The organism is Streptomyces sp. NPDC057424, assembly GCF_042803315.1.
Lineage (GTDB): Bacteria > Actinomycetota > Actinomycetes > Streptomycetales > Streptomycetaceae > Streptomyces.
Window position 1 is genome coordinate 1 of the sequence record NZ_JBHVCP010000057.1, and the last position, 49725, is coordinate 49725.

39 protein-coding genes and 3 pseudogenes are annotated in these 49725 nt (G+C 71.7%); 23 read left to right on the forward strand and 19 right to left on the reverse strand.

Going from position 1 to position 49725, the window contains the following annotated elements:
* Positions 1-46 precede the first annotated feature (46 nt).
* Together ACFU3E_RS31535 and ACFU3E_RS31540 are read right to left on the reverse strand one after the other, a co-directional pair.
* Complete coding sequence (locus ACFU3E_RS31535; RefSeq protein ID WP_384165914.1) at positions 47-538, reverse strand: hemerythrin domain-containing protein; 492 nt, start codon at positions 536-538, stop codon at positions 47-49.
* 88 nt (positions 539-626) lie between these two features.
* Positions 627-797 (reverse strand): DUF5670 family protein, encoded by a 171-nt coding sequence (locus ACFU3E_RS31540; RefSeq protein WP_184567467.1) that lies wholly within the window; start codon positions 795-797, stop codon positions 627-629.
* A 169-nt stretch (positions 798-966) separates the two neighbouring features.
* Between ACFU3E_RS31540 and ACFU3E_RS31545 the strand changes: the two are divergent.
* The 4 genes and pseudogenes from ACFU3E_RS31545 to ACFU3E_RS31560 all read left to right on the forward strand — a co-directional run.
* Positions 967-1238: pseudogene (locus ACFU3E_RS31545) on the forward strand (flavin-binding oxidoreductase); the annotation flags it as partial.
* Between the two features lie 257 nt (positions 1239-1495).
* Complete coding sequence (locus ACFU3E_RS31550; protein WP_384166017.1) at positions 1496-2479, forward strand: Bug family tripartite tricarboxylate transporter substrate binding protein; 984 nt, start codon at positions 1496-1498, stop codon at positions 2477-2479.
* Positions 2476-3012, forward strand: coding sequence for a tripartite tricarboxylate transporter TctB family protein (locus ACFU3E_RS31555; RefSeq protein WP_384165917.1), 537 nt, complete (start codon positions 2476-2478; stop codon positions 3010-3012). The genes ACFU3E_RS31550 and ACFU3E_RS31555 overlap by 4 nt, the downstream gene beginning before the upstream one ends.
* A gap of 1 nt (position 3013) precedes the next feature.
* Positions 3014-4507 (forward strand): tripartite tricarboxylate transporter permease, encoded by a 1494-nt coding sequence (locus tag ACFU3E_RS31560; protein ID WP_384165920.1) that lies wholly within the window; start codon positions 3014-3016, stop codon positions 4505-4507.
* 8 nt (positions 4508-4515) lie between these two features.
* On the opposite strand, the gene ACFU3E_RS31565 is transcribed toward ACFU3E_RS31560, so the two are convergent.
* From ACFU3E_RS31565 to ACFU3E_RS31585, 5 genes are read right to left on the reverse strand one after another with little or no spacing between them, the layout of a single operon-like run.
* A complete protein-coding gene (locus ACFU3E_RS31565; RefSeq protein WP_384165923.1) occupies positions 4516-6456 on the reverse strand; it encodes a DUF2264 domain-containing protein in 1941 nt (646 codons plus the stop codon).
* A gap of 22 nt (positions 6457-6478) precedes the next feature.
* Positions 6479-7534, reverse strand: coding sequence for a LacI family DNA-binding transcriptional regulator (locus ACFU3E_RS31570; protein WP_384166020.1), 1056 nt, complete (start codon positions 7532-7534; stop codon positions 6479-6481).
* Positions 7535-7577: 43 nt separating this feature from the next.
* The gene (locus ACFU3E_RS31575; protein WP_384165926.1) at positions 7578-9227 is read right to left on the reverse strand and encodes a sugar ABC transporter substrate-binding protein; all 1650 of its coding nucleotides are present in this window, start codon (positions 9225-9227) and stop codon (positions 7578-7580) included.
* A gap of 17 nt (positions 9228-9244) precedes the next feature.
* Positions 9245-10132: a carbohydrate ABC transporter permease gene (locus tag ACFU3E_RS31580; RefSeq protein ID WP_384165929.1), complete on the reverse strand. Its 888-nt coding sequence runs from the start codon at positions 10130-10132 to the stop codon at positions 9245-9247.
* A complete protein-coding gene (locus ACFU3E_RS31585) occupies positions 10129-10983 on the reverse strand; it encodes an ABC transporter permease (RefSeq protein WP_384165933.1) in 855 nt (284 codons plus the stop codon). The genes ACFU3E_RS31580 and ACFU3E_RS31585 overlap by 4 nt, the downstream gene beginning before the upstream one ends.
* Before the next feature lie 736 nt (positions 10984-11719).
* Here ACFU3E_RS31585 and ACFU3E_RS31590 point away from each other — a divergent pair.
* The 3 genes from ACFU3E_RS31590 (at position 11720) to ACFU3E_RS31600 (ending at position 15917) form a co-directional block, all read left to right on the forward strand.
* Positions 11720-12829 (forward strand): GDSL-type esterase/lipase family protein, encoded by a 1110-nt coding sequence (locus ACFU3E_RS31590; RefSeq protein ID WP_384165936.1) that lies wholly within the window; start codon positions 11720-11722, stop codon positions 12827-12829.
* Between the two features lie 128 nt (positions 12830-12957).
* Positions 12958-14595, forward strand: a complete 1638-nt coding sequence (locus tag ACFU3E_RS31595; RefSeq protein ID WP_384165938.1) for a cellulase family glycosylhydrolase — start codon at positions 12958-12960, stop codon at positions 14593-14595.
* A gap of 206 nt (positions 14596-14801) precedes the next feature.
* Positions 14802-15917, forward strand: coding sequence for an acyltransferase family protein (locus tag ACFU3E_RS31600; protein WP_384165941.1), 1116 nt, complete (start codon positions 14802-14804; stop codon positions 15915-15917).
* Positions 15918-15927: 10 nt separating this feature from the next.
* Here ACFU3E_RS31600 and ACFU3E_RS31605 read toward each other — a convergent pair whose 3' ends face one another.
* On the reverse strand, positions 15928-18060 hold the full coding sequence (locus tag ACFU3E_RS31605) for a glycoside hydrolase family 36 protein (protein ID WP_384165944.1): 2133 nt from the start codon (positions 18058-18060) through the stop codon (positions 15928-15930).
* A gap of 104 nt (positions 18061-18164) precedes the next feature.
* On the opposite strand from ACFU3E_RS31605, the gene ACFU3E_RS31610 reads away from it, so the two are divergent.
* The 7 genes from ACFU3E_RS31610 to ACFU3E_RS31640 all read left to right on the forward strand — a co-directional run bounded on the left by ACFU3E_RS31610 (position 18165) and on the right by ACFU3E_RS31640 (position 26043).
* Positions 18165-19202 carry a LacI family DNA-binding transcriptional regulator gene (locus tag ACFU3E_RS31610; RefSeq protein ID WP_384165947.1) on the forward strand — a complete coding sequence of 346 codons (1038 nt, stop codon included), beginning with the start codon at positions 18165-18167 and terminating at the stop codon, positions 19200-19202.
* A 70-nt stretch (positions 19203-19272) separates the two neighbouring features.
* Positions 19273-20598, forward strand: a complete 1326-nt coding sequence (locus ACFU3E_RS31615) for an ABC transporter substrate-binding protein (protein WP_384165950.1) — start codon at positions 19273-19275, stop codon at positions 20596-20598.
* A gap of 2 nt (positions 20599-20600) precedes the next feature.
* Positions 20601-21524, forward strand: a complete 924-nt coding sequence (locus tag ACFU3E_RS31620) for a carbohydrate ABC transporter permease (protein ID WP_384165953.1) — start codon at positions 20601-20603, stop codon at positions 21522-21524.
* Positions 21521-22345 carry a carbohydrate ABC transporter permease gene (locus ACFU3E_RS31625; RefSeq protein WP_384165956.1) on the forward strand — a complete coding sequence of 275 codons (825 nt, stop codon included), beginning with the start codon at positions 21521-21523 and terminating at the stop codon, positions 22343-22345. Before ACFU3E_RS31620 ends, ACFU3E_RS31625 begins: the two co-directional genes overlap by 4 nt.
* Before the next feature lie 88 nt (positions 22346-22433).
* Positions 22434-24902 (forward strand): carbohydrate-binding protein, encoded by a 2469-nt coding sequence (locus ACFU3E_RS31630; RefSeq protein WP_384165959.1) that lies wholly within the window; start codon positions 22434-22436, stop codon positions 24900-24902.
* 242 nt (positions 24903-25144) lie between these two features.
* Positions 25145-25804, forward strand: a complete 660-nt coding sequence (locus tag ACFU3E_RS31635) for a hypothetical protein (RefSeq protein WP_384165962.1) — start codon at positions 25145-25147, stop codon at positions 25802-25804.
* Positions 25792-26043 (forward strand): twin-arginine translocase TatA/TatE family subunit, encoded by a 252-nt coding sequence (locus tag ACFU3E_RS31640; protein ID WP_384165965.1) that lies wholly within the window; start codon positions 25792-25794, stop codon positions 26041-26043. The genes ACFU3E_RS31635 and ACFU3E_RS31640 overlap by 13 nt, the downstream gene beginning before the upstream one ends.
* A 13-nt stretch (positions 26044-26056) precedes the next feature.
* On the opposite strand, the gene htpG is transcribed toward ACFU3E_RS31640, so the two are convergent.
* From htpG to ACFU3E_RS31660, 4 genes are all read right to left on the reverse strand, one after another.
* Positions 26057-27955 carry a molecular chaperone HtpG gene (gene htpG / locus ACFU3E_RS31645; protein WP_384165968.1) on the reverse strand — a complete coding sequence of 633 codons (1899 nt, stop codon included), beginning with the start codon at positions 27953-27955 and terminating at the stop codon, positions 26057-26059.
* An 86-nt stretch (positions 27956-28041) separates the two neighbouring features.
* The gene (locus tag ACFU3E_RS31650; RefSeq protein WP_384165971.1) at positions 28042-28749 is read right to left on the reverse strand and encodes a class F sortase; all 708 of its coding nucleotides are present in this window, start codon (positions 28747-28749) and stop codon (positions 28042-28044) included.
* A gap of 116 nt (positions 28750-28865) precedes the next feature.
* A complete protein-coding gene (locus ACFU3E_RS31655) occupies positions 28866-29633 on the reverse strand; it encodes a hypothetical protein (protein ID WP_384165974.1) in 768 nt (255 codons plus the stop codon).
* A gap of 193 nt (positions 29634-29826) precedes the next feature.
* Positions 29827-30114 carry a DUF3040 domain-containing protein gene (locus ACFU3E_RS31660; RefSeq protein ID WP_384165977.1) on the reverse strand — a complete coding sequence of 96 codons (288 nt, stop codon included), beginning with the start codon at positions 30112-30114 and terminating at the stop codon, positions 29827-29829.
* A gap of 665 nt (positions 30115-30779) precedes the next feature.
* Between ACFU3E_RS31660 and ACFU3E_RS31665 the strand changes: the two genes are divergently transcribed.
* Positions 30780-30911 carry a histidine kinase gene (locus tag ACFU3E_RS31665; protein WP_384165980.1) on the forward strand — a complete coding sequence of 44 codons (132 nt, stop codon included), beginning with the start codon at positions 30780-30782 and terminating at the stop codon, positions 30909-30911.
* Positions 30912-31318: 407 nt separating this feature from the next.
* Here the strand turns inward: ACFU3E_RS31665 and ACFU3E_RS31670 are convergent, their stop codons facing one another.
* Together ACFU3E_RS31670 and ACFU3E_RS31675 are read right to left on the reverse strand one after the other, a co-directional pair.
* Positions 31319-32782, reverse strand: a complete 1464-nt coding sequence (locus ACFU3E_RS31670) for an arabinose isomerase (RefSeq protein ID WP_384165983.1) — start codon at positions 32780-32782, stop codon at positions 31319-31321.
* Between the two features lie 2 nt (positions 32783-32784).
* Positions 32785-34071: an MFS transporter gene (locus ACFU3E_RS31675; RefSeq protein WP_384165986.1), complete on the reverse strand. Its 1287-nt coding sequence runs from the start codon at positions 34069-34071 to the stop codon at positions 32785-32787.
* Between the two features lie 208 nt (positions 34072-34279).
* On the opposite strand from ACFU3E_RS31675, the gene ACFU3E_RS31680 reads away from it, so the two are divergent.
* Entirely contained in the window at positions 34280-38287 is a 4008-nt protein-coding gene (locus ACFU3E_RS31680; RefSeq protein ID WP_384166023.1) for a glycosyl hydrolase, read from the forward strand.
* A gap of 11 nt (positions 38288-38298) precedes the next feature.
* Here the strand turns inward: ACFU3E_RS31680 and ACFU3E_RS31685 are convergent.
* The 3 genes and pseudogenes from ACFU3E_RS31685 to ACFU3E_RS31695 all read right to left on the reverse strand — a co-directional run.
* Positions 38299-38664, reverse strand: a pseudogene (locus tag ACFU3E_RS31685) (IS5 family transposase); the annotation flags it as partial.
* 63 nt (positions 38665-38727) lie between these two features.
* A complete protein-coding gene (locus ACFU3E_RS31690) occupies positions 38728-39747 on the reverse strand; it encodes a LacI family DNA-binding transcriptional regulator (protein ID WP_384165989.1) in 1020 nt (339 codons plus the stop codon).
* Positions 39748-39915: 168 nt separating this feature from the next.
* The gene (locus tag ACFU3E_RS31695; protein ID WP_384165992.1) at positions 39916-40347 is read right to left on the reverse strand and encodes a helix-turn-helix domain-containing protein; all 432 of its coding nucleotides are present in this window, start codon (positions 40345-40347) and stop codon (positions 39916-39918) included.
* A gap of 79 nt (positions 40348-40426) precedes the next feature.
* Here ACFU3E_RS31695 and ACFU3E_RS31700 point away from each other — a divergent pair, with 79 nt between their 5' ends.
* Genes ACFU3E_RS31700 through ACFU3E_RS31710 form a run of 3 tightly spaced genes read left to right on the forward strand, consistent with a single transcriptional unit; the run spans position 40427 to position 43119 of the window.
* Entirely contained in the window at positions 40427-41278 is an 852-nt protein-coding gene (locus ACFU3E_RS31700; RefSeq protein WP_384165994.1) for a class I SAM-dependent methyltransferase, read from the forward strand.
* Positions 41279-41329: 51 nt separating this feature from the next.
* On the forward strand, positions 41330-42040 hold the full coding sequence (locus ACFU3E_RS31705) for a ThuA domain-containing protein (protein ID WP_384165996.1): 711 nt from the start codon (positions 41330-41332) through the stop codon (positions 42038-42040).
* Complete coding sequence (locus ACFU3E_RS31710) at positions 42010-43119, forward strand: Gfo/Idh/MocA family protein (protein WP_384165999.1); 1110 nt, start codon at positions 42010-42012, stop codon at positions 43117-43119. The genes ACFU3E_RS31705 and ACFU3E_RS31710 overlap by 31 nt, the downstream gene beginning before the upstream one ends.
* Before the next feature lie 2 nt (positions 43120-43121).
* Here the strand turns inward: ACFU3E_RS31710 and ACFU3E_RS31715 are convergent, their stop codons facing one another.
* Positions 43122-44600 (reverse strand): glutamate-cysteine ligase family protein, encoded by a 1479-nt coding sequence (locus ACFU3E_RS31715; protein ID WP_384166003.1) that lies wholly within the window; start codon positions 44598-44600, stop codon positions 43122-43124.
* 138 nt (positions 44601-44738) lie between these two features.
* Between ACFU3E_RS31715 and ACFU3E_RS31720 the strand changes: the two are divergent.
* From ACFU3E_RS31720 to ACFU3E_RS31730, 3 genes and pseudogenes are all read left to right on the forward strand, one after another.
* Positions 44739-45908: pseudogene (locus ACFU3E_RS31720) on the forward strand (MFS transporter).
* 100 nt (positions 45909-46008) lie between these two features.
* The gene (locus ACFU3E_RS31725; protein ID WP_384166006.1) at positions 46009-46902 is read left to right on the forward strand and encodes an SDR family oxidoreductase; all 894 of its coding nucleotides are present in this window, start codon (positions 46009-46011) and stop codon (positions 46900-46902) included.
* A 66-nt stretch (positions 46903-46968) separates the two neighbouring features.
* Positions 46969-47697: a maleylpyruvate isomerase family mycothiol-dependent enzyme gene (locus ACFU3E_RS31730; RefSeq protein WP_384166009.1), complete on the forward strand. Its 729-nt coding sequence runs from the start codon at positions 46969-46971 to the stop codon at positions 47695-47697.
* A gap of 18 nt (positions 47698-47715) precedes the next feature.
* Here ACFU3E_RS31730 and ACFU3E_RS31735 read toward each other — a convergent pair whose 3' ends face one another.
* Entirely contained in the window at positions 47716-48108 is a 393-nt protein-coding gene (locus ACFU3E_RS31735; RefSeq protein ID WP_384166012.1) for a MarR family winged helix-turn-helix transcriptional regulator, read from the reverse strand.
* 86 nt (positions 48109-48194) lie between these two features.
* On the opposite strand from ACFU3E_RS31735, the gene ACFU3E_RS31740 reads away from it, so the two are divergent.
* Positions 48195-49676, forward strand: coding sequence for an MFS transporter (locus ACFU3E_RS31740; RefSeq protein ID WP_384166014.1), 1482 nt, complete (start codon positions 48195-48197; stop codon positions 49674-49676).
* The last annotated feature ends 49 nt before the right edge of the window (positions 49677-49725 follow it).

Below are 49725 nucleotides of genomic sequence, written 5' to 3' on the forward strand. Positions count from 1 at the left end.
GCCACCGCCCGCGGGGGGGGTGGCCATCCGGGCCGGCATGTTCGAGTCAGGACTCGACGATCTTGCGTACGTTCTCGACGGAACCGCACCCGGCCTTCAGCTGACGCTCACGCTCCTGCCAGAACGCCAGGCCGAGCTCCTCGCGGCGCTCCATCGCCACGTTCTCCCGCGCGCCGTTGAGGATGGTGCGCTCCTCCTCGTCGGCGTGGTGGGTGACGGCCTGCACCAGCTCCTCGAGCTTCGAGTCCCACTCCTCGGAGCCGACCTCCTCGACCTCGAGGAGCTCCAGGAGGGCCTCGTTGCCCTCGTCGTGCTCGTGCTCGCCGTGCTCGACCTCTTCGTCGTCGATGTTCTTGTACCGCTTGAGCGCCGGGTAGACCCTGGCCTCCTCGGCCTGCGCGTGCGCGATCAGCAGGTCCGCGAACTCCCGCAACGCACCCGCCCGGTCGTCCTCGACGCTCCGCATCCGACGGAAGAGGTCTTCCATGCGACGGTGGTCCTGAAGAATGAGTTCTACGACGTCTTTCGTGTCGGCCATGGAAATGGAACGCCTTTCCCGGGAGAGCATCGGACCACTTTCCTTTACCCCATTCCTGACGTTTCGCTCGCCGAAGGCGGCGTGTGGTCTACCAGCGATACCAGCGGCCCTTTCGGCCACCACTGTCCGCGGTGCGCAGCACAAAGCCGAGCAGCCACAGGACCAGCACGATCACCGCGATCCACCACAGGGCTTTCAGCGCGAAGCCCGCACCGAAAAGGACCAGGGCCAGCAGCAGGACGAGAAGCAGGGGAACCATGGTTATCAACCTCCGTTCCTCCGGTTGCCCCGGCTGCAAGCGAACACACAGTCGAATCTTCGTGTTTCTTCACTAGGAGCAGGGGCACTCGGACGCTTTGACCGGGCGGAACACGGCTCCGGCCCCGCGCGCGGGCGACGGAGCCGAGCTGTGGCGGTCGTGCCCGCCTCCTACGGCTCTGTGCGGTCTCCAGCAGGTCCACGGCCGGCACATCGAGGCCTCCTGCACCGGCGCGGGACGTACGCGGAGCCGGCTGCGCGACCCGCACGCCTACGGGGAGGCGTCCATGCTCCCGCCCGGACAGCACACGGAGTTGCTGCCCGCCGCCCCCTCGGCCGAGGGCCGTCACACTTCCCCGGCGACCACACGACCGTCGAGCCGCCCCGGACCGAAGGAACCCTGGAGCCCGCCGGGCGGGCCGCCCTGGAGATCCGCACGTCGCAGGGGGCGCACACGTCGCAGGGGGCGCTGAACCGCCACGCATGCAATGGCCCTGGCGCCCCGGCGCCGGAGCCGTACCTGTCTCGCGGTGCGGGTTCGCGGCCGCGCGGTCGTCCCGGTGACCACAAAGACCAGAACCTCCGTTGGTTCCGCAAGGGAGACAGGCCACTGCGGCCCGGGCACCATGTGGCGCACATCACCCTCCCCCACAGGGCCTTTCCCTACCCGCATCGACGTACCGACAGGTGGTGGCACTCGTGCGCCTGCGCACCCCCCTGGCCCTGCTCGGGGCCGCCGTGCTCGTGCTCGCCGGACCGCCGCTGCTGACCACCGGCAGCGGCTCCGAGACCGGCACACAGATCCCGGGCCTGCGTTTCATGGTCCCCAACACGCCCGGCGGCGGCTACGACATCACGGCCCGGACGGCAGCGAAGAACGCCGAGGACGCCGGACTCACGCACAACATCGAGGTGTTCAACCTGCCCGGCGCCGGCGGCACGGTCGGTCTGAGCCGGCTGGTGAGCGAGCACGGCAACGGCAAGCTCGCCATGTCCATGGGCCTCGGGGTCGTGGGCGCCGTCCGCTCCAACGACGCGCCGAAGACGCTCGGAGACACCACACCGATCGCCCGGCTCACCGAGGAGCAGGACGTGGTCGTCGTGGCGAAGAACTCGCCGTACCAGACGATCGACGACCTGATCGGCGCCTGGAAGGAGAACCCCGGCAAGCTCCCCGTGGGCGGCGGCTCGTCGCCCGGCGGGCCCGACCACCTCGCGCCGATGCTGATGGCGCGGGCCGCCGGGATCTCCCCGAAGCAGGTCAACTACATCCCCTTCGACGGCGGCGGCGAGCTCCTCGCCTCGATCCTCGGCAACAAGGTCGCCTTCGGTGTCTCCGGGGTCGGCGAGTACCTGGACCAGATCAAGGCGGGCGAGCTGCGTCTCCTCGCGGTCACCGGCCCGGAGCGCGTCGAGGGCCTGGACGGGCCCACGCTGAAGGAGGCGGGCTACGACGTGAACTTCACCAACTGGCGCGGCATCGTCGCCCCGCCCGGCCTGAACGACGGGGAGCGCGACAAGCTCGTGAAGCTGATCGAGGAGCTCCACGACTCGGACGAGTGGCGCACGTCCCTGCGGCAGAACGGCTGGGACGACGCCTTCCTCACCGGTGAGGAGTTCGGCGCGTTCCTCGACGCCGAGGACAAGCGGGTGGTTTCGGTGCTGAAGGAGCTGGGACTGTGACGACGCAGACCGACATTCCCCCCGCCGAGCGTGACGAGCGGCGCTCGTGGCTGCGGGAGCACTCCGAACTCGGAGTGTGCGTACTGCTGCTGATGCTGGGCGTCCTCGTCCTGACGGACGCGCTCACCATGGACGTCGACATAGCCCAGCGCGGCCCGGTCGGCCCGAAGACCGTGCCGGTCGTCGTCGGTGCCGGTCTGCTGGTGATCGCCGCGCTCCTCGCCGTGGACGTGCTGCGCGGTGGCCGGGGCCAGGCCGAGGGCGGTGAGGACATCGACCTGTCCGAGCCCGCCGACTGGCGCACGGTGCTGCTGCTCTCCGGGGTGTTCCTCGGCGCGGCCGTCCTGATCGAGCCGGCCGGTTTCCCCGTCGCGGGTGCGCTGCTCTTCTGGGGCGCGGCGTTCGCGCTCGGCAGCCGCCGGATCGACCGTGACCCGCTTCTCGCGGCCGGGCTCTCCCTCGTCACCTACACCCTCTTCAACAACCTGCTCGGAGTGCCCCTGCCCGGCGGTCCGCTGATGGGAGTGCTGTGACATGGATTCCTTCAACTCCCTTCTGGACGGCTTCGGTACGGCCCTCACGCCGATCAATCTCCTCTGGGCCGTCATCGGTGTGCTGCTCGGCACGGCGATCGGCGTACTGCCGGGCATCGGCCCGGCGATGGCGGTGGCGCTGCTGCTGCCGGTGACGTACGGCCTCGACCCGATCGGCGCGTTCATCATGTTCGCCGGCATCTACTACGGCGCGATGTTCGGCGGTTCGACCACCTCCATCCTGCTCAACACCCCGGGTGAGAGCGCGGCGGTGGTGGCGGCCATGGAGGGCAACCCCATGGCCAAGTCCGGGCGCGGCGCGCAGGCCCTGGCGGCGGCCGCGATCGGTCACTTCACGGGCGGCCTGATCGGCACGCTCCTTCTCGTGGCGCTCGCACCGACGGTCGCCAAGCTGGCCGTGGACATCGGGGCGCCGGACTACTTCGCCATCATGGTCCTAGCGTTCATCGCGGTGACCTCGGTGCTCGGCTCGTCGCGCATCCGGGGCCTCGCCTCCCTGCTGATCGGACTCACTCTTGGCCTGGTGGGCCTGGACCAGATGACCGGCCAGCAGCGCCTGACGTTCGGCTCACTCCAACTGGCCGACGGCATCGACGTGGTGATCGTCGCGGTCGGGCTCTTCGCGATCGGCGAGGCCCTGTGGGTCGCCGCGCACCTGCGGCGCAGACCGCCGGAGCCGATCCCGGTCGGGCGGCCGTGGCTGGGGCGCGCGGAGGTGAACCGGACCTGGAAGTCATGGCTGCGCGGCCCGTTCATCGGCTTCCCGTTCGGCGCGATCCCGGCAGGCGGCGCGGAGATCCCCACCTTCCTGTCGTACGTGACGGAGAAGCGCCTGTCGAAGCACAAGGACGAGTGGGGCAACGGCGCCATCGAGGGGGTCGCGGGCCCGGAGTCGGCGGCGTCGGCCTCGGCGGCGGGCACCCTGGTGTCGATGCTGACCCTGGGCCTGCCGACCACGGCGGTCGCGGCCGTGATGCTGGCCGCCTTCCAGCAGTACGGCATCCAGCCGGGCCCGCTGCTCTTCGAGCGCGAACCCGACCTGGTGTGGGGCCTGATCGCCTCGCTGTTCGTCGGCATGGTGCTGCTGCTCGCGCTGAACCTGCCGCTGGCGCCGGTGTGGGCCAAGCTGCTGCGCATCCCGCGGCCGTACCTGTACGCCGGGATCATGTTCTTCGCGGCGGTCGGCGCGTACGCGGTCGGCGGTGAGGTGATCGACCTGGTGATCCTGCTGATCATCGGCCTGATCGGCTTCGGCATGCGCCGCTACGGGCTGCCCGTGCTGCCCGCGGTGATCGGGGTGATCCTCGGCCCGAACGCCGAGCAGCAGTTGCGGCGCTCCCTGCAGATCAGCGACGGAAGCGTGACCGGTCTGGTCAACACGCCGTTCGCGGTGACCGTGTACGCGGTGATCGTGCTGCTGCTGGTGTGGCCGCTGCTGAGGAAGGCGGTGACGCGGAGCCGCTCCGCGGCCTGACCCGGTCGTCACGGCACCTGCTCCAGGGTGCCGTCCGGGAAGCGGATCTCCACCTCGCCGGTCGCGGCGACACGTACGCGCGTTCCTGAAACTCGCGCGCACGGGTCGCCGTTCACGTCCGGGTCGGCGCTGAGCACGACGAGGGTCACCAGGAGGTGGGTGCCGCCCGGGTGGGCGGGCAAGGTGAGGCAGGGGGTCGCCGAGTGGTGGCCGCAGGCGTTGGTGCCGACCGCGTGGGCCACCGCCGCCGCGGCGTCCTGCCACCCGTGCAGTCCCACGATCGTGCTGGTCAGCCCATCCGCGCGCCGGGCCAACGCCCGGCCCGGGCCGGTCCGCCCGGCCGGGGGCACGGTGTCGTCGGCGACGGCCCAGCCGCCCTCGCGTACGGGTGTGCCGGGCGGCGCGTCGACGCGGTGCACACGCACCTCCCACGCGCCGTGGACCACGCTGACCGTCTCGATGCGATGCCCGTCGCCGCTGCCCGGGAGCACGGCCCGGTGCCAGGAGGCGGCACGAGCGCCTTCGGCTCCCAGAGGGTGGATCCGGCCGCGCGGGGTGGGTGTGCCGTCGGGGGCGAGCAGCGCGATGTGGTTGTCGGGGCCGGTGTGCGGGGCCGGTGGTGTCTCGGGGGCCGTGGCGCTGGAGTAGGCGAGCCGGGCGTAGTGCGGGCTGTCGTCCGACGCCGCGGGCGGGGGTGGCAGGCGGTCGCTGCCGTGGTTGACGAGTCGTACGAGCCCGTCGGCCGCGGTGGAGTGCAGCAGCCAGCCCGGGGCGGGGAGCGCGCGGCGGACGTCGCCCGTCTCGGCCGGGCCGGGTTCCTCGCAGGCGGTCCACACGGGGTGGCCGGCGGGCAGGAGCAGGCCGAGGAAGGCCTTGCTCGCCCAGTACGGGGACGCGGGGCCGGAGTACCGCTGGGTGGCGGGAGGAAAGGGCCGGTACCAGCCGAGCGTGAGCAGCCCCCGTTCGTCGGGCACGCCCCGCTCGGCGAAGTGCTTCAGCGCCCCCGAGGCCAGGCGGCGGGTGCGGCCCGGCGGCAGCGGGGTGGCGTCGGCGAGCGCACCCGCCCACAGGGGCGCCGTCGTACCGAACCGGTAGGTGAGGGACCGGCCTTGGTGGACGGGAGCACCGTCGGCGCCGAAGAAGTGCTGGTGGTCGTGGAGGAACGAGCGCAGGCGCGCCCGGTGCTCCGCCACCAGCCCGGGGTCGGCGCGCGGCCCCGCGATCCGGGCCCACAGCACCGGGTACAGGTGCAGGGCCCAGGCGTTGTAGTAGTCGAACTTGCGGCCGTCGCCGTCGGTGTACCAGCCGTCGCCGCGGTACCAGTCCTCCAGGCGGGCGAGCCCGGCGTCGATCTCCCGGCGTTCGTGCGGGGCTCCGACGGAGGCGAGGAACTCCTCGGTGATGACCTGGAAAAGTCGCCAGTTGGAGTCGTTGACGACCGCTCCGACGAAGCCGCCCAGCCAGTCGGCGATCCGTTGCCGTACGCGGTCGTCGAGCCGGTCCCAGATCCAGCGACGGGTCTCGTGCAGGGCGATCGCGACCGACGCCGCCTCGACCATGGGCTGGCCGCGGTCGGTGATGGGTGGCCAGTGGTCGGGGCTGTGCGGGTCGGTGCCGGACGCGAGCCCGGCGGCGTACCGCTCGATCAGGCCGGGTGTCTCGCGCCCGCCCGAGCCGGCGATGCGGAACGCGGCCAGCAGGAAAGAACGGGCGAAGCCCTCCAGGCCGTCCGACCAGGGGCCGGAGTGGCTGGGGGGCCCGGGGAGCCGGTACTGGGCCAGGCCCGGGGAGGCGTAGGGCGTCAGGGCGTCGAGGAGTCGGTCGGCGACGGCCTCCCAGTGGGCGCGGGTCCAGCCGGTGACGGGCGAGGTCAGCGAGTCCACGGGGGGCAGACGGGGCAGGTTGGGAAGGTGCGTCGGGTCGGGGAGCGACACGTGCGGCGCGCTCATACGGGTGCGGTTCCTCCGTTGGTCACAGGGCACGCCCGGGCGGAGGCGGGCCGACGCTGTCGCGGACGACGATGTGGGTGCCGAGCAGGTGGTGGGCCCCGGCGGCGTGCTCGGGGTCGCGCAGGGCGATGCGCACGGCGGCGCGTCCCAGTTCCTCGGCGGGGGTGCGGACGGTGGTGAGGGGCGGGTTGAAGTCCTCGGCGAGGGGGATGTCGTTGTAGCCGACGACGGAGATGTCACCGGGGACGCTCAGCCCGGCGTCGGCGATGGCGCGCAGGGCGCCGGCGGCGACCATGTCGTCCCCGGCGAAGACGGCGGTGAACTCCCGTGTCTTCTTCAGCAGTCCGGTCATGGCGCGGTGGCCGGCGGCGCGGCCGAGTCCGCAGTCGACGACCTGCGCGGCCTCCGGCGGCAGCCCGTGCTCGGCGAGGGCGGCCCGGTAGCCGGCGACGCGGGCGTCGAGGGCGGTGTTGCCGGGCAGCCCGCCGAGGAAGACGATCCCGCGGTGCCCGGCCGACAGCAGATGACCGGTGACGGCGCGGGCTCCGGCCTCGTTGTCGAACTCCACGACCAACGCGGGGATTTCGGGTCCCGGCGCGGGCCGGCCGCAGAGCACGAGGCGGGCGCCGGAGGAGTCGAGGGCGTGGGCGTAGTGGGCGACGCGCTCGCGGTAGGCGTCGTCCTCGACGACCCCGCCGACCAGGATCACCAGCCGGGCCCCTTCCTCCCGCATGAGCTGCACGAACTCCAACTCGCGCTGTGCGTCGCCGCCGGTGGCGCCGACCACGCAGAGCCAGCCGCGGTCGGCGGCCTCCGCCTCCACACCCTCGGCGACCTGCGCGTAGAAGGGGCTGGTGACCTGGCGGACCACGACGGCCGCCATCTTGCGACCGCCGCCGACCAGGGCGCGGGCGTGCGCGTTGGCCACGTAGTCGAGGTCGCGGGCCGCGCGCAGGACCCGGGCCCGGGTCGCGGCGGGCACCGGGTGGTTGCCGCTGAGGGCGCGAGAGGCGGTCGCCGTGGACACGCCCGCCCGGTCGGCGACGTCGCGGATCGTGACCCGCCCCTTGGTCCCCATGTCGTTCCCCATCCCCCGCGTCTCCTCTTCCGCCCACCGCTGTTCAGGCGTTGGCCGCGTAGTCCTTCGCGTACTCGTCGGCCATTCTGTCGCCGCCCCGGCTCCGCCACTTCTGCACCGCCGCGTCCCACTCCGTCAACGGCAGCCGCCCGGCGATGATCCCGGTGACGGTGTCGTCGAGGAACGTCTTCAGGGTGGCGCCGTGGGAGTTGTTCGTCGCGGACTGCAGCCCGAAGGAGGCGTCGCGGATGGCGTGCGGTACGACCTTCCGCTGCCAGGTGTGCAGCGCCCGCGCGGCGTCGGGCATGCCGGGCAGGAACAGCACCTGGGGGCCTTCGGCGAGGTACTTCAGCGGCAGGTTGGTGTTGTTCTCGACCTCGCCGAGCTTGGTGAGCTCGGGCGAGCCGTCCTTGCCGCGGGTGAAGTGGACGCCCTCGACGCCGTAGTGGACGAGCTCCCATTCCCGGCTGCCGAAGGGCGCGGCGAGGTAGTCGAGGACGCGCAGCAGCAACTGGACGCGTTCCTTCTTCGCCTTCTTCAGCACGGTGTAACCGAAGGAGCGGCGTGCGGCGACGATGCCGCCGGGCTCGCCGCCGACGCCGTACGGGAGGGCGGCAGCGGGGTTCATCTTGCCTTTGGACTCCCGGTACTTGGGCAGGTAGGCGCCGAACCCGTCCTGCATCGAGCCGACGGTGCCGTTGTAGTAGAGGGTCGTCAGGTCGATCTGGGAGATGGAGGTGGCGTCGGGGTGGTAGGAGCCGTTCTTGCGCAGCTGCGTCTGGAAGGCGATCGAGGCCTTGTAGCGTTCGTCGGCGGCCGCCGTCAGGAAGGTGCCGTCCTTGGTGACGGCCCAGCGCTGGGGGGCGTTGTGGGCGGCGGAGTGGAAGCCGTTGCCGAAGAGGGACCCGTTGGCGGCGCCGAGCATGTACGTCCTGCCGTGCGTGCCACGCCGGGCCACTGCGGTGAAGTCCTCGGCGCTCCAGCCAACCTTCATCCCCGAGTCGGCGAACATGTCCTGGTTGATCCACAGCGTCGAGCCGGGCAGCGGGCGTTCCAGCGGGACACCGTAGAGGCGTCCGCCGATACGGCCCATGTCGCGCCAGGCGTGGGTGGGGATGTTGGCGAGGTTGGGGTAGTCGGCGATCGCGTCGCCGGACAGGTACGGCGTGAGGTCCTGGGCGCGTCGCTGCACGAACTGCGCCTCCCGGGGCAGCGTGAAGCCGGCGAACATGTTGATGATGTCCGGCAGGGCGTCGGCATCACCCGCCATGACCGTGGCCATCTTCTTCTGGTAGTCGGCCTGGGAGATGATCGTGTACTCGATCGTCACGCCGAGGGCCTTCTCGACGGCCGCCCAGAAGCGGTTGGCGGAGGCGGGCTTGGGCGGCGTGCCGAAGGAGACGGTCATGACGCGGACGGTGGAGCCGTCGCCGGGGGTGCGGGAGACCGACGTGACCAGGTCGGACGGGTAGGAGGTGTAACCGGCCTGGACTCCCTCGCCGGTGGGGGCGAGGTCGGGCTCCGGGCCCGCCGCGGGCCTGTACGCCGGCCACGGCGCGAGCTTCTTCCCGGCGTTGGAGACGTCGCCGTCGCCGGAGCCCGAGGAGCAGGCGGTCAGCAGACCGGGGGCGGAGACGGCGGCACCGCCCACCGCCATGGAGCGCAGAAGGGTGCGTCGGGACATGCGGGGCATGGGTGAACCACCTCGTGTCAGCTCTTGATGGCGCCGGTGAGCACGCCTTTGGTGAAGTACTTCTGCAGGAAGGGGTAGACCAGCAGGATCGGCACGGTGGCGATCACGAGCACCGCCATCTGCACGGTCTGCGGGGCGGTGACGGTGGCCTCTCCGGTGGTCGCGTCGGTGAGCCCGGCCCCGGCCACCACATAGGTGCGCAGCACCTGCTGGAGCGGCCAGTGGTCGCTCTCCAGGTACAGCGAGGCGTAGAACCAGGAGTTCCAGTAGGCCACGGCGTAGAACAGGCCGACGACGGCGAGCGCGGCCTTGGACAGCGGCAGCACCACCGACACCAGCACCCGCCAGTCCCCTGCCCCGTCCAGCCGGGCGGCCTCGTAGAGCTCCTCGGGGACCGACTGGAAGAAGCCGCGCAGGACGACCAGGTTGAACACGTTGACCAGGACGGGCAGGACGAGTGAGGCGTAGGAGTCGAGCAGGCCGAGTTCCTTGACGAGCAGGAAGCCCGGGATCATGCCGGGCGGGAAGAGGAACGTGAACAGCACCAGCAGCAGCACGGGTTTGCCACCGAGGACGCCCGGGCGGGACAGCGCGTAGGCCAGGGTCACCGTGCAGGCGAGGCTGAGCAGGGTGCCCGCGATGGTCACGCCGGCGCTGACGCCGAGAGCGTGGGTGACGATGCCGCCGTCGAAGATGTCGCGGTATGCGTCGAGCGTGGGCTCGCTGGGCCACAGCACCCAGCCGCCGTTGTCGACGACCTCTCGGGTGGAGGCCAGTGACGTCGAGACGATCACCAGGAACGGCACGCACACCAGCAGCACGACCGTGGCCAGGGCGAGGACCTTGGCGGCCTGGGTGAGCGGCCGGGGCTTCTCCATCCAGGCGGGCCGGGCGGACGCGCTCACCGGTAGACCCCCTGTTCGCCGAGGCGGTGGGCGACCTTGTTGGCCGCGTAGACGAGGAGGGCGCCGACGAGCCCCTTGAACAGGCCGGCCGCCGCCGCGAACCCGTAGTCGCCGCCGACGATGCCCTGGTGGTAGACGAAGGTGTCGATGACCTCGGCGGCCTGGGGGCCGACCGCGTCGCGCTGCAGCAGCATCTGCTCGAAGCCGACGGAGAGGATGTCGCCGAGCCGCATGATGAGCAGCAGCACGACCACCGGGCGGACGGCGGGCAGCGTGACGTGCCAGAAGCGCCGCCAGGGCCCGGCGCCGTCGATGGCGGCCGCCTCGTACTGCTGCTCGTCGACCTGGGCCAGGGCGGCGAGGAAGATGATCGTGCCCCAGCCGGCGTCCTTCCAGATGACCTGGGCGACGACGAGCGGCTTGAAGGCGTCCGGGTCGCCGATGATGTCGACGGTGTGCAGACCGGCCCCGCTCAGGCCGCTGTTGAGCAGGCCGGTGTCGCCGAGCACCTGCTGGAACAGCGCGACGACGATCACCCACGAGATGAAGTGCGGCAGATACGCCACCGACTGCACGAACCGGCGTACCGAGCTCCAGGTGAGGGTGTGCAGCAGCAGGGCGAGCCCGAGCGGCACCGGGAAGTAGAAGACCAGTTGGAGGACCGCGATCCAGAGGGTGTTGAGGACCGCGTCCCAGAAGGCGCCGTCCTCGAACATGCGCCGGAAGTTGCCGAACCCCACCCAGGGGCTGCCCCACAGGCCGTCGAACGGCACGTACTCCTTGAACGCGATGACGTTTCCGACGAGGGCGCCGTAGTGGAACAGCAGGAAGTAGGCGACGCCGGGGAGCATGAGCAGGAACAGCGTCCGGCTCCTGCGGTTCTGAAAACCTTTACGCTGATGCTGCACCCCTCCGGACGGGCGGTGACTGGAACTCACCCCCTGTTCACCTGGTCGTTCCCGTAAGCCAGTTGCCACGGTTCCCCCTCACTTCGGCGTGTCCGGTGAGGGGAAGCTAAAACGCTTTCAGTACGTGGTCAACACTTCTGGCACGGACGGGACTTCGGGACGGGCCTTGTGCGTCAGGCCGAGAGCGGCACGCTGCCCAGCCGGTCGGAGGAGTCCGGCACACCGGGCAGGGCGAAAAGCAGCCGCCGCCGGCCGGGGAGACGCAGTCGACGACAGGCTCGTCGATCAGCCGGGTCCGCGTGGCCTCGAACTGGCGGCACTCGTCCTGCCGGCAGCATCGGAAGACCAGCACCGTGTCGAGTTTGCCGACCCTGCCGGCGCCCCGGTCGTGGTTGCGATCCCACCGCAGGGTAGGGGTGGTGACGGCTCTCGGAGCCGGGGGTCGGCGAGCCCGATGTGCGCGTCGAGCGGGATCGCCGTGCCGTGCGGGTCCTTGGCCGGGCAGTGCGAGCGCGCGCCGGACGCGAACGCCTCGCCGGGGGCGTACCGGGTGATCGTCGCCACCCGCTTCCGCCCCGTGGACATGGCCCTCACACCACCACACCTCTTGACGCGTCAATGACAACAGTGGCTTGATGAGGTGGGAGCGCTCCCACCTCATCCATGGGAAGGGACCACCATGCACAGAACCCCCCACTCGTCCCCGCACTTACGGGCCGTATCCGTCCTCGGACTCCTGGCCGCCCTGCTCCTCCCCCTCGGCATCGCGTCGGCACCCCCCGCGTCGGCCGCGCCCGCGGCGGACCCGGTGCGTGTCATGCCGCTCGGCGACTCGATCACCGGCTCACCGGGCTGCTGGCGGGCCGTGCTGTGGAACCGGCTGGTCAACAGCGGATACCAGGACATCGACTTCGTCGGCACCCTCCCCCCACAGGGCTGCGGACAGGCGCACGACGGGGACAACGAGGGCCACGGCGGCGAACTGGCCACCAACGTGGCGGACCAGAACCTGCTGCCCGGAAGGCTGGCCTCCACCCGCCCGGACATCGTTGTCATGCACTTCGGCACGAACGACGTCTGGAGCAGCATCGCCCCCGACCGCATCCTCGCCGCCTACACCAAGCTCGTGGCGCAGATGAGGGCCTCGAATCCGGACATGCGGATCCTCGTGGCGCAGCTCATCCCCATGAACCCGAGCAGTTGCGCGGCCTGTGCGCAGCGGGTCACCGACTTCAACGCGCGGATTCCCGGCTGGGCCCGGGCGACCGGCACCGACCGCTCCCCCGTCACCGTGGTCGACCAGTGGACCGGCTTCAGCACGGCCACCGACACCTACGACGGCGTGCACCCCAACGCCTCCGGCGACGACAAGATCGCCGCCCGCTGGTTCCCGGCCCTGGCGGCGGCCCTCGACGCCGGCGTTCCGCAGGACCCGGGCGGTCCGGGTGACCCGGGCGAGGACCCCGCCGCCTGCACCGCGCGCTTCCGGGCCGTCTCCTCCTGGCAGGGCGGCTATCAGGGCGAGGTGACGGTGACGAACACCTCGGCCGCAGCCGTCTCGGGCTGGACCGCCACCGTCGTGCCGGCGGACGGCGCGCGTCTCACCCAGCTCTGGAACGGCAGCCTCACCACGGCCGCCGACGGCGCGGCCACCGTCGGGAACGCGGCGTGGAACGGCGCCCTCGCCCCCGGCGCGAGCGCCACGTTCGGCTTCGTCGCCTCCGCCCCGGCAACGGCCGGCACCCCGGCGGCGACCGTCACCTGCGCGGCGAGGGCAACGGCCGGATGACAGCCGTCGCCGGGCCGAAGACGTCCCGGCGACGGGCCCACCCCCGCCGGGCCCCGGAGCAGGACCCCGTTCAGCACGCCGGCGCGACCGACACCGTGCCTCACCCGACCCCCATTCCTGGAGCCGTCATGAGACTCCGCCCCACCCCCACCACACCACGCCCGGCCACCGTTGCCGCCGCCCTCCTCGCCCTGTTGCTGTCCCTCCTCGTTCTCACCCCGCCGGCCCAGGCGGCGCCCACCGGCTTCCGGGTACAGAACGGCCGGCTGCTGGAGGCCAACGGGAACGACTTCGTGATGCGTGGCGTCAACCACGCCCACACCTGGTATCCGACCCGGACCAGCTCCTTGGCCCACATCAAGGCCAAGGGCGCCAACACCGTCCGTGTGGTCCTCTCCAACGGTGACCGCTGGACACGCAACGACACCTCCGACGTGGCGAACGTCGTCTCCCAGTGCAAGCAGAACCGGCTCATCTGCGTCCTCGAAGTCCACGACACCACGGGGTACGGCGAGCAGAGCGGAGCGACGACCCTCTCCCGTGCGGCCGACTACTGGATCAGCGTGCGCAGCGCCCTGGCCGGCCAGGAGGACTACGTCATCGTCAACATCGGCAACGAGCCGTACGGCAACAGCAACTACACGGCGTGGACGGCCGACACCAAGGCTGCCGTCCAGAAGCTGCGCAACGCCGGGTTCGACCACACGCTCATGGTCGACGCACCCAACTGGGGCCAGGACTGGGCGTTCACCATGCGCGACAACGCCGCCTCGGTGTTCGCCTCCGACCCGGACGCCAACACGGTCTTCTCGATCCACATGTACGGCGTCTTCGACACGGCCGCCGAGATCACCGACTACCTGAACCGGTTCGTCACGGCCAAACTCCCCATTGTCGTGGGCGAGTTCGGGCATGACCACTCGGACGGCAACCCCGACGAGGACACCATCCTGGCCGTGGCCCAGCAGCTCCGGCTCGGCTACCTCGGCTGGTCGTGGAGCGGCAACGGCGGCGGGGTCGAGTACCTGGACATGGTCACGAACTTCGACCCCGACCAGCTCACCTCCTGGGGTCAGCGGCTCTTCAACGGCGCGAACGGCATCGCCGCCACCGCCGAGGAGGCCGCGGTCTACGGCTCCGGCGGAGGCGACACCACGCCCCCGACGGCCCCCGGCACCCCGGCCGCCTCCGGTGTGACCTCCTCGTCCGTGACCCTGGCCTGGGCCGCCGCCACGGACGCGACCGGCGTCACCGGCTACGACATCGTGCGGATCAGCGGCGGCACCGAGTCGGCCGTCACCAGCAGCACGCGGACCACCGCCACCCTCACCGGCCTGTCCCCGGCCACCTCTCACACCTTCGCCGTCTACGCCCGCGACGCCGCCGGCAACCGCTCGCCCCGCTCGGGCACGGTGACGGTCACGACCTCTCCCGGCGGCTCACCGTCGGCCTGCGGGGTCGGCTACCGGGTGACGGGCAGCTGGTCCGGCGGCTTCCAGGGCGAGATCGTCCTCCGCAACACCGGCACGTCCGCGATCAACGGCTGGACGCTGCGCTGGACCTTCCCGGACAGCCAGCGCATCACCAACCTGTGGGGCGGTACGGCGACCCAGAGCGGCTCCGAGGTGAGCGTCGCGGCCGCCTCGTACACCGCGACGATTCCCGCGTCGGGCTCGGTGACCCTCGGATTCACGGCCACCCGGTCGGCCGCGAACCCCAGCCCGGAGGCCTTCACCCTGAACGGCGCCGACTGCTCGGTCAGCTGACCGCACCCTCACGCCACGGTGCCGCCGCGCCCGGGCCCGGCGGCACCGTCGTTGATGTGATCCGCGCCACAGCCCCAAAGAAAGCGGTTTGCGCCGCCCCGCAGTGGTCATGCGGCGGGGATGTCGCACCGGCACCCCATCGCCGTATCTCCGGCAAGACGCGCATCCACCCGTCCGGGTTCCCCGAACTCCGCGCAGGAGGCGTGATGAGCGAGGACACCCTGCGCATGCGCGCGGCCGTGACCGGCGGGACGGAACGCAACGCGCCGCCGGTGACGGAACCTGCCGTCCGGCGGGACGCCTTCTTCGACAACGCCAAGTACCTGGCGATCGTCCTGGTGGCGATCGGACACTCCTGGGAGCCGTTGCGGGACGGCAGCCGGGCGGCCTACGCGCTCTACATGGTCGTGTACGCCTTCCACATGCCGGCGTTCATCGTGATCTCCGGCTACTTCTCACGCTCGTTCGACGCGGGCCCGGGGCGGATCAGGCGCCTGTTCACCGGGCTGGCCGTGCCGTACGTCGTCTTCGAGACCGCGTACACGCTGTTCACCCGGTGGACCGACCAGGAGCCGGACCGCCCGGTGAGCCTGCTGGACCCCCTCTACCTGACCTGGTTCCTGGCCGCCCTGTTCATCTGGCGGCTCACCACGCCGGTCTGGCAGCGCGTGCGGTGGCCGCTGCCGACCGCCCTCGTCGTCGCGATGCTGGCGACGCTCTCGCCGTCCATCGGCAACGACCTCGACCTGCAGCGCACACTGCAGTTCCTGCCGTACTTCGTCCTCGGTCTGCTGCTGCGGCCCGAGCACTTCCGCCTGGTGCGGCGCCGTGCGGCACGGATCGTCGCCGTGCCGGTCTTCGCCGGCGCACTGGCCGTGGCCTACTGGGCGGTGCCGCGGATGAGCGGCGCCTGGTTCTACCACCGCGACAGCGCCGAGGAGCTCGCGGCGCCCTCCTGGTACGGGCCCGTCATGACGCTGGTGACCTTCGGCTGCTCGCTGCTCCTGGTCGCCTGTTTCCTCGCCTGGGTGCCCGGCCGCCGCGCCTGGTTCACCGCGCTGGGCGCGGGCACGCTCTACGGCTACCTGCTGCACGGCTTCGTCGCTCAGGGGTCCAAGTACTGGGGCTGGTACGAGCCGGCGTGGGTGCACCGGCCCCTGGGCGAGATCCTCGTGACGGTCGTCGCCGCGGTGCTCGTGACCGCGCTGTGCACCCCGCCGGTGCGGCGGGTGTTCCGCTGGGTCATCGAGCCCGAGATGGCGTGGGCGTTCCGCCGGGACGCACGCGATCAGGCGCGGGAGCGGAACGCCGTACGCGCGTGAGAGGCCGCCCTCACCGCTCCTGGACGAGCCGGATCAGCAGCACACCGGGCGTGCGCGGCACGGACACCGTCAGTCCCTCCCCGTCCCAGACGGCACGGCCCGCCTCCGCCGGCGACGGGTGCAGGACGTCCGCCCGGACGGCCCGGCCCGCCAGATGCCGGACGGGGACGCGGAGTTCCGCCGGTCCGCCGCGCCGCCAGAGGGAGAGGTACGACATGCCGTCGCCGGGGGTCCGCAGCCCCAGGGCCAGCCACTCGTCCGTCCAGCCGGGCAGGCCGAGCGGCCAGAACGGCAGGGCCCGGGCGAGGTCCCCGCGGATCGACTTGTAGACCTCGACGGCGTTCCGGACGAGAGCGAGCTGACCGTCCGACATGCGGTCCAGGTGGCCGGAGAGGTGGATGCGGCCGAGGAGTGCCCCGCCGAGGGTCCAGGCGATCAGGCCGTCGTCGTACCCGGGTTGCGGGTAAGCCCAGACGGCGCCCTGCTCGGGCGGGACGACGGCCGGTGCGGCGGCGGCGATGGGCGGGTAGCTCAGCGGGTCCTGCTGGTCGCTGGTGGACTGCAGCTGGGCCACGGCGAGGGTCGCGCCGTCCATGCGCATACCGCCGGAGGCGCAGTTCTCGACGACGAGGCCGGGGTGGCGGTCCAGGACTCCGGAGAGCCAGTCCAGGTAGGCGTGGGCGTGGCCGAGCAGTCCCGCTCCCGGGGCGAGGTCGCCGGGGGCCTGGGTACCGGGGTCGACGACGATGTTGTAGTCCAGCTTGAGGTAGCCCACCCCCCAGTCTCCGGCGATCCGGTCGACCGTCTTGTCGAGGTGGGCGCGGGCGGCCGGGTGCCGCAGGTCGAGCTGGTGGCGGCCCTGTTCGGTGAGGCGTACGCCGTCGCGCTGGAAGAACGCCTCGGGCGGCAGTTCTGCCGCGACGGGGCTGCGCACGCCGACGACCTCCGGCTCCAGCCACAGCCCGGGCACCATCCCGCGCTCACGGATCCGGTCCAGGACGGCCTGGATGCCGCCCTCGGGGAAGCGGCGCGGCGAGGGCTGCCACGCCCCGACACTGTCCCACCAGCCCCGGGTGTCGTCGTCGTACCAGCCGGAGTCGATGCAGAAGTACTCGGCGCCCGCGTCGGCGGCGGCATCGATCAGCGGCAGCAGCTTGGCCCTGGTCGGGTCGCCCATGAGGGTGTTCATGTAGTCGTTGAAGACGACGGGGAGGGCGGTGTGGTCCGGGTGCGGGCGGCGGATCGCCCGGCGGTAGGAGGTGAGGGCGCCCAGTGCGGCGTCGAGGTCCGTTCCGAGGGCCAGGGCGCCAGGGACGGTGGTGAACTCCTCACCCGGTCCGAGGCTGATCCGCCACTGGTGTTCCGCGTCCGTGGGGCCGTTCAGCGCCAGGTAGGTGCCGTGGGCGCGTTCACCGAGGTCCCAGCGCCAGCCGGCCGGGGACTCGACCTGCCACGCCCAGGCCCGGCCGCCGTCCCGCTCGGTCAGCGCGCCCATGGCCAGATGGCCGTCGGTGGGCCAGCTGCCGCGCCCGGTGAGGGCGAGGGCGGCCCGGCTGTCGTGCTCGTGGACCTCACTGTTGATGTCGGCGACGGAGGCGCGCAGTGGCTCGGCGTACCAACGGCACTCGGCGAGCCAGTCGTTGCGGGCCCGGTGGACGTCGAGGGCGTCCGGGGCGGGCAGGCCGCCGAGCAGCAGGCTGCTGACGGACTGGACGACCAGGGGCGCACGGCCCTCGTTGAACAGCCGGACGCGGGAGCGCAGCACGGGCAGTCCGGTGGGCGAGCTGAGCTCGGCGAACGCCGTCAGCCCGGTGCCCGGGTCGTGGAGTTCGAGGGTCAGCCACTCCCAGCCGTCGCGGCTGCCGGTGCGGTGGCCGCGGTAGGCGAGGCGCGCACCGAAGGCCGTGCCGGTGAAGCGGGGGCCGGACCAGCCGCTGCCGTGGCCGAGGGCGGTGAGCTCCACCAGCGGCAGCGCGGACTGCGGGGAGGCTCGGCGGTCGTCGTCGGGGTGCGCCAGCCGGTCCAGCCGCGCTGTCCCACCGGCGCCGACGGCGAACCGGGCGTCGAGCGCCTCGTGCCCCCAAGTGAACTCGTTCTCAAGCTGGTTGGAGGCCGTGTGCGCCGCATCCGCCGTGCCGCTCAAGGTGCTCCCCCTCCTGGCCCCGCCCCGCTGCCGGGATGCGCAGGTCCGTGAATCCCTCGTGACGGTCTCTTGACGACCCATGTGTGACCGGTCACAATCCTGGCATGAATGTGACCGGTCACACAAGGCGCCCGGCGAGCATCAGGGACGTCGCCACGGCCGCCGGGGTCTCGTACCAGACGGTCTCGCGGGTGATCAACGGCCATCCCAGCGTCCGGCCTTCCACCCGGGAGCGGGTGCTGGCCGCCATCGAGGAGCTGGGCTTCCGGCGCAACGCCACCGCCCTCGCTCTGGCCAGCGGGCGCACCCGTACCGTGACCGTGCTCACCGCGAACACCACCCACTACGGCTACGCCTCGATCCTGCAGGGCATCGAGGAGTCCGCCCGCGCCGCGTCCTACGCCGTGGGGATCGGCGTTCTGGAATCCGCGGAGGACGCTGCCATCGCCGCCGAGGTGCAGCGCGCGGCGGACGCGGGCGGCGGGATCGTCGTGATCGCCTACGATCCCGCCGGTGTGCGGGCGCTGGGAGCCGTGCCCGCCGGGCTGCCCGTCGTGGGCGTGGTCGAGACCCCGGCGAGTCCGCCCGGCGGCGAGAGCCCCTGGGTGTGGACCGACGACCGGGAAGCCGCCTATACGGCGACCCGCCATCTGCTCTCCCTGGGCCATCGGACCGTGCACTACGTCGCCATCCCCTCCAGCACCCGCCGCACCAGTGCCCGCACCAGCGGCTGGCGGCAGGCGCTGAAGGAGGCGGGCGCCCCGGAACCCCGCCCGGTGCAGAGCGGTTGGGGACCGGCGGGCGGTCACGAGGCGGCGCTGAAGCTGGCGCGTGACCCGTCCGCCACCGCGATCCTGTGCGGCAACGACGACCTCGCGCTCGGCGTGCTCCGCGCCCTGCACGAGACGGGCCGCCCGGTGCCGGGCGAGGTCAGTGTGGCCGGGTTCGACGACGCTCCGCACTCCGCCTTCCTCACCCCGTCCCTGACGACCGTACGCCTGGACTTCACCGGCCTCGGCCGGGCCGCGTTCGCCCTGCTGCACGGTGCGCTGGAGGAGTCCGCCCCGGTCGCCCCGCGTCCCGTGTCCGTACCGGAACTGGTGGTGCGGGAGAGCTCGGGGCCGCCTCCCGCCCATTCCTGAACCGCGCCTGTGCGCACCTCGGTTGTGAGCCCGCTTTCTGAACCGAACCGCCCGCTCAGAAAGGCACGAGATGGACAGAAGAGTTCTCCCCGCCCTGGCGCTGATATGTGCCGCCGGCCTGGCCGCCACCGCGTGCAGTGACCCGACGGCCGGGCACTCCGGTTCGGACGACGCCACACAGACGGCGGTGGACCCCACCGCACGGCTGGACGGCGTGAAGCTGACCATGTGGACCGCGCAGAACACGGTCGACGCGCCCGAGCAGGTCATCGACGCCTTCGAGAAGGCCACCGGCGCCGAGGTCGACACGCAGGCGATCCCGGACCTCTACGAGCAGAACGTGCCGACGAAGCTGGCCTCTGGTGACCGCCCCGATCTGATGTTCTGGCAGCCGTCCATCTCCACACTGCCGTTCGTCCAGCCGCAGCAGAACCTGCTCACCCTCGACCGTGAACCATGGGTCTCCAGGCTCGGCGACACCGAGAAGTCCCTCGGCGTCATCGACGGCAAGCGCTACGCGGCGATCGTCACCAGCCCCGCCATGCTCGGCGTGTACTACAACAAGGACGTCTTCCGGCAGGCGGGCATCGACGAGAAGGACTTCCCGACGTCGTACGACGAGTTGCTGGCACTCGGCCACAAGGTTGCCGGCACCACCGATGCGGCAGCCTTCTACGAGGCCGGCGGCGACAAGTGGCCGCTCCAGTGGCAGATGCAGCTCCAGCTCACCGACCTCGGCCCGCAGTGGTGGGCGGACCTGAACGCCAACAAGAAGAAGTGGACCGACCCGGTGGTGGTCGGCGCGATCAAGAAGTACAAGGAGAAGCTGCTCGACGCCGGGCTCGCCCAGAAGAACTACCGGACGGGCACGTTCACCGGGCAGGCCGACGCGCTGTGGAAGGGCGAGGCCGGCATGGTCCTCAACGTCACATCCTTCCAGAGCCAGTTGCAGGCCACGTACTCCACCGCCGAGATCGACAGGAAGATCGGCTGGTTCCCGGTCGCCAACTCCTCGGCCACCGGCCTGTACTCCCCCGACCAGACCAACGGGGTCGTCGCCTTCAAGACGGGTGACGACAAGCGGCAGGACGCGGCCCGGCAGTTCCTCGCCTTCTGGCTCGGCCCGGACTACCCGGACTACATCAAGACGATGAAGATCCCGTCCGTGCAGCCGTCCGTGCCCACACCCGGCGGGCTTCCCGAGACGTCCAGGGCCCAGATCGCGGCCCTGCCCAAGGCGATCGGCGTCTTCCAGGCCAAGGCCATCGTCGCCCCCGACACACACCTGTACCTGGCCGACATGATCTTCGGCAAGAAGAGCCCGCAGCAGGTCGCGCAGGCGATCCAGGACCAGTTCGCGCAGGTGGCCGAGGCCCAGGGCGCGTCCGGGTTCTGACGATGGCGGACACGGTCGTACGTACGCGCAAGCAACCTGCGGCACCGGGCACACCCCAGGGCGTGGGGCGGCTTCCACGCGCCGCCGTGCACCACCCGTGGTGGTTCGCGCTCCCTGCGATCGCCGTCTTCGCGGGCTTCTTCCTGGTGCCCAACCTGCTCAACTTCTATTACCCGTTCACCAACTGGTCCTCGTACCACGCGGACATCGCCTTCACGGGCCTGGACAACTTCAGGACCATCGCCGACGACGGTTCGCTGCTGCGCGCGATCCGCACGACGCTGGTGTACGCGCTGCTGGCGGCCGTGTTCCAGAACGGTTTCGGGCTGGTGCTGGCGCTGCTGCTGGAGGACGACAGCCGCTTCAACCGGTTCTTCCGTGCCGTCTTCTTCCTGCCGGTGCTGATCTCGGCACTGGCGACCGGGTACGTCTTCCAGGCACTGCTCGACCAGGACGGAGCCGTCAACTCCGTCCTGGGCACGGACATCCCGTGGCTGGGCTCGACGACCTGGACGCTGGTGATCGTCACCCTCATCCACGGCTGGAAGTGGATGGGCCTGTCCATGCTGATCTACCTGGCGGGCCTGAAGGGCATCCCCGGCGACCTGCTCGAAGCAGCCCGGCTCGACGGTGCCGGGCCCTGGCGGACGTTCTGGTCGGTGCGCTGGCCGATGCTGGCCCCGGCTCTCACCTTCAACGCCACCACCGCGCTGATCGGCTCGATGAACACCTTCGACATCGTGCAGGCCACGACCGGCGGCGGGCCCGCTGCCTCCACCGAGGTCTTCAACATCTACATGTTCCGGATCTTCGGGCAGGGCCTGTACGCGCAGGCCTCCGCGATGAGTCTCGTGCTCTTCCTGGTCGTGGTCGCCGTGGCGATTCCGCTGGTCGTGGGGCTACGGCGAAGGGAGCAGATGCTATGACCCCGGTGTGGCGCCACGGCCGTCCCGCCCTGGTCCTGCTGCTGGCCGGGCTGGCCGTGGGCGTGCCGCTGTGGCTGGTCGCCGTCACCTCGGCCAAGCCCCAGGCGGAAGCGATCAGGCCGAACCTGGACCCGCCCCGGCACTGGCAGCCCTCCGCCAACTACGCGGACGCCGTCAGCGAGGGCGAGATGCTGCGGGGCTTCCTCAACTCGCTGCTGGTCGTGGTGCCTTCGGTGGTTCTGGTGCTGATCCTGGGCGCGGGCGCCGCCTGGGTCTTCGCGCGCCGGAAGTCGAAGCTGGTCTCGGCGGCGTACGCGCTGTGCATTTCCGGGCTGCTGCTGCCGCCCGCCGTCATCACCATCGTGATGGAGCTGCGGCAACTGGGCCTGGCCGGTACCCGGCCCGGCATGATCGCCGTCTACACCGGCATGTACCTGTCGACTTCGGTCTTCTTCATGACCGGCTTCATCCGCGCCATCCCCCTGGAGCTGGAGGAGGCGGCCCGGATGGACGGGGCGACACCGGCACGGATCTTCTGGCGGATCGTCCTGCCCCTGCTCCGGCCGGTCATCGCCACGGCCACGATCATGGTGATGCTCTACGCCTGGAGCGACATCTTCTACGCGTTCTTCGTCCTCGGCGGCGGAGACCGGGCGACTCTGCCGCTCAACCTCTACCAGGTCGCCAGCGCCCAGCTCTACCTCAACAACTGGCATCTCGTCTTCGCGTACGCCGTGGTGATGAGCCTGCCCATGGTCGCCGTGTTCCTCGTCGGCCAGCGAAAGATCGTGTCCGGAATCACCAGTGGAGCAGTCAAGTGACTGGAGGTCCAGCAGCGTGATCACCCCCACCCGCACAAGATCCCGTACCAGAACCGCCTTGTTCGCAGCACTACTTGGAGCAGCCGCCATGGCAGCCACCCTCCCCGCGGCAGGTCCCGCGGCAGCCGCTGCGGGCCCGCAGCGCCTCACCGTCGACCTCAACGCCTCCGAGGGCCCGGTGATGCTCGGCGCCAACGGCTCCCTGTACGGGCTCAGCGACGACGGGGTGCCCAGTGACGCCGTGATGGAGCCACTGAAGATCACCAGCATCTCGCAGAAGCCGGAGGGCGGCGCCCAGCACCCCAACGGCGACGCGCTCACGGTTTCCACGTCCTTCTTCCGCTCCGGCGGCGGCGAGATCAACGTGATGATGCAGGACATCTACGCGAAGTGGCCGTACGAGGACCTCGGCATCGACGACTACCTGCCCAAGGTCGACAGGATCGTCAAGGAGATATCGGCCGCCCCGAGCAGCGACCGCTTCGTCTACATCCCGTTCAACGAGCCCGACCAGATCTGGTACGAGCTCGGCGTCGAGGACCAGGCGCAGTACGAGAAGAACCGCGACCGGTTCTTCAAGGACTGGAAGACGGTGTACCAGCGCATCCGCGCGATCGACCCGGACGCGCGGATCGCCGGCCCCAACGAGGCCGCGTACCACTCGCGCCTGCTGAAGGACTTCCTCGCCTTCTCCAAGCGGGAGAACGTGGTGCCCCAGGTGATGACCTGGCACGAACTCGGCTCCGGCTCCCTGCGCGACTTCCAGGCTCACTACGACGACTACCGCGAGCTGGAGCGCGAGGCGGGTGTCGCCCCGCTGAAGATCAATATCGACGAGTACGCCAACCGCCGCGACCTGTCCGTGCCCGGGCAGCTCGTGCAGTGGGTGTCGATGTTCGAGCGCAACAAGGTGTACGCCAACATGGCGTACTGGGACGCCGCCGGGAATCTCAGCGGCCATGTGGTGCGCTCCAACATCCCCAACGGCGGCTGGTGGCTGTTCCGCTGGTACGCGGGCATGACCGGGAACACCGTGAAGGTGACGCCGCCGCAGCCGAACACCATCGACACCCTGCAGGGTGTCGCCTCCCTGGACACCTCCCGCCGCCAGGCGCAGGTGCTGCTCGGCGGCTCCGCGGGCGACTCGGACGTGGTCGTGCGCGGCATCCCCCGGTCGGTGTTCGGCCGCACGGTCACCGCCACCGTCGCCGAGGCCGCCTGGTCGGGATACGAGGGGCAGCACGCGGCTCCGCGGGTCCTGGCGCGCACCAAGATGAAGGTCGCGGACGACGGTTCGGCGACGGTCCCGCTGCGCGGCCTGCACAAGATGTCGGCGTACCGGATCGTCCTCACCCCGGGCGGCTCGGGCACCCCGACCGCCGCCTCCGTCCCGTGGTCGGCGTCGTACGAGGCCGAGGACGCGGCCATCACCGACGGCACGGTCTACACACAGGGCACGGTGAGCAACGCCAACGGCTACGCGGCCTCCGGCACCAAGGACGTCGGCTCCCTCAACCAGCCCGGCAGCAAGGTCGCGTTCACGGTGGACGTACCGAAGGACGGTACCTACGATCTGGCGATCCTCTACGGCAACCAGTCCGGCGGCCCCGCCACGCAGAAGCTGTCGGTCGACGGCGCCGAACCGGTGACGGTCACGTACCCCTCCACCGAGAACTGGACCTACCGCGCGAAGAACGACGTCAGCGTCCACCTGAAGGAGGGAGAACATCAGTTGGTGCTCTCCAAGGGCGACGCCGAGGTCACGCTCGACCGGATCGACCTGACGACCCGCACCGGCGCGGCCTCCGCGTCGTACGAGGCCACCCTGGCGGACATCAGCGGCAAGCCGTCGTACGACTACTCGTCCTCGGCGGCCGTGGGGACGGGTGCCCTGGTCCTGCGGCCGGGTGACAAGGCCGTCTTCGACGTCTACGCCCCGCGTGACGGCTACTACACGGTGGCCCCGCGGACCTCGGCGGCCGTGAAGCTCGCCCTGCACGGTGAGACGGTCACGGCGGCGCCCGGCCGTCCACTGCGGCTGTACCTCGTCGCGGGCAACAACCGGGTCACGATGACGTCGGGCCACGCCGCCGTCCGCTCCCTCGACGTCTCCGGCGACGGCTCGGCATCGGGCACCCTCTCCTACGAGGGCGCCTCGGCCACGCTCGGGGGCGGCGCCAGGCTCGTCGACTCCCCGCACGCGTCCGCCGGCTCGTACATCGGCTGGCTGGGCAACAGCCCGTCCAGCACCGCCGAGTTCACGGTCGACGCACCCAGGTCCGGCCGCTATGTGCTGGTCGTCCACTACGCCCACAACGACCGCCGGGACAACGGCCACGCCTACAACACGGACATCATGTCCCGTACGGCGGACATCACGGCAGGGGGCGGCGCGCCTCAGAAGGTCACCTTCAAGAACACCTGGAGCTGGGACGACTACTGGACGGTCGGCGTCCCGGTCGAGCTGGCCGAGGGCGCGAACAAGGTGACGTTCGGCAACGCCGCCGCCTGGGCGCCGAACATCGACCGGATCGAGCTGGGCCGGGTCGTGGGCTGAGACATGCGGTGACGGTCGCGGTTGCGGAGGAACCCGGCAGCGGGACCACGGCCGTACGCAACTGCTGACACCAGGTCAGCGGGCTCTGGTGCCGCAGTCGGCCGTGGAGGCCGACTGCGGCACCGGCGCGTCGGGAGGTGATCGCTTTTCAGCCCTTCCCGGCACCCGGAGACTCGCGCCGCCGCCTGCCTCCGCCCACACCCCCTATACTTCTACATGATTGTAGAAGTAAGCTCGCGCACATGAAGGAGCGACCCGTCCCGCCTCCCCCCGGAGGACCGCACCGACTTCGAAGCCGCACTGCACCACGCCCTGGGCACCGTGGCGCCCTGGGCTCCGGCCCGACCGGCCGGGCGCCGGCACACCTGCGCGCCCACGCGCTCACCCACGCCGACGAGATCGCGGCGTCGGGCGACGAGCCGTACCGCCCCTGCCTCGCCGTGCGCCGGACCGCCCGGCACGAGGCGCGGGGCCCGCTCGGCACGGGCAGTCCGCTGCCGTCCCTCGTGGTGCTCACGCCGCTCATGGCGGGCACGTCCGCCGTGGCGCTGCTCCTGACCGGCGGACTGCTGCACGTCGCCGACGCCCTCGGCCCGTTGCCCGGATCGCTCGTCGCGGCCGGCTGGACCCTGGCGCTCGTGGCAGCCCTGACCGGCCTCGTCCCCCTGGCCGCCCTGCTGCACCGGGCCCTGCGCCGGCGCGACCCACCCCCGACCGCCGACCAGGTGGAGCACGCCCGCCTGGTCTGGCGGCAGGAGCTTCTCGGCCGCGGGAAGCCGTCCCGCCTGCGCCCGCGCCGAGTGCCGCATCCCGAGACGGTGATCACACCGTGCTCCCCGCCCGATACGCTCACGCCGTGCCCGGCCCGGGCGAGAGAGGACAGGACACCATGTTCGGACTGAGCGAGCTCGCGATCATTCTCATCGTCGTCATAGCCGTCATCGGGATCAAGAAGCTCCCCGAGCTGACCCGCTCGGCCGGCAAGGCGGCCCGCATCCTCAAGGCCGAGGCCCGCGCGGCGAAGGACGAGGAGGCCGGTACGGCCCCCGCGCCGCGGACGGTCCAGGGCGAGGTCGTCCCGCCGGGCACCGGCACGACCCCGCCCGGTGCCCGGGAGGCGGGCGCCCCGGACCGTCCCTGATCCGTCCCCCTGACTACAGCGTGCGCTCCAGGCGGTCGGCCACGAGCTTGACGAAGCGCGCCGGGTCCTTGGGCTGGCCGCCCTCGGCGAGCACCGCCAGGGTGTGGAGCAGCTCGGCGGACTCGGTGAGCTCCGCGCGGTCCTCGCTCGCCTGGTACGCCTGGTGCAGGCCCTTCACCAGCGGGTGGCCGGGGTTGAGCTCCAGGATCCGCTTGGTGCGCGGCACCTCCTGGCCCATCGCCCGGTACATGTTCTCCAGGGCCGGGGTCAGGTCGTGCGCGTCCGAGACGATGCAGGCCGGGGAGACCGTGAGCCGCGTGGAGAGGCGGACCTCCTTGATGTCCTCGTCGAGCTGCTCCCGCATCCAGCCGAGCAGCCCGGCGTACTCCTCGGCCTGCTTCTCCCGCTCCTCGCCCGCCTTCTCCTCGTCCTCGGCGTCGAGGTCGATCTCGCCCTTGGCGACGGACCGCAGCTTCTTGCCCTCGTACTCGCCGACGGCGTCGACCCAGACCTCGTCGACGGCGTCGGTGAGCAGCAGGACCTCGATGCCCTTGTCCCGGAACGCCTCCATGTGCGGGGAGTTCTCGATGCTCTGCCGGGACTCGCCGGTGATGAACCAGATGGCGTCCTGGCCGTCCTTCATCCGCTCCACGTACCGCGCGAGCGTGGTCGGCTCGTCCTCGGAGTGCGTGGTCGCGAACGAGGAGACGGCGAGGATGGCGTCGCGGTTGTCGGAGTCGGTGACCAGGCCCTCCTTCAGGGCGGTGCCGAACTCGCGCCAGAACGTGCCGTAGCGGTCGGCGTCCTTGGCCATGAACTCCTTGACCGTGGACAGCACCTTCTTGGTCAGCCGGCGCTGCATCATCCGGATGTGCCGGTCCTGCTGCAGGATCTCGCGGGAGACGTTGAGCGAGAGGTCCTGCGCGTCGACGACGCCCTTGACGAAGCGCAGGTACGGCGGCAGCAGCGCCTCGCAGTCGTCCATGATGAAGACGCGCTTCACATAGAGCTGGACACCGCGCTTGAAGTCCCGCGTGAACAGGTCGTGCGGGGCGTGCGAGGGGACGAAGAGCAGGGCCTGGTACTCGAAGGTGCCCTCGGCCTGGAGCCGGATCGTCTCCAGGGGCTCGCGCCAGTCGTGGCTGATGTGCTTGTACAGCTCGTGGTACTCGTCGTCGGACACCTCGTCGCGCGAGCGCGCCCACAGGGCCTTCATGGAGTTCAGCGTCTCGGGCTCGGGCGCGCCCTCCCCGTCACCCGCCTCCGGGACCATCCGGATCGGCCAGGTGATGAAGTCCGAGTAGCGCTTGACGATCTCCCGGATCGTCCACTCGGAGGTGTAGTCGTGGAGCTGGTTCTCGGGGTCGGCGGGCTTCAGGTGGAGCGTGACGGACGTGCCCTGCGGCGCGTCGTCGACCCGCTCCAGGGTGTACGTGGCCTCGCCCCGCGACGTCCAGCGGGTCCCCTGGCTCTCGCCGGCCCGCCGGGTCACCAGCGTCACCTCGTCCGCCGCCATGAAGCCGGAGTAGAAGCCGACACCGAACTGGCCGATGAGCCCCTCGGCCCCGGCCGCGTCCTTGGCCTCCCGCAGCTCCTCGAGGAACGAGGCCGTCCCCGAGTTGGCGATGGTGCCGATGAGCTGCCCTACCTCGTCGTACGACATGCCGATGCCGTTGTCCCGCACCGTGAGGGTGCGGGCCTCCTTGTCGACGTCGAGCTCGATGTGCAGGTCCGACACGTCGGCGTCGAGGGAGTCGTCCCGCAGCTTCTCCAGACGCAGCTTGTCGAGTGCGTCGGATGCGTTGGAGACGAGCTCCCGAAGGAAGACATCCTTGTTCGAGTAGACCGAGTGGATCATCAGCTGGAGCAGCTGACGCGCCTCTACCTGGAACTCAAACGTTTCGGTCGTCATGGTTCGCGAATCCCTCACAGGTCCCACAGTCGCCTGAACTCGTGACTGTCACTTTAAGACACCAAGTCAGGCCGGGGCCCCGGAAGTCAGACGAGGTGGGCGAAGACGACCAGGTTCTCGGTGTAGTCCCGGGCCTGACGGTCGTAGGAACCCGCGCAGGTGATGAGCCGGACCTGGGCATCCGGGGTGTCGCCGTACACCCGGTCGCTGGGGAAGGCGTCCTTGTCGTAGGACTCCGTGGCGTCGACGACGAAGGTCGCCTTGCTGCCGTCGGCCCGCGCCACCTGGAACCGGTCGCCCTTCTTCAGCTCGCTGAGCCCGGCGAACACGGCCGGAGAGGTCGTGGTGTCCACGTGCCCGGCGATGATCGCGGTACCGGCTTCGCCGGGTGTGTGGCCCTTGGCGTACCAGCCGACGAGGTTGGTGTCGTCCGGTGGCGGGGGCTCCAGTTGCCCCGAACGGCCGATGGCGAGGTCGGTGAAGGGCGCGTCGACCGAGATCTTGGGGATGAGCAGCCGGACCGGCCGGGATCGCGGCAGATGCGGGCCGGACGCGGCGGGCCGGTGCGGCGTGGCGGACGTGGGCGTGTCGGGGACGGCCGAGGTGGCGGCCACGGCCGGGGGCGCGTGCGGCGGGCCGGCGGCGTCCGGCGACTCACCGCGGCCGCCGAACAGGCTCACGGTCAGGGCGAGGGCGGCCGCCGCCCAGAGCACCGTCACGACGGTGCGGAACCGCCGCTTCGGCGGTTCGGGGCCGGGGTCGGGGTCGGGAAGAGCGGGGGGACGGGGCGCCATCAAGGACCACCTCATTCGGGCACGACAGCGGGCACGGCACGCGGGAGGACGAGCCGGGCCGCCGCGACGTGAGGGGCACGTGCGGCGGCCACGGCGGTGATGCGGTCAGGCGTCGGTCATACGGTGCCCCGCGAGGCCTTCTGGCGACGCAGCGCGTACAGGCCGGTGCCGGCCACCGCCAGCGCCGCCAGCCCGCCGGTGGTCACGCCCGGCGCGGAGGCCAGCCCGCCACCACCGGTGTGCATGCCGCCGCGCGGCTTGTCGTGCTTGTCGTGCTTGCCCTCCCAGGAGCCCTTCTCGTGCCCGTCGTGCTTGCCGTGCTCCTCGTGCTTGCCCTCTCCGTCGCGCTTGTCGCCCCAATCGTCCTTGTCGCGCTTGTCGCCGTAGCCGTCCTTGTCGTGCTCGCCGTCCTTGTAGGTGTCCGGGTCGTGCTTGGGGTTGTCCCAGTCGTCGTCCGCGTTCACCGCGGCCAGCGCTCCGCCACCGGTGTGCATCCCGCCGCGCGGCTTGTCGTGCTTACCGTGCTTGTCGTGCTTGCCCTCCCAGGAGCCCTTCTCGTGCCCGTTGTCCTTGCCGTGCTCCTCGTGCTTGCCCTCTCCGTCGCGCTTGTCGCCCCAATCGTCCTTGTCGCGCTTGTCGCCGTAGCCGTCCTTGTCATGCCCGGAGTCCCAGTCGTCGTCCGCGGTCACGGCGGCCAGCGCTCCGCCACCCGTGTGTACGCCGCCGCGCGGCGCGTGGTGGTCGCCGTCCTTGTGGTGCTCCTTGCTGTAGGAAGTGGTGTCGTGGTCCCGGTCACCCATCGTCTCGGCGTAGGCGGCGGGCGCGGTGATCGCGAGGGCGGCCGTGGCAGTGGCCGTCGCGAGCAGCATGCGGGCAGAGCGCATCGGTGAGTCCTTCCGTCGCGAGCCGGGCAGCTGACGCCTCGCCAGCTCACGAGACCCGGCCTCGACGTGAACCACCGTCAATCACACCGGGCCGTCCCACCATCCGGGGCGTTCACACGGGTTACGACGGCACTCTGACGGCCGCACCCCCCACACGTCCGGCCGACACCGGACGGACCGGGGCCCGCCCGTGTCAGCGCCGCCCGAACCCCCGGGGCGTCATGCGGGCCGGGTCCGGATCGGCCAGCTGGGCCGCCATGCCGACGAGGACCAGCCCGCCCGCGATGAGCAGCCCCTGGGCCAGAGCGATACCGCAGGCCAGCACGGCGACGCCGAGTGCAAGCCCCCACCAGGCTCCAGTCCGCCGGTACTCCCGGGGCCGGACGGGGCGGCCGGCTCTCATGGCCCGGGTGAACCGGGGGTCCTCCCGCTCGAGTCGTGCTTCGAGATCGACCAGACGGTGGTTTTCGGACTGGGGCACGGCTTCTCCTTCCCGGGTCCCGAGCGCTTCGAGGCAGGGCACGGCCGAGGCCATGACAAGTCCTGGGGTGTCGGGCCCTGTGGCGGTGCGGAGGGAGGCAGGCCGCCGAGGCGGCGGTGCGGCCGGCCGCGGCTGTCCCGCCAGGGCGTCAGCTTCTCCCTCCTCCAGCGGCGTCCGCCTCGGGCCCCACCCTCATCCTTCCCGGTGGCCGCCTCCCATGAACGCCGGGCCGACAGACGGGTGTTCGATCCGGGGATGGGTGCTGTCACGGAGGGCGGCCCGCGTCCCGGGCGGCGCTCACGCTGGGTGAGGGACGGTGTCGAGGAGGTGTACCCGGGTGGCCTTGTTCTGGCAGATCTTCCTGCTGAACGCCCTCGCGCTCACGCGGAGCCAGCGCTGCTGCCGGGTCCGGTGACCGTGTCCAGCCGGTTCTGCTCACCGGGGCCGCGGTGCCGGCGGTGGGGCTCGGCGCGAGGCTCGTCGCGAAGATCCCGGTGCTGCGAGTCGCTCTCGCCCCGCTCCAGCGGCTGACGCGGGCCATGGCACCGGCCGGCCCGCTGCGTCCGGACGGCCTCCGGCGGACGGCGGGCAGGCGGAGGTCGCGGAGCTGATCACGCCCCTCAGCACCGTGGTCGGCCGTCTCGACGAGGAACGGGAGCGCCCGGGTGCCGTCCGCCCAGGAGGCCGAGCGGCGCCGGATCGCGCAGGAGCTGCACGACGCGGTCGGCCGGACCCTCACCGGCGTCCTGTCCGGACCGGAGCGCGTGGCCGGTCTGGGGCTCCCCGGGCTGCTGTAGGAGCTGCGCCAGGTGCAGGAAGCGCCCCGGGCCGGTCTGGGCGAGGCACGCCGCATCGCCCGCCGGCTGCCCCGGGACGCTGGACGGACTCGGTCCGGGAGATGCGTCCAAGTCCCTCGCCACCGGCCTTCGCCGCGCCATCCTGCCCGTAGGGCACCGGCTCGACGCGGACCTGCCGACGCCCGGCCGGGAGGCCCGACCGGGCTCTACAGGGTCGCGCGGGGGAGGCGCTGACCATGGTGGCCCGGCACGCCGGGTCCCACGCCGAGATCGCTCGGGTCCGAAGGCGAAGAAGAACACGCGCACGGTGCCCGTACCCGTCACCCTCGGTGCCCGCGCCCTTCACCATCGGGGCCCGCAATCACCTCGGGGCAGGGGCGGCACCATGTTCGACGAGGCCTGGCCCGTCACACCTGCCGGTGGGCGATGCCCAGCAGGCTCGCGGCCGCCTGGAAGTCGGCGCCGTGGTGGCCCACCGCGAGGGACCAGTGGTGGCCGACGCCCGTGGCGCTCCAGGCGTCGACCCATTCGCCGGGATCGCGGCCGAAGTCGACCCGGCTGGTGGTGTTGCCGATCTCCAGCAGCGGGCCGGGGACGACGGTGCCCTCGGAGGTGATGAAGGACAGGCTGCCATCGGCGTCCTGGCCGAGGCCGAGCAGGGTGACCGGCCCGTGCTGGACGTCGAACTCGACGCTCACGCCCCAGCCACGTTTGCCGTGGTAGACGCCGAGCCCCCGCAGCAGCGGGTCGCGGGCGCTCACGGCGAGGTGGGCGGGTCCGTCGTGGCCCATCTCCACCACGCCGTCCTCGAAGTTGAGGGCCTGGATCTCGGTGAAGGAGCCTCCGGCGCCGGCACTCTGGGTGGCGAGCTGTGCGACGGACGTGCGCAGTTCGTACTCGCCGGCCGCGGGCACGCCCCGGGCGGTGAGCAGGGAGGCGCCGAGGATCATGCCGGCGCCGAGTCGCTCGTGCAGTTCACCGTCGAGACCGCGGTGGTAGTAGGCGAGGCTGTCGAGTCCGAAGTCGGCGACCAGGAGGTCCAGGGCGACGGACACGGTCGCGCCCCAGGCGAAGTCCTCCTCCACCACGCTCTCGTCGAGGGTGAAGACCTGCCGGGCCAGCGCCATCCGCTCCCGGGTCTCCGTCTCGGTCACGCGTTCCACGCGGTGCCTGAGGTCGTCGAACTCCAGGACCTCCACGTGCGAGCCGAACGTCGTGGCCAGCAGCGTCGGATCGGTCTGCACGTCCAGCATGCCGGGGTACACGTGCCCCATGAGGCCGTGCCGGGCGTGCCGGAGGGCGGCACGGATGTGCGCGGCCCGGATCCACTGCTCGATGCGCCGCCAGGCGGACTCCTGCCGCAGCCAGCCCGACACCGACCGGAAGGGGATGCCGGCCCGCCGGAAGACGTTGCCGACCTCAGGGACGGGGCACTGCCCGCAGTAGGCCAGCCAGGCCCCGGTGTCGAAGGCGGCGTGGTCCATCTTCTCGGACGGCTGGAGGTCGATGACAAGGACCGGCGTGTGCGAGCGCTGCGCGATCGGCAGCACCATCGACGAGGTGAGGTACGTCGTCAGGAACAGCACGATCAGATCGCAGTCCGCCCTGCGCAACTCCTCGGCGGCACGCGCTCCTTCCCGGGCGTCGGAGACGAACCCGGCGTCGGTCACCTCCGCGTCCATCCCCCGGAAGCGTTCGGCGACGTAGGCGGCCGACTCCTTGAGCTGCGGGAGGAGGCCGGGGAACTGCGGCCAGTACGTGCCGAGTCCGCCTGCGACCAGTCCGATCCTGGTGCGGCGCCGAGCGACCGGCGGGAGCAGGTCGTGCAGGGCGGCGGTCCGTACGGCCGTGCGGTCCGCGGTCGTTGCCATGGTCAGTGCTCCTTGTCGGAGGGGCCGGCGGGCCAGGTGCTGGGGACGCGCAGGTCCTCCCCGTCCCGCACGGCGCTCGCGGAACGCGGGACCAGGACGCGGATGATGAACACACCCGCGAACGCCGCCGCCGTCATGCAGGCGGTGATCGTCCAGAGCAGGACGGACGGGCTGTGGTCGGCCAGGGCGGGGGTGAAGAACGCGGCGACCGCGAACACGCCCCGGGACAGGGCGTAGGTGAGGCCCTGGGTGGTGCCGCGGGTGTCCGCGGGCAGCGTGAGCTGCGACCACACCTTGTAGTTGGCCTCTCCGGCGAAGGGGTTGGAGATCTGGTAGAGCACGAAGAAGACGAGCATGCCGACGAGTGCGCCGGCGGTCAGGGACGCGATGACGAAGGCGAGGATCTGCACCACCGCGGCCACGTGGAACAGCCGGTCGCGCCAGGGGGTGTCGGCGATCCGCACGAAGGCGAAGGTCAGCAGCACGCCGATCGGGATGAAGGCCAGGTTGATTCCGGTGGCCAGGCTCTGTGAGGCGTCGCTGACGGTGACGAGCAGATAGGTGCCGAACTGGCCGAAGGTGTTGGCCCCGAGGCCCCAGGTCACGTAGAAGACGAACGTCGCGGCCATCGGCAACAGGGCCGCTCGCGTCCAGACGCTCTTCAGGGAGGCGTCCTCCGGGGCGGTCCCGGGATCCGTCCCCGACGGCTCGTCGGACAGCTTCAGCCTCGACCGGAGAGCCCAGGTGACGAGTGCGGCGACGGCCAGTTGCCCGGTGATGAGCCGGGCCCCGGTCATGCCCGTGGTGGACAGGACGAAGCCGAGGAAGATGGCGACGGCGATCCCCAGCATCCACATGACCTGCGTGAACGCCACCAGCCTGCCCCGGGCCCAGGGGGGCGCCGCGTCCGAGACCACGGCCAGGGACGTCGGCAGGTCGGCCCCGGCCGCGAGCCCCGCGACGAGAACACCGATCAACAGGGTGACGTCGTCCGGCGCGAGCGTGATGACGAGGGCACCGATCGCGAAGCAGAAGATGTCCCAGTTGTAGACGCGCCGGCGGCCGAAGAGGTCGGCGAGCCGTCCACCGACGAGGGATCCGACGGCGATGCAGCCGGTGACGATCGCGCTGATCGCCCCGGCCATCCACACGCCCATGCCGTAACTGTCCCGGTAGATGGCCAGGTTGACGGAGATGCTCACGATCAGACCGGCGTCGAGGTAGGAGGCCATGCCCGACAGGGCGGCGGCCTTCCAGAGCGGTGGGGGGATGGGGCGGGTACCGGCCATGATGCGACTCCGTCGTCTGGTGACATCGCGGTTCCGGGGGCCTGGTCGCAGCGAATATAGGGCGAGAAAAACGTTGCAACAAGGTGGCGTGCACGCATAGGTGACATGACGTCGGATCCTTCGGCCCTGCACCGGCATATGGCGTGTCCGCTCCAGCTCGCCTACCGTGACAGTGGCCTCAAAACGTTTCAGGGGAAGGACCGTGTCCGTGCTCTCCCCCGAGCTCCGGCAGCTGTTCGACGACCCGCCCCGCGACTTCGGCCCCACACCCCTGTGGTGGTGGTCGGGCGCGAAGGTCACCCGTGAGCGACTCGCCTGGCAGCTGCGGGCGTTCGCGGAGGGCGGGGTGCACAACCTCGTCGTGATCAATCTGGCTCCGGCCGGCCCGGCGTTCGGAGCCCGGGCCGACGATCCGGTGTGGTTCGGCGAGGAGTGGTGGGCACGCTTCACCGACGCCTGCGAAATCGCCGCTGAGCTGGGAACACGGCTGTGGTTCTACGACCAGATCGGGTTCTCCGGAGCCAATGTGCAGGGCGGTGTGACACGGCGTCATCCCCAAGCGGCCGGACTCGCGCTGCGCTGGCGTGATGTGCGCGTCTCCCGGGGCGCGGTCGCCCTGGCGGATGCCGAGACGCCGCTGGCCGCGTACGCGGGGCAGGGCCGGCGGCTCGACCTCGCCGTGGACGGGCGTCTCGCGGCCCTCGACGGAACCGACGTGCGGCTCGTCACCGCCGTCCCCACCGCGTTCGACTACCTGGACCCGCACGCCGTCAGTCGGCTGATGGACGCCGTCCACCACGAGTACGACCGCCGCGTACCGGAGTATCTGGGCACCGTCATCGCGGGCAGTTTCCAGGACGAACTGCCCGGCACCAACGCCTGGAGCCGGCGTTTCGCCGACGAGTTCCGCACCCGGCGCGGCTACGACCTGCTCGACCACCTGCCGTCCCTGTTCGGCACGGACGCCGGGGTGCCGGAGGGGAAGGTCCGCGCCGACTACTACGCGGTCCGCGCCGAGCTGACCGAGGAGGCCCTGTTCCGGCCGCTCGCCGCCTGGCACCGCCAGCGCGGCCTGCTGCTGGGCAGCGACCAGAGCCACCCCGCCCGCGCGGGCTACCCGGCCCAGTCGACGCAGATCTACACCGACTACTTCCGCACCCACCGCTGGTACGGCGCCGCGGGCAGCGACCACCACGGCGATGCCAAGGTGCACTCCTCCATGGCTCATCTCTACGGCCACGAGCGGGTCTGGATCGAGGCGTTCCACTCCTCCGGCTGGGGCGGCACGCTGGAGGACACCTATCACTGGCTGCTGCCGTTCCTGCGCAGCGGCGCCAACCTCTACAATCCGCACGCCAGTTACTTCGGCACTGCGGGCGGCTGGTTCGAGTGGGCGCCGCCGTCCACCGACTGGCGCCAGCCCTACTGGAAGCAGTACCCGGCGTTCTCCCGGGCGGTGGCCCGGATCTGCTCGATCATGTCGTGGGGCGGCTACGCGGCCGACGTGGCGGTGCTGCATCCCACCGCCACCATGCAGGCCCTCGTCCCGCTGGACGCACCCGTCCGGCACTTCGGCGACGGGCGGCTGGGCGACGGCCACACCGACGCCGACCAGACCCAGCGGCACTACCTGGACCTGTGCGGCACGAACAACTGGCTCGGGCCGCACACCGGTGCCCTGGACCGGCGCGGGATCTCCTTCGACGTCGTCGACGACGACTCGGTGCAGCGCGCCGAGGCCACCGACGGCGCTCTGCGGATCAGGAACCTGGCGTACGGCGCGGTGCTGCTGCCCTCGGCGAGCGTGCTGGAGGAGGACACGGCACGCCGGCTCGCTGAACTGCTCGACGTGGGAGGGCGGGTCGTGGTCGTGGGCCGTCCGCCCGGCACGGCCGCCGGCCGGTCCGGTGACGACTCGGTGGTGGCGGCCCTGCTGGCGCATCCCCGGCTGGAGCGGGTACGCGACCCCGAGGCCGCCGCCGAGACGGTGGCCGATCTGGCCGGGCAGGCGACAGGCGATGTACCGCTGCTCGTCCGGCGCAAGGGGAACGAGGCGGTGGCCCTGGTCACGGCGGCCTTCCCGGAGATCGGCGCGCATCCGCTGCGGCCGCCCGGCTCCGTCCCCAAGCTCGCCGGCACCGTGCACGTCACCGTCCGGGCCCGCGTCGCGGAGGCCGAGGTCTGGAACCCGGCGACCGGCTCCCGCCGCCCGGCCCGCGTCACGGTCTCCGGCGGCGGCGCCCCGTCGGCCGTCGAGGTGCCGCTGGACGGCGCCCCCGCGGCCTTGGTCGTCTGGCGTGAGGGTGATCCCGCACCAGCGCCGTCCGCGCGGGGGACGGCGGTCCGGTCGCTCGACGTCTCGGCCGGCTGGCACGGACGGCTGGTCCCCACGATGGACAACACCTGGGGCGATCTGGCGCTGCCCCCGCGAGCGTCCGTGGAGGAGCCGCAGATCTGGACCATGGAGTGGACCGAGGGCACGGTGCGGGAGCGGACCCGGGCCACGTACGGCAACCGGGTCCGGGTCCTGCCCCCGGTGCCGCCGGAGCGGGCGCCCGAGCCACTGGACGCGGCATGCGTCGAGCGGGTCCTGGCCGGTGAACTGCCCCTGGTGCCGCCGGACTCGGACCGGGAGTGGGAGGTCGGGGTGTACTCGTCGAGCCGTGGCGTCCCGGACCAGGGCGGGTTGCTGGGCACCAAGGGGCTGGTGAACGAGGAGTTCGTACACGTCCCCGTGCCGGCCGGCGGAGCGGCCGCCCGGGTCCGGGCGATCGTGGAGACCGGCTGTCGGGGGCCCGCCGAGCTGCACGTCGGCGCGGAGGCGGTCAAGCGGGTGTGGTGGAACGGGGAGCTGCTGGTCTCGTACGGCGGCGGCTATCTGGCCACCGTCCCGGTCGCCGTGACCCGCGGCCGCAACGTGCTCGAGTACGAGCTGTCGGACGCCCAGGACCGGCCCTCGGCGATCTCGGCCGCCGCCGGTACGCCGCTCGGCAGCTTCTTCTGTCTGTCCGAGCCGGGCGGGCTCGGACCGCGCCCGCGGTTCATGCGCCCGCCCGACGGGGTCCGGCCCGACGGCCGGGTCACCTACCGCGCGCGGCTCCGCGTCCCGGCCGGTGACGCGCGGGCGGTGCTCGTCGTGGGTGCCGCCTCGGCGGTGACCGTGCTGCTCGACGGGGACGTGGTGGCGCGGCAGGAGAAGGTGGAGTACTACGAGGCGGACTGGGGCGCCGTGCCGATGTTCTTCCGTCACGAGCCGGGGTTCGGGGCGGGCGAGCACACGCTGGAGGTCGTGGCCGACAGCGCCGATGCCCGGGACGCGGTCTTCGTCGACCTGGTCGCGGAAGCGGGTCCCGAGGTGACGGCCCTGGTCAGTGGCGGCGGCTGGGAGGCCGAGACGGGCGCGTGGCGGGGCCGGACCGTCGAGGACGAGCGCAGGCGGGGCGAGTTGCAGCACTGCCATGCCGCCGTACGGCCGCACCCGCTGCCGGAGACCGCGTGGCTCAACGGCCGTCCGGTGCTCGGCGGTGCGGTATGGCCGTCGCGCTCCACCGATGACGTCCGGGCGTCGCCGCAACGCTTCCGGTTCACCGCGCCGGCGGGAACGGTGTCGCTGGAGCTGCCGTTGGCGCTGCCCGCGCGGGTGCGGGTCGGGGGCCGAGAGGAACTGGCTTTGGCGGGAGACCAGGTGACGCTCCCTGAGCCGCTCGCGGCACCTGCTCCGGTCGAGGTGGTCACCGAGCCCACGGCGGTCCTGCGGGGCGGTTCGGCCTGGCGCGGGCCGGTTCGGGTGCGGACCGTACCGGCGCCGCTGGCGCTGGGCGACTGGCGCGAGCAAGGGCTGGGCAGTTGGAGCGGGGGCGTGACGTACGCGCGGTCGGTGGACGTGCCTGCCGGGCCCGATCCGGTGCTGGATCTGGGGCGGGTCCGGGGCAGTGTGGAGGTGTCGGTCGACGGGGAGTTCGCCGGTGAGGCGTTCTGCTCGCCGTACCGCTTCCCGCTGCGCGGAGCCGCCGGGCGGAGCATCCGGCTGGAGGTGACGGTCCGGGGCACGCTGGCGCCGTATCTCGCGGAGGCCACGCCGACCGCCTGGGCTTTCCCGTCCCAGCTGCCGTCGGGGCTGTGGGGGCCGGTGACGCTGCTGATCCCGGCCGAGGGACAGGGGCTGCCGTCTGGACCAGGTCGCAGGGCATCGGCGGCATCTCATCAGCACCGGTGAGCGGGGGCTGGTGCGTGCGCCGCAAAGCGGAGGAGCCGGCAGGTCGTGGAGTCGATGTTCACGGCCCACTCCTGCCGGTCCGCCTGGCGGGCAAGCGCCCCGTCCGGGTCGCCGGCATCCGCCTCGATCTGTAACTCCTCAAGGACGGCCTGCCAGGTGCCGTCGGCCGACCAGCGGCGGTGACGTTCGTAGACGGTCTGCCAGGGACCGTACCGTTCGGGCAGGTCAGGCCAGGGCACCCCGGTCCGGGCCCGGAACAGCACCCCGTTGATCGCCCTGCGGTGATCCGCCCACTGCCCGCCCGGTTTGCCGTTGCCGGGCAGGAGGGGCTCGATCTTCTGCCACTGCGCGTCCGTGAGTTCGTGTCGCCGCACCATACGGGCGTCCTGCCCGGCCAACCACGAGATCCACCCAGCCCACCAAGAGCCATCAGAAACGGCCTAGTCCTCGGAGGGCGTTCGGGTGGAGTCGCGCAGGACGAGGCCGGGGGCGAAGACGCGGGTCTCGTGGAGGTGGTCCGCGCGGGCCTCGATCTCGTCGAGCAGCATCTCGACGGCCGCCCGGCCGAGATCCTCGACGGGCTGCCGGACCGTCGTCAGGGTCGTCGCTCCGAAGGTCGCGACATCGAGGTCGCCGTAGCCGACGACCTGCACGTCCTCGGGGACGCGCACACCTCGTTCGGCCAGCCCCCGGCACAGGCCGGCGGCGAGGAAGTCGTTGGTGCAGAACACCCCGTCGGGCAGGTCCTTCAGCCCGTGGGCGATCTCCGTGCCGTACGCGACGGTCATCCGCGCGGCGACGACCTGGCCGATCCGGGCCTCGCGGCGGCTGCGCACGGCCTGCCGGGCACCCTGGTGGCGGTCGGCGCACTGGCGGATGCCGCGCTCGCCGTTGACGACGAGGATGTCGCGGGCCCCGCTGTCCAGGAGGTGCTGTACGGCGATGCGTCCGCCGGCGATGTCGTCGACGGACGCCGAGCAGCCCTCCCGGTCGGGCATCGCGCGGTCGGCCAGGACGAGCGGGATGCCTCGCTCGCGCAGCCGGGCCAGCCGGCCCGGGTCGGCGCTCAGCGGCACGACGACGACACCGACGGCCCGCTGCTCGACGAGCATGCTGAAGTAGCCCTGCTCCCGTTCCGGGGCGTCCCCGCTGTGGCAGAGGACGAGGGAGTAGCCGTGGTCGTAGGCCGCGTCGGCGGCACCCCTTGCGATGCGTGCGTAGAAGGAGTTGGTGACGTCGGGCAGTACCAGGCCGATCGCGGAGGAGTGACCGGTGCGCAGGCCCGCCGCGCCCGGGTGCGGGACGTAGTCGAGCGCGGCGACGGCGACGCGGACGCGTTCGGCGGTCCGGGCGGTGACCCGCTCGGGACGGTTGAGCACGTTCGACACCGTCGACACCGAGACACCGGCGGCTGCGGCGACGTCCTGGATGCGGGCGGGGCGTGCCGAAACGGCGTCCACCCCCTCGCTGTTGCAGCCGCGCGACCAGGCACGACGATGGCCTTCATGGGCGCCGCAAGTATATCGTGACCGGCCGTGGAACGTTTTTTGCGTGGCGGCACAGCGGACGACGGGAAGCAGGAGCCGTCCAGCGCGGCCCAGGATTGGACCAGGAGTGCCGACGGCCCGTCAACGGTGCTCGGGGGGCCGCCTTCCCGGCGCCGCGACACCGCCGGACGCCGCCGCGTCGATCAGGCGGCGGAAGGTGGAGCACTCCAGGTGGCTGGGCGCGGGGCAGGCGGCGGCGTGCCGCAGGGAGTCCCGCAGGACGCCCAGTTCGCGGATCCTGTGGTCCAGTTCCTCCGCCCTGGCCGACAGCATCCGCCGGTCGATCCGCGGCTGCCCGTCCGGCGTGAACATCTGCCCGATCTCGTCGAGCGAGAACCCGGCCGTCCGCCCCAGCGCGATCAGCGCCAGCCGCTCCAGCACCCCGGGGTCGAACTGACGCCGCAGGCCGCGCCGTCCGGTCGAGGCGATCAGCCCCTTCTCCTCGTAGAACCGCAGCGTCGAGGCGGGCACTCCGGCGCGGTGCGCCACCTCCGCGATGTCCAGGTCTGTCATTGTCTTGACCTCAAGTCGACTTGAAGTAGAACGCTGTCATCCCGTCCCGACGAAGGCAAGCAGAGGGAGAGACACGACAATGGATGCCTCGCACAGGTCCGACGACGAGCAGGCCGCCCGCTGGAACGGACCGTCCGGCCGTGCCTGGGTGGATCTCCAGGGGGTGCTGAACGAGATGTTCCGGCCCATCGAGGAACTGCTCGTCGACGCCGTGTCCGCCGAACACGCGGGCCGCGTGCTCGACGTCGGCTGCGGCACGGGCGGTATCACCCGGGCCGTCGCCCGTAGGGTCGGTCACTGCGTCGGGGTCGACATCTCCGGCCCGATGATCGAGACGGCCCGGGCGCGCGCCGAACAGGAGGGCGTACCGGCGTCCTTCGTCCAGGCCGACGCGCAGGAGTACGCGTTCGAACCCGGCGTCTTCGACGCCGTCATCTCGCGCTTCGGCGTCATGTTCTTCAGCGACCCCGTGCGGGCCTTCGGCAATCTGCGGAGCACGGTGAGGGACGGGGCCGGGCTGCGGTGCGTCGTGTGGCGCGGCCCGGAGGAGAACCCGTTCATGACGACGGCGGAACGCGCCGCGGCCCCGTTCCTGCCGGAGCTTCCCGCCCGCCGGCCGGACCAGCCGGGCCAGTTCGCCTTCGCGGACCCACAGCGGGTCCACCGCATCCTGGCGGAGAGCGGCTGGGCCGGGATCGACATCCAGCCGGTCGACGTGGTCTGCGCCCTGCCCGAGAAGGAACTCGTCCCCTACTTCACCCGGCTCGGTCCGCTCGGCACGGTCCTGCCCGGGGCCGACGAGCGGACCCGGGCAGAGATCGTCGAGGCGGTCCGCCCCGCCTTCGACCCCTTCGTGCAGGGCCCGGAGGTCCGCTACACCGCGGCCTGCTGGACGGTCTCGGCGCGGGCCGCCGATGCGAAAGTTTCGTGAGGTCCGGTCCTCTTCTGCGAGCGCGGACGACCGGCGCACACTGAGATCACGATGACGCAGAAGAGAGCCCTGGTGGTCCGAGGCGGCTGGGAAGGGCACCAGCCGGTCGAGGCCACGGAACTGTTCCTGCCCTTCCTCCGGAGCAACGGGTACGCCGTCCGGGTCGAGGAGTCGACCGGGATCTACGCGGACGGCGCCGAGATGGCCGGCACCGACCTGGTCGTGCAGTGCGTGACGATGTCGGAGATCACGCGCGAGCAGGTGGCGGGGCTGAGCTCCGCGGTCGTGGCCGGCACCGGCTTCACCGGCTGGCACGGCGGCATCGCCGACTCGTTCCGCGCCTCCTCGGACTATCTCCACCTGGTGGGCGGGCAGTTCGCCACGCATCCCGGCAAGGAACCGTGCGAGCGCCGGGGTGAGGCGGCGGACCACTTCCTGCCGCACACCATCAGCCTCACCGAGGCGGGTCGCGAGCACCCGGTCACGGCGGGCATCGAGGACTTCGCGCTGGACACCGAGCAGTACTGGGTGCTCCACGACGACCTCATCGACGTGCTGGCCACCACCACGCATCCCACCCGGCCGTGGCAGCCCTGGCACCGGCCGGTCACCTCACCGGCGGTCTGGACCCGCCGGTGGGGTGCCGGGCGGGTCGTGGTGACGACACCGGGGCACAGCGTCGACGTGCTGGAGCACCCCCACGTCCGCACCATCATCGAGAGGGGCATGCTGTGGGCGACGCGCACCGCGTCGGGGTCGTAGGGCTCGGCGTCATCTCCCGCGCCTACCTGGACACGCTCGTCGACCATCCCGGCGTGCGCGTCACCGCGGTCGCCGACCTCGACGCCTCCCGGTCGGCCGCGGCCGCCGCCGAACTGCCCGGTGCCCGGGCGCTGACGGTCGAGGAGCTGCTGAGCAGCCCGGACGTGGACACGGTGCTGAACCTGACCACCCCGGCAGCGCACGCCGGGATAGCCCTCGGGGCGATCCGTCACGGCAAGAACGTCTACGGGGAGAAGCCTCTCGCGGCGGGCCTGGAGGACGCCCGGGCCGTCCTGGAGGCCGCCGCGAAGGCGGGCACCGGTGTGGGCTGCGCCCCGGACACCGTCCTGGGCACGGGAGTTCAGACCGCGCGGGCGGTCGTGGAGGCGGGGGTCATCGGACGCCCCCAGTTCGCCTCGGCCGTGATGGTCACCGCGGGCCACGAACGCTGGCATCCCCACCCCGACTTCTACTACACCGCCGGCGGCGGCCCGCTGCTGGACATGGGGCCGTACTACCTCTCGTCCCTGGTCCATCTGCTCGGGCCGGTGCGTGCGGTGACCGGGGCGGCCGGGAGGCTGCGCGCCGAGCGCGTCATCGGTTCCGGCCCGCGGGCGGGCGAGCGCATTCCGGTCGAGGTGGACAGCCATGTCTCCGGGGTGCTGGAGCACGTGAACGGGACGCTGACGACGCTCACGACGAGCTTCGACGGCGTGGCCACCACGGCCGCGCCGATCGAGGTCCACGGCGAGACCGGCACCCTCTCGGTCCCCGACCCGAACCGCTTCGACGGCGAGGTACGCCTCCACGCGCTCGGCGACACCCGGTGGCGCGCCCTGCCGGCGTCGGCGGGCTACGAGGACGGCGCACGCGGCGTCGGACTGCTCGACTTCCTCACCGCTGACGGACAGCGGGAACCGCGCGCCAACGGTGAACTCGCCCTGCACGTACTGGAGACGATGACCGCTCTGCTGCGGTCGGCGGCCGAGGGGCGGCGGATCGCGCTGGCGACATCGGCGCGGGTGCCCGCCCCCGTGCCCCTGACGGCTGCGGCGCGGTGGCACGGCCGGCCCGCCTGACGTCAGTCCACGGGCCAGGTGTGGGCGGGCGCGTTCATGTGCATGTAGTCCATGTACGTCCTGGTCATCTGCCGCAGGGCCTCCCGCCGGTCGGAGATGCCGGCCTTCTCCAGGTGGTGCACCATCTCAGCCTGCCACAGGGCGCCGTTGCGGGCGGTGACGCAGCGCTGCTCGATGATGCCCAGCAGGGGTTCGCGCCACGCGGTGTCCATACCGGTCCGCTCCAGGCCCCGGTGGGCAAGGGGCAGCAGACGCCGCAACACCAGTTCCGTTACGGGCACTTCGCCCACGCCGGGCCAGTACAGGCGGGCGTCGATGCCGTCGCGGGCCGCGGTGTGCAGGTTCTCCTCGGCGACCGAGAAGGACATCCGCGTCCACACCGGCCGGTCCTCGTCGACCAGGGCGCGGGTCAGGCCGTAGTAGAAGGCGCCGTTGGCGATGATGTCGGCCACCGTGGGACCGGCGGGCAGTACCCGGTTCTCGATGCGCAGGTGCGGGCCGCTGTCGGTGACCGCGTAGATGGGGCGGTTCCAGCGGTAGATGGTGCCGTTGTGGAGGGTCAGCTCGCCCAGCTGGGGGATGCCCCCGCTGTCCAGCTCCTTCTGCGGGTCCTCGTCCTCGCACAGCGGCAGCAGGGCCGGGAAGTAGCGGACGTTCTCCTCGAAGAGGTCGAAGACGCTGGTGATCCAGCGTTCCCCGAACCACACCCGGGGCCGAACACCCTGGGCCTTGATCTCCTCGGGGCGGGTATCGGTGGCCTGCTCGAACAAAGGGATGCGGGTCTCGCGCCACAGCTCCTTGCCGAACAGGAAGGGCGAGTTCGCCGCGAGGGCGATCTGCACGCCCGCGATGGCCTGAGCCGCGTTCCAGTACTGCGAGAACTCCTTCGGGTCGACCTGGAGATGGAACTGGGTGCTGGTGCAGGCGGCTTCGGGGGTGATCGTGTCGGCGTACGTCGACAGACGCTCCACGCCGTCGACCTTGATCCGCAGGTCCTCGCCCCGGGCCGCGAAGATCTGCTCGTTGAGCAGCCGGTACCGCGGGTCGCCGGAGAGCGCGGACCCGCTGACGTCCGGCTCGCCCAGGGTCGGCAGGATGCCGACCATGATCAGATGGGCGCCCACCGCAGCGGCACGGTCCTCGGCGTGGTTGAGGGCGTCACGGATCTCCTGCTCCCAGGAACCGGGGCCGCCGGCCGTCAGCTGCCGGGGCGGGATGTTGATCTCCAGGTTGAAGCGGCCCAGCTCGCTCGACCAGGCGGGATCGGCGATCGCCCGGAGCACGTCGGTGTTGCGCATCGCGGGCAGTCCGGCGTCGTCCACCAGGTTGAGCTCGATCTCCAGCCCGACCTGGGGGCGCTCGCTCTCGAACCCCGACTCGTGGAGCATCCGGGCCAGCACCTCGAGGTCGGTGTGCATCTTCTCCCGGTACCGACGGCGGTCCTCCCGCGTGAACACCAGGGCCGGCACGTCGCGTCCCATGTGCCCTCCTGCGCTCCTCCGGCGGATACGTCCGCTCCCAGCGATGGGTCTCGTCCCAGAGTCGCACCTTGTCCCCGCCTCCGCACCCACCTGGCCTGAGTTTGTGCCGCAAATAAACAAACCCGAACGCACAGTGACGTGCCGGGCAACGGCAACTCCCTGTCCCGGCTCCGCATCGCGCTCACCGTCTTCTTCGCCCTCGACGGCTTCGTCTTCGCCGGCTGGGTCGTGCGCATCCCCGCCATCAGGGCGCAGACCGGCGCCTCCGCGCCCTCGGCCTCGCCCTGCTGGGCGTCTCCGCCGGGGCCGTCACCACCATGACCCTCACCGGGCGCCTGTGCCGCCGCTACGGGGAACCACCGGGTCTCCGTCGGCTGCGCGGTCCTGCTCTCCCTCAGTGTCGCCCTGCCCCGCTGTACCCACTCGGCGCTCGCCCTGTGCTTCGTCCTGTTGCTCTCCGGAGCCGCGTACGGCGGGATCGACATCGCCTTCAACAGCGCGGCAGTCGATTTCGTGGCCGCGCTGCGGCGGCCGGTCATGCCGAGCTTCCACGCGGCGGCCAGCCTGGGCTGCACGGCCGGAGCGGGGCTGGGCGGGCTGGTCGCGGGGGTCCTCTCCCCCACGCCGCACCTGCTGCTGCTCACGCTCGTCGGCCTGCTCGTCACCACCGCGGCAGGCCCCACGCTCCTGCGGCACGAGCCGCCTGCACCCCCGGAGCGGGAGCTTCCCGCCGAGGGCGCCCCGCGCCGCCTGGACGCCCGCACCCGGGGGCTGGTGATCGTCTTCGGCCTCATCGCGGGGTGCACCGCGTACGGCGAGGGGGCGCCGGCCGACTGGGGCGCCCCGCACCTCACACAGGACCTGCACGCCTCGGCGGGTGCCGCGGCCGCGGGCTACTCCTGCTTCGCGCTGGCCATGACGGTGGTGCGGCTGACCGGCACCATGCTCCTGGAACGCCTGGGCCGGACCCCGACCGTCGTCGCCGGCGGCACCACCGCGGCGGCCGGAATGCTGCTCGGCGCCCTCGCCCCCTCCCTCTGGGCGGCCCTCCTCGGGTACGCGGTCACGGGCATCGGCCTCGCGAACCTCCTCCCCGTGGCCGTGGAACACGCGGGCGCCCTCGCCGGGCCCAGCGGTGTCGCCACGGCCTCCACCCTGGGCTACGGGGGCATGCCCCTCGGCCCGCCCGCGATCGGCTTCATGGCGGACTGGTTCACCCTGCCGGCCGCGCTGACCAGCGTGGCGGTACTGGCGGCGGCCGTCGGAGCGCTGGTGGGGGCGGCCGCGCGGCGGGCGGCCGGGGGCTGAGCGGGGGAGGCCGCCAGGGGGGATGCCGGTGATCCTGGGTACCCGTGGCCACGCCCGTTGTGAACACCGGGCCGTACGCCAAGTGCAAGGAGGCAGACCCGTGACCGGACAGCAGCACCCCGGACAGCAGCACCCCGGAGAGCAGCACCCGACCCCGGAGTTTCCCTCCCAGGACCAGCCGCACCCCGGTTGGACGGGGCCGATGGACCCGCCCCCGGACCACGGTGAGGAGTCCTACCGGGGCAGTGGCCGGCTGGCCGGTCGCAAGGCCGTGATCACCGGCGCGGACTCCGGGATCGGCCGCGCGGTCGCCCTGGCGTTCGCCCGCGAGGGAGCCGACGTGCTGTTCACCCATCTGGATGACGAGAAGGACGACGCCGCCGAGACGGCCCGGCTCGTCGAGGAGGCCGGCCGGCGTGCCGTGCCCGTCTCGTGCGACGTGCGGGAGGAGGAGAACTGCCGGGCGCTGATCGACCGCGCCGTGGACGAGTTCGGCCGGATCGACGTCCTCGTGAACAACGCGGCGTACCAGATGTCCCAGCCCGACGGCATCGAGGCGATCACCACCGAGCAGTTCGACCAGGTGCTGCGCACCAACCTGTACGGCATGTTCTGGCTGTGCAAGCTGGCCCTGCCGCACATCCCGGAGGGAGGCAGCATCATCAACTCCACGTCGGTGCAGGCGTACAAGCCCAGTCCCCATCTGCTGGACTACGCGACGACGAAGGGCGCGATCGTCACGTTCACGCAGGGGCTGGCGCAGATGCTGATCGAGAAGGGCATCCGTGTCAACGCGGTGGCACCGGGCCCGGTGTGGACACCGCTGATCCCGGCGACCCTGCCGGACACGCAGGCGTTCGGCAAGCAGGCCCCCATCGGGCGGCCCGCGCAGCCTGCCGAAATGGCTCCGGCGTACGTCTTCCTCGCCTCGCAGGAGGCGTCGTACATCACCGCCGAGATCGTCAACGCGACGGGCGGGACGCCGCTGCCGTAGCCACCGGAGCCGGCCGCCGGAGATCCCCCGGGCCTGGAGGGCGCTTCATGCGGCAGACTCGGCGCCATGAAGACCGCCGAGTTCCTTCAAGCACTGGAGACGGAAGGCCGGTTGCTGGCCGCGGCCGCCGAGGAGGCCGGGACCGACGCGAAGGTGCCGACGTGCCCCGAGTGGCAGGTGCGCGATCTGCTGCGGCACACGGGCGCCGTGCACCGCTGGGCCGCCGCCTACGTGGCCGAGCAGCTCACCGAACGCCGCCCACTGGTGGAACCCACCGACCTCGACGGCGCGGAGCTCGTGGACTGGTACCGCGACAGCCACCGGCATCTCGTCGGCACGCTGGCGGGCACCTCGCCCGACGTGGAGTGCTTCGCCTTCCTGCCCGCGCCGTCCCCGCTGGCCTTCTGGGCCCGGCGGCAGGCGCACGAGACGGCCGTGCACCGGGTCGACGCGGAGTCCGCACGCGGGGGTGACCCGACCGGCGTCATGCCCGAGTTCGCGACCGACGGCATCGACGAACTGCTGCGCGGTTTCCACGCCCGCTCCAGGAGCCGCGTGCGCACCCCCGAGCCGCGTGTCCTGCGGGTCCGCACGGAGGACACCGGCGCGGTGTGGACGGTACGGCTGTCACCGGAGCCCCCCGTGACCACGCGGGACGCGTCCGGGGCGGCCGAATGCGAACTGTCGGGCCCGGCCGAGCAGTTGTATCTGGCGCTGTGGAACCGGGCGCCCCTGCCGAGCGCCACGGGCGACCAGGCGCTCGCCAGGCTGTGGCGGGAGGCGTCGGCGATCTGAGCGGCTGCCGACGGGCGATCAGCCGTCGGTGAGCATCCGGGCCAGTACCGCGCGCTGCACGGGAAGCACTTCGCCGTGCAGCGCGCGTCCTTTCGCCGTGAGGCAGACCTTCACGCCGCGCCGGTCCTCGGGACACATGCCGCGCTCCACGAGCCCCTCCTTCTCCAGCCGGGCGATCAGCCGCGACAGCGCGCTCTGGCTCAGATGGACCCGCTCGGAGATCTCCTGCACGCGGTAGGACGGCGTGCCGCTCGGCGTCCGGCACCCGGCGAGGACGTCGAGCACCTCGAAGTCGCTGGCGCACAGGCCGTGGCCGTGCAGTGCACGGTCGAGTTCACACTGCGTACGCGCGTGCAGCGCCAGAATGTCCCGCCACTGTTCCACGAGCGCCTGCTCGGCCTGCTGAGCCATGCGCCGCACCGTAACAGAGAACCGAGATTGTTGCACCTGAATTAAATGCATTTGCATCTCATGCACGCGCATGTAGTGTCCCCGTCATGACCTCTCCGCTCATCTCCCCCACGTCCGAGGGGCGTTGGACTCCACGGCTGTGGGGAACCCTGCTCGTGCTCTGCGCCGCGATGTTCCTGGACGCCCTGGACGTGTCCATGGTCGGCGTCGCCCTGCCCTCCATCGGCGCCGACCTCGGCCTGTCGACCTCGGCGCTGCAATGGATCGTCAGCGGCTACATCCTGGGCTACGGCGGCCTGCTGCTCCTCGGCGGACGTGCGGCCGACCTGCTGGGCCGGCGTCAGGTCTTCCTGGTGGCCCTCGGCGTCTTCGCACTCGCCTCGCTGCTCGGCGGCCTTGTCGACTCGGGGCCGCTGCTCATCGCCAGCCGCTTCATCAAGGGCCTGAGCGCGGCCTTCACGGCCCCCGCCGGCCTGTCGATCATCACCACGACGTTCCCCGAAGGCCCGCTGCGCAACCGCGCCCTGGCCGTCTACACCACCTGCGGCGCCACCGGCTACTCGATGGGCCTGGTCTTCTCCGGCCTGCTCACGGAGGCCAGTTGGCGGCTCACCATGCTCCTGCCCGCCCCCGTCGCGCTGATCGCCCTGCTCGTGGGCCTGAAGCTGCTGCCGCGCAGTGGACGCGAGCGCGGCGAGGGCGGCTACGACATCCCCGGCGCCGTCCTCGGCACCGCCTCGATGCTGCTACTCGTCTTCACCGTCGTCGAGGCGCCCGAGGTGGGCTGGGGCGCGACCCGCACCGTCCTGTCCTTCGCCGCCGTGGCCGTGCTCCTGGCGGCCTTCGTCGCCGTCGAGCGGCGCAGCCCCAGCCCGCTGATCCGGCTCGGCGTGCTGCGCTCGGGGCCGCAAGTGCGCGCCCAGCTCGGCGCATTGACGTTCGTCGGCAGCTACATCGGCTTCCAGTTCCTGGTCACGCTCTACATGCAGCAGCTGCTCGGCTGGTCCGCGCTGCACACGGCCCTGGCCTTCCTGCCGGCGGGCGCGCTGGTGGCGCTGTCCGCGACGAAGGTCGGAGCCGTCATCGACCGGTTCGGCACGGCCCGGCTGATGGTGCTGGGCTTCGCGCTGATGGTCACCGGGTACGTGCTGTTCCTGCGCGTCGACCTCGACCCGGTCTACGCGGCGGTGATCCTGCCGACGATGCTGCTGGTCGGCTCCGGCTTCGCGCTGACCTTCCCCTCCCTCAACGTCCAGGCCACCAACGGCGTGGACGAGCACGAGCAGGGCATGGTCTCCGGGCTGCTCAACACCTCGGTCCAGGTCGGTGGCGCGATCTTCCTCGCCGTGGTGACGGCGGTGGTGACCGCGAACGCCCCCGAGCAGGGCAACGCCTCCCCGCAGGCCGTCCTCGACAGCTACCGGCCCGGGCTGGTGGTCGTGACGCTCGTCGCCTTCGCCGGACTGCTGATCACCCTCACGGGCCTGCGGACCGGACGGAAGCAGCAGTCCGTCGTCGTCGCCAAGTCCACCCCGAAGGAGGCGGAGCGCGTCACCGTAAGCGACTAGTAGTGCTTGGTCAGGTCGGTGTGCGGGTGGGTATGTCGCGGTTGCAGGT

What these genes read in the sequence shown, in the direction of transcription:
- ACFU3E_RS31560 (WP_384165920.1), top strand. Translation starts at nt 3,014, where the DNA reads ATGGATTCCTTCAACTCCCTTCTGGACGGCTTCGGTACGGCCCTCACG.
- ACFU3E_RS31655 (WP_384165974.1), bottom strand. Translation starts at nt 29,633, where the DNA reads ATGCGCTCTGCCCGCATGCTGCTCGCGACGGCCACTGCCACGGCCGCC.
- ACFU3E_RS31590 (WP_384165936.1), top strand. Translation starts at nt 11,720, where the DNA reads ATGCACAGAACCCCCCACTCGTCCCCGCACTTACGGGCCGTATCCGTC.
- ACFU3E_RS31730 (WP_384166009.1), top strand. Translation starts at nt 46,969, where the DNA reads ATGAAGACCGCCGAGTTCCTTCAAGCACTGGAGACGGAAGGCCGGTTG.
- ACFU3E_RS31650 (WP_384165971.1), bottom strand. Translation starts at nt 28,749, where the DNA reads ATGGCGCCCCGTCCCCCCGCTCTTCCCGACCCCGACCCCGGCCCCGAA.
- ACFU3E_RS31635 (WP_384165962.1), top strand. Translation starts at nt 25,145, where the DNA reads ATGAAGGAGCGACCCGTCCCGCCTCCCCCCGGAGGACCGCACCGACTT.
- ACFU3E_RS31675 (WP_384165986.1), bottom strand. Translation starts at nt 34,071, where the DNA reads ATGGCCGGTACCCGCCCCATCCCCCCACCGCTCTGGAAGGCCGCCGCC.
- ACFU3E_RS31715 (WP_384166003.1), bottom strand. Translation starts at nt 44,600, where the DNA reads ATGGGACGCGACGTGCCGGCCCTGGTGTTCACGCGGGAGGACCGCCGT.
- ACFU3E_RS31570 (WP_384166020.1), bottom strand. Translation starts at nt 7,534, where the DNA reads ATGGGGACCAAGGGGCGGGTCACGATCCGCGACGTCGCCGACCGGGCG.
- ACFU3E_RS31625 (WP_384165956.1), top strand. Translation starts at nt 21,521, where the DNA reads ATGACCCCGGTGTGGCGCCACGGCCGTCCCGCCCTGGTCCTGCTGCTG.
- ACFU3E_RS31700 (WP_384165994.1), top strand. Translation starts at nt 40,427, where the DNA reads ATGGATGCCTCGCACAGGTCCGACGACGAGCAGGCCGCCCGCTGGAAC.
- ACFU3E_RS31565 (WP_384165923.1), bottom strand. Translation starts at nt 6,456, where the DNA reads ATGAGCGCGCCGCACGTGTCGCTCCCCGACCCGACGCACCTTCCCAAC.
- ACFU3E_RS31620 (WP_384165953.1), top strand. Translation starts at nt 20,601, where the DNA reads ATGGCGGACACGGTCGTACGTACGCGCAAGCAACCTGCGGCACCGGGC.
- ACFU3E_RS31640 (WP_384165965.1), top strand. Translation starts at nt 25,792, where the DNA reads ATGTTCGGACTGAGCGAGCTCGCGATCATTCTCATCGTCGTCATAGCC.
- ACFU3E_RS31575 (WP_384165926.1), bottom strand. Translation starts at nt 9,227, where the DNA reads ATGCCCCGCATGTCCCGACGCACCCTTCTGCGCTCCATGGCGGTGGGC.
- ACFU3E_RS31600 (WP_384165941.1), top strand. Translation starts at nt 14,802, where the DNA reads ATGAGCGAGGACACCCTGCGCATGCGCGCGGCCGTGACCGGCGGGACG.
- ACFU3E_RS31610 (WP_384165947.1), top strand. Translation starts at nt 18,165, where the DNA reads ATGAATGTGACCGGTCACACAAGGCGCCCGGCGAGCATCAGGGACGTC.
- ACFU3E_RS31735 (WP_384166012.1), bottom strand. Translation starts at nt 48,108, where the DNA reads ATGGCTCAGCAGGCCGAGCAGGCGCTCGTGGAACAGTGGCGGGACATT.
- ACFU3E_RS31615 (WP_384165950.1), top strand. Translation starts at nt 19,273, where the DNA reads ATGGACAGAAGAGTTCTCCCCGCCCTGGCGCTGATATGTGCCGCCGGC.
- ACFU3E_RS31695 (WP_384165992.1), bottom strand. Translation starts at nt 40,347, where the DNA reads ATGACAGACCTGGACATCGCGGAGGTGGCGCACCGCGCCGGAGTGCCC.
- ACFU3E_RS31705 (WP_384165996.1), top strand. Translation starts at nt 41,330, where the DNA reads ATGACGCAGAAGAGAGCCCTGGTGGTCCGAGGCGGCTGGGAAGGGCAC.
- ACFU3E_RS31630 (WP_384165959.1), top strand. Translation starts at nt 22,434, where the DNA reads ATGGCAGCCACCCTCCCCGCGGCAGGTCCCGCGGCAGCCGCTGCGGGC.
- ACFU3E_RS31595 (WP_384165938.1), top strand. Translation starts at nt 12,958, where the DNA reads ATGAGACTCCGCCCCACCCCCACCACACCACGCCCGGCCACCGTTGCC.
- ACFU3E_RS31740 (WP_384166014.1), top strand. Translation starts at nt 48,195, where the DNA reads ATGACCTCTCCGCTCATCTCCCCCACGTCCGAGGGGCGTTGGACTCCA.
- ACFU3E_RS31585 (WP_384165933.1), bottom strand. Translation starts at nt 10,983, where the DNA reads ATGCTCCCCGGCGTCGCCTACTTCCTGCTGTTCCACTACGGCGCCCTC.
- htpG (WP_384165968.1), bottom strand. Translation starts at nt 27,955, where the DNA reads ATGACGACCGAAACGTTTGAGTTCCAGGTAGAGGCGCGTCAGCTGCTC.
- ACFU3E_RS31535 (WP_384165914.1), bottom strand. Translation starts at nt 538, where the DNA reads ATGGCCGACACGAAAGACGTCGTAGAACTCATTCTTCAGGACCACCGT.
- ACFU3E_RS31540 (WP_184567467.1), bottom strand. Translation starts at nt 797, where the DNA reads ATGGTTCCCCTGCTTCTCGTCCTGCTGCTGGCCCTGGTCCTTTTCGGT.
- ACFU3E_RS31670 (WP_384165983.1), bottom strand. Translation starts at nt 32,782, where the DNA reads ATGGCAACGACCGCGGACCGCACGGCCGTACGGACCGCCGCCCTGCAC.